The organism is Lichenihabitans sp. Uapishka_5, from assembly GCF_033947565.1.
Classification (GTDB): domain Bacteria; phylum Pseudomonadota; class Alphaproteobacteria; order Rhizobiales; family Beijerinckiaceae; genus Lichenihabitans.
In genome coordinates, this window is sequence record NZ_JARPVX010000004.1 from 1 (window position 1) to 55605 (window position 55605).

The 55605-nt window shown below is 66.7% G+C and carries 53 protein-coding genes and 2 pseudogenes (1 of these 55 only partly in view); 24 read left to right on the forward strand and 31 right to left on the reverse strand.

The window, feature by feature from the left end:
- The 5 genes and pseudogenes from P7D22_RS02690 to ruvB form a co-directional block, all read right to left on the reverse strand.
- Positions 1 to 320: pseudogene (locus P7D22_RS02690) on the reverse strand (cell envelope biogenesis protein TolA); the annotation flags it as partial.
- Positions 321 to 330: 10 nt separating this feature from the next.
- Positions 331 to 777 (reverse strand): ExbD/TolR family protein, encoded by a 447-nt coding sequence (locus P7D22_RS02695; RefSeq protein WP_319932667.1) that lies wholly within the window; start codon positions 775 to 777, stop codon positions 331 to 333.
- A gap of 26 nt (positions 778 to 803) precedes the next feature.
- Positions 804 to 1526, reverse strand: coding sequence for a protein TolQ (gene tolQ, locus P7D22_RS02700; RefSeq protein WP_319932668.1), 723 nt, complete (start codon positions 1524 to 1526; stop codon positions 804 to 806).
- A gap of 167 nt (positions 1527 to 1693) precedes the next feature.
- Positions 1694 to 2107, reverse strand: a complete 414-nt coding sequence (gene ybgC, locus P7D22_RS02705) for a tol-pal system-associated acyl-CoA thioesterase (protein ID WP_319932669.1) — start codon at positions 2105 to 2107, stop codon at positions 1694 to 1696.
- Complete coding sequence (ruvB, locus tag P7D22_RS02710; RefSeq protein WP_319932670.1) at positions 2091 to 3137, reverse strand: Holliday junction branch migration DNA helicase RuvB; 1047 nt, start codon at positions 3135 to 3137, stop codon at positions 2091 to 2093. The genes ybgC and ruvB overlap by 17 nt, the downstream gene beginning before the upstream one ends.
- 105 nt (positions 3138 to 3242) lie before the next feature.
- Between ruvB and P7D22_RS02715 the strand changes: the two genes are divergently transcribed.
- The 3 genes from P7D22_RS02715 to P7D22_RS02725 all read left to right on the forward strand — a co-directional run bounded on the left by P7D22_RS02715 (position 3243) and on the right by P7D22_RS02725 (position 5596).
- A complete protein-coding gene (locus P7D22_RS02715) occupies positions 3243 to 3827 on the forward strand; it encodes a Uma2 family endonuclease (RefSeq protein WP_319932671.1) in 585 nt (194 codons plus the stop codon).
- Positions 3824 to 4657 (forward strand): shikimate dehydrogenase, encoded by an 834-nt coding sequence (locus tag P7D22_RS02720; protein ID WP_319932672.1) that lies wholly within the window; start codon positions 3824 to 3826, stop codon positions 4655 to 4657. Before P7D22_RS02715 ends, P7D22_RS02720 begins: the two co-directional genes overlap by 4 nt.
- Positions 4658 to 4759: 102 nt before the next feature.
- Positions 4760 to 5596 carry an outer membrane protein gene (locus P7D22_RS02725; RefSeq protein ID WP_319932673.1) on the forward strand — a complete coding sequence of 279 codons (837 nt, stop codon included), beginning with the start codon at positions 4760 to 4762 and terminating at the stop codon, positions 5594 to 5596.
- A gap of 225 nt (positions 5597 to 5821) precedes the next feature.
- Here P7D22_RS02725 and hpnK read toward each other — a convergent pair whose 3' ends face one another.
- The 4 genes from hpnK to P7D22_RS02745 all read right to left on the reverse strand — a co-directional run bounded on the left by hpnK (position 5822) and on the right by P7D22_RS02745 (position 10459).
- Positions 5822 to 6670 carry a hopanoid biosynthesis-associated protein HpnK gene (gene hpnK / locus P7D22_RS02730; RefSeq protein WP_319932674.1) on the reverse strand — a complete coding sequence of 283 codons (849 nt, stop codon included), beginning with the start codon at positions 6668 to 6670 and terminating at the stop codon, positions 5822 to 5824.
- A 75-nt stretch (positions 6671 to 6745) separates the two neighbouring features.
- On the reverse strand, positions 6746 to 8179 hold the full coding sequence (hpnJ, locus tag P7D22_RS02735) for a hopanoid biosynthesis associated radical SAM protein HpnJ (RefSeq protein ID WP_319932675.1): 1434 nt from the start codon (positions 8177 to 8179) through the stop codon (positions 6746 to 6748).
- Entirely contained in the window at positions 8179 to 9327 is a 1149-nt protein-coding gene (hpnI, locus tag P7D22_RS02740; protein WP_319932676.1) for a bacteriohopanetetrol glucosamine biosynthesis glycosyltransferase HpnI, read from the reverse strand. Before hpnI ends, hpnJ begins: the two co-directional genes overlap by 1 nt.
- Positions 9328 to 9454: 127 nt before the next feature.
- Positions 9455 to 10459, reverse strand: coding sequence for a lysylphosphatidylglycerol synthase domain-containing protein (locus P7D22_RS02745; RefSeq protein WP_319932677.1), 1005 nt, complete (start codon positions 10457 to 10459; stop codon positions 9455 to 9457).
- Positions 10460 to 10613: 154 nt separating this feature from the next.
- On the opposite strand from P7D22_RS02745, the gene cobO reads away from it, so the two are divergent.
- Together cobO and P7D22_RS02755 are read left to right on the forward strand one after the other, a co-directional pair.
- A complete protein-coding gene (cobO, locus tag P7D22_RS02750; RefSeq protein WP_319932678.1) occupies positions 10614 to 11270 on the forward strand; it encodes a cob(I)yrinic acid a,c-diamide adenosyltransferase in 657 nt (218 codons plus the stop codon).
- A 35-nt stretch (positions 11271 to 11305) separates the two neighbouring features.
- A complete protein-coding gene (locus P7D22_RS02755; RefSeq protein ID WP_319932808.1) occupies positions 11306 to 12766 on the forward strand; it encodes a cobyric acid synthase in 1461 nt (486 codons plus the stop codon).
- Positions 12767 to 12785: 19 nt separating this feature from the next.
- Here P7D22_RS02755 and cbiB read toward each other — a convergent pair whose 3' ends face one another.
- From cbiB to P7D22_RS02785, 6 genes are all read right to left on the reverse strand, one after another.
- Positions 12786 to 13733 (reverse strand): adenosylcobinamide-phosphate synthase CbiB, encoded by a 948-nt coding sequence (gene cbiB, locus P7D22_RS02760; RefSeq protein WP_319932809.1) that lies wholly within the window; start codon positions 13731 to 13733, stop codon positions 12786 to 12788.
- A 25-nt stretch (positions 13734 to 13758) separates the two neighbouring features.
- Complete coding sequence (locus P7D22_RS02765) at positions 13759 to 14076, reverse strand: HPr family phosphocarrier protein (protein WP_442916017.1); 318 nt, start codon at positions 14074 to 14076, stop codon at positions 13759 to 13761.
- Positions 14076 to 14477 (reverse strand): PTS sugar transporter subunit IIA, encoded by a 402-nt coding sequence (locus P7D22_RS02770; RefSeq protein WP_319932680.1) that lies wholly within the window; start codon positions 14475 to 14477, stop codon positions 14076 to 14078. Before P7D22_RS02770 ends, P7D22_RS02765 begins: the two co-directional genes overlap by 1 nt.
- A 105-nt stretch (positions 14478 to 14582) precedes the next feature.
- Positions 14583 to 15053, reverse strand: a complete 471-nt coding sequence (locus P7D22_RS02775) for an HPr kinase/phosphorylase (RefSeq protein ID WP_319932681.1) — start codon at positions 15051 to 15053, stop codon at positions 14583 to 14585.
- Positions 15050 to 16894, reverse strand: a complete 1845-nt coding sequence (locus tag P7D22_RS02780) for a stimulus-sensing domain-containing protein (protein WP_319932682.1) — start codon at positions 16892 to 16894, stop codon at positions 15050 to 15052. Before P7D22_RS02780 ends, P7D22_RS02775 begins: the two co-directional genes overlap by 4 nt.
- A gap of 36 nt (positions 16895 to 16930) precedes the next feature.
- Positions 16931 to 17626: a response regulator transcription factor gene (locus P7D22_RS02785; RefSeq protein WP_319932683.1), complete on the reverse strand. Its 696-nt coding sequence runs from the start codon at positions 17624 to 17626 to the stop codon at positions 16931 to 16933.
- A gap of 228 nt (positions 17627 to 17854) precedes the next feature.
- Between P7D22_RS02785 and P7D22_RS02790 the strand changes: the two genes are divergently transcribed.
- Both P7D22_RS02790 and P7D22_RS02795 read left to right on the forward strand, forming a co-directional pair.
- Positions 17855 to 18655, forward strand: a complete 801-nt coding sequence (locus P7D22_RS02790) for an ABC transporter ATP-binding protein (protein ID WP_442916015.1) — start codon at positions 17855 to 17857, stop codon at positions 18653 to 18655.
- Positions 18652 to 19398, forward strand: coding sequence for a HugZ family pyridoxamine 5'-phosphate oxidase (locus P7D22_RS02795; RefSeq protein ID WP_319932685.1), 747 nt, complete (start codon positions 18652 to 18654; stop codon positions 19396 to 19398). Before P7D22_RS02790 ends, P7D22_RS02795 begins: the two co-directional genes overlap by 4 nt.
- 6 nt (positions 19399 to 19404) lie before the next feature.
- Here the strand turns inward: P7D22_RS02795 and P7D22_RS02800 are convergent, their stop codons facing one another.
- Positions 19405 to 20286, reverse strand: coding sequence for an aldo/keto reductase family oxidoreductase (locus P7D22_RS02800; RefSeq protein WP_319932686.1), 882 nt, complete (start codon positions 20284 to 20286; stop codon positions 19405 to 19407).
- A 90-nt stretch (positions 20287 to 20376) separates the two neighbouring features.
- Between P7D22_RS02800 and P7D22_RS02805 the strand changes: the two genes are divergently transcribed.
- Positions 20377 to 21279 (forward strand): LysR family transcriptional regulator, encoded by a 903-nt coding sequence (locus tag P7D22_RS02805; protein WP_319932687.1) that lies wholly within the window; start codon positions 20377 to 20379, stop codon positions 21277 to 21279.
- A gap of 32 nt (positions 21280 to 21311) precedes the next feature.
- Here the strand turns inward: P7D22_RS02805 and P7D22_RS02810 are convergent, their stop codons facing one another.
- Positions 21312 to 22049, reverse strand: a complete 738-nt coding sequence (locus tag P7D22_RS02810; protein ID WP_319932688.1) for a GntR family transcriptional regulator — start codon at positions 22047 to 22049, stop codon at positions 21312 to 21314.
- Positions 22050 to 22257: 208 nt separating this feature from the next.
- Here P7D22_RS02810 and P7D22_RS02815 point away from each other — a divergent pair, with 208 nt between their 5' ends.
- From P7D22_RS02815 to P7D22_RS02830, 4 genes are all read left to right on the forward strand, one after another.
- Positions 22258 to 23253 carry an ABC transporter ATP-binding protein gene (locus P7D22_RS02815; protein WP_319932689.1) on the forward strand — a complete coding sequence of 332 codons (996 nt, stop codon included), beginning with the start codon at positions 22258 to 22260 and terminating at the stop codon, positions 23251 to 23253.
- Between the two features lie 35 nt (positions 23254 to 23288).
- Positions 23289 to 24578 carry an ABC transporter substrate-binding protein gene (locus tag P7D22_RS02820; RefSeq protein ID WP_319932690.1) on the forward strand — a complete coding sequence of 430 codons (1290 nt, stop codon included), beginning with the start codon at positions 23289 to 23291 and terminating at the stop codon, positions 24576 to 24578.
- Between the two features lie 103 nt (positions 24579 to 24681).
- Positions 24682 to 25635 (forward strand): ABC transporter permease, encoded by a 954-nt coding sequence (locus P7D22_RS02825; RefSeq protein WP_319932691.1) that lies wholly within the window; start codon positions 24682 to 24684, stop codon positions 25633 to 25635.
- Between the two features lies 1 nt (position 25636).
- Positions 25637 to 26527: an ABC transporter permease gene (locus P7D22_RS02830; RefSeq protein ID WP_319932692.1), complete on the forward strand. Its 891-nt coding sequence runs from the start codon at positions 25637 to 25639 to the stop codon at positions 26525 to 26527.
- Between the two features lie 360 nt (positions 26528 to 26887).
- Here the strand turns inward: P7D22_RS02830 and P7D22_RS02835 are convergent, their stop codons facing one another.
- Positions 26888 to 29536: an MMPL family transporter gene (locus P7D22_RS02835; RefSeq protein ID WP_319932693.1), complete on the reverse strand. Its 2649-nt coding sequence runs from the start codon at positions 29534 to 29536 to the stop codon at positions 26888 to 26890.
- A 183-nt stretch (positions 29537 to 29719) separates the two neighbouring features.
- On the opposite strand from P7D22_RS02835, the gene rimM reads away from it, so the two are divergent.
- Together rimM and trmD are read left to right on the forward strand one after the other, a co-directional pair.
- On the forward strand, positions 29720 to 30265 hold the full coding sequence (gene rimM, locus P7D22_RS02840; RefSeq protein ID WP_319932694.1) for a ribosome maturation factor RimM: 546 nt from the start codon (positions 29720 to 29722) through the stop codon (positions 30263 to 30265).
- A 4-nt stretch (positions 30266 to 30269) separates the two neighbouring features.
- Positions 30270 to 30941: pseudogene (gene trmD, locus P7D22_RS02845) on the forward strand (tRNA (guanosine(37)-N1)-methyltransferase TrmD); the annotation flags it as partial.
- Between the two features lie 339 nt (positions 30942 to 31280).
- Here the strand turns inward: trmD and cysK are convergent.
- The 7 genes from cysK to ubiE form a co-directional block, all read right to left on the reverse strand.
- The gene (gene cysK, locus P7D22_RS02850; protein WP_319932695.1) at positions 31281 to 32282 is read right to left on the reverse strand and encodes a cysteine synthase A; all 1002 of its coding nucleotides are present in this window, start codon (positions 32280 to 32282) and stop codon (positions 31281 to 31283) included.
- 70 nt (positions 32283 to 32352) lie between these two features.
- Positions 32353 to 32790 carry an RrF2 family transcriptional regulator gene (locus P7D22_RS02855; protein WP_319932696.1) on the reverse strand — a complete coding sequence of 146 codons (438 nt, stop codon included), beginning with the start codon at positions 32788 to 32790 and terminating at the stop codon, positions 32353 to 32355.
- Between the two features lie 3 nt (positions 32791 to 32793).
- On the reverse strand, positions 32794 to 33273 hold the full coding sequence (gene dut, locus P7D22_RS02860) for a dUTP diphosphatase (RefSeq protein WP_319932697.1): 480 nt from the start codon (positions 33271 to 33273) through the stop codon (positions 32794 to 32796).
- On the reverse strand, positions 33270 to 34544 hold the full coding sequence (gene coaBC / locus P7D22_RS02865) for a bifunctional phosphopantothenoylcysteine decarboxylase/phosphopantothenate--cysteine ligase CoaBC (RefSeq protein ID WP_319932698.1): 1275 nt from the start codon (positions 34542 to 34544) through the stop codon (positions 33270 to 33272). The genes dut and coaBC overlap by 4 nt, the downstream gene beginning before the upstream one ends.
- A 205-nt stretch (positions 34545 to 34749) precedes the next feature.
- Positions 34750 to 36252: a diguanylate cyclase gene (locus P7D22_RS02870; RefSeq protein ID WP_319932699.1), complete on the reverse strand. Its 1503-nt coding sequence runs from the start codon at positions 36250 to 36252 to the stop codon at positions 34750 to 34752.
- A gap of 171 nt (positions 36253 to 36423) precedes the next feature.
- Positions 36424 to 37992, reverse strand: a complete 1569-nt coding sequence (gene ubiB / locus P7D22_RS02875; protein ID WP_319932700.1) for a 2-polyprenylphenol 6-hydroxylase — start codon at positions 37990 to 37992, stop codon at positions 36424 to 36426.
- Entirely contained in the window at positions 37992 to 38768 is a 777-nt protein-coding gene (gene ubiE / locus P7D22_RS02880) for a bifunctional demethylmenaquinone methyltransferase/2-methoxy-6-polyprenyl-1,4-benzoquinol methylase UbiE (RefSeq protein ID WP_319932701.1), read from the reverse strand. The genes ubiB and ubiE overlap by 1 nt, the downstream gene beginning before the upstream one ends.
- A gap of 91 nt (positions 38769 to 38859) precedes the next feature.
- Between ubiE and mutM the strand changes: the two genes are divergently transcribed.
- Entirely contained in the window at positions 38860 to 39741 is an 882-nt protein-coding gene (gene mutM, locus P7D22_RS02885) for a bifunctional DNA-formamidopyrimidine glycosylase/DNA-(apurinic or apyrimidinic site) lyase (RefSeq protein ID WP_319932702.1), read from the forward strand.
- A 60-nt stretch (positions 39742 to 39801) separates the two neighbouring features.
- Here the strand turns inward: mutM and P7D22_RS02890 are convergent, their stop codons facing one another.
- Together P7D22_RS02890 and alaS are read right to left on the reverse strand one after the other, a co-directional pair.
- Positions 39802 to 39984, reverse strand: a complete 183-nt coding sequence (locus tag P7D22_RS02890; protein WP_319932703.1) for a DUF1328 domain-containing protein — start codon at positions 39982 to 39984, stop codon at positions 39802 to 39804.
- 121 nt (positions 39985 to 40105) lie between these two features.
- Entirely contained in the window at positions 40106 to 42784 is a 2679-nt protein-coding gene (gene alaS, locus P7D22_RS02895; protein ID WP_319932704.1) for an alanine--tRNA ligase, read from the reverse strand.
- Positions 42785 to 43015: 231 nt separating this feature from the next.
- Between alaS and P7D22_RS02900 the strand changes: the two genes are divergently transcribed.
- A complete protein-coding gene (locus P7D22_RS02900) occupies positions 43016 to 43414 on the forward strand; it encodes an MAPEG family protein (protein ID WP_319932705.1) in 399 nt (132 codons plus the stop codon).
- Between the two features lie 71 nt (positions 43415 to 43485).
- Here P7D22_RS02900 and recA read toward each other — a convergent pair whose 3' ends face one another.
- Together recA and rpsD are read right to left on the reverse strand one after the other, a co-directional pair.
- Positions 43486 to 44559: a recombinase RecA gene (gene recA / locus P7D22_RS02905; protein ID WP_319932706.1), complete on the reverse strand. Its 1074-nt coding sequence runs from the start codon at positions 44557 to 44559 to the stop codon at positions 43486 to 43488.
- A 360-nt stretch (positions 44560 to 44919) separates the two neighbouring features.
- Complete coding sequence (gene rpsD, locus P7D22_RS02910) at positions 44920 to 45537, reverse strand: 30S ribosomal protein S4 (protein WP_319932707.1); 618 nt, start codon at positions 45535 to 45537, stop codon at positions 44920 to 44922.
- A gap of 322 nt (positions 45538 to 45859) precedes the next feature.
- Between rpsD and ppa the strand changes: the two genes are divergently transcribed.
- The 4 genes from ppa to puuE all read left to right on the forward strand — a co-directional run bounded on the left by ppa (position 45860) and on the right by puuE (position 48583).
- Positions 45860 to 46408: an inorganic diphosphatase gene (gene ppa / locus P7D22_RS02915; RefSeq protein ID WP_319932708.1), complete on the forward strand. Its 549-nt coding sequence runs from the start codon at positions 45860 to 45862 to the stop codon at positions 46406 to 46408.
- Positions 46409 to 46472: 64 nt separating this feature from the next.
- Entirely contained in the window at positions 46473 to 46622 is a 150-nt protein-coding gene (locus P7D22_RS02920) for an aa3-type cytochrome c oxidase subunit IV (protein ID WP_319932709.1), read from the forward strand.
- A 168-nt stretch (positions 46623 to 46790) separates the two neighbouring features.
- Positions 46791 to 47147, forward strand: a complete 357-nt coding sequence (gene uraH, locus P7D22_RS02925) for a hydroxyisourate hydrolase (protein ID WP_319932710.1) — start codon at positions 46791 to 46793, stop codon at positions 47145 to 47147.
- A gap of 8 nt (positions 47148 to 47155) precedes the next feature.
- Entirely contained in the window at positions 47156 to 48583 is a 1428-nt protein-coding gene (gene puuE / locus P7D22_RS02930) for an allantoinase PuuE (RefSeq protein WP_319932711.1), read from the forward strand.
- Positions 48584 to 48587: 4 nt separating this feature from the next.
- Here the strand turns inward: puuE and P7D22_RS02935 are convergent, their stop codons facing one another.
- Positions 48588 to 49535, reverse strand: coding sequence for a Gfo/Idh/MocA family protein (locus P7D22_RS02935; RefSeq protein ID WP_319932712.1), 948 nt, complete (start codon positions 49533 to 49535; stop codon positions 48588 to 48590).
- A gap of 57 nt (positions 49536 to 49592) precedes the next feature.
- Entirely contained in the window at positions 49593 to 50588 is a 996-nt protein-coding gene (locus P7D22_RS02940) for a LysR family transcriptional regulator (protein WP_319932713.1), read from the reverse strand.
- A gap of 249 nt (positions 50589 to 50837) precedes the next feature.
- Between P7D22_RS02940 and chvE the strand changes: the two genes are divergently transcribed.
- From chvE to P7D22_RS02960, 4 genes are all read left to right on the forward strand, one after another.
- The gene (gene chvE / locus P7D22_RS02945; protein WP_319932714.1) at positions 50838 to 51911 is read left to right on the forward strand and encodes a multiple monosaccharide ABC transporter substrate-binding protein; all 1074 of its coding nucleotides are present in this window, start codon (positions 50838 to 50840) and stop codon (positions 51909 to 51911) included.
- Positions 51912 to 51988: 77 nt separating this feature from the next.
- Positions 51989 to 53521: a multiple monosaccharide ABC transporter ATP-binding protein gene (gene mmsA, locus P7D22_RS02950; protein WP_319932715.1), complete on the forward strand. Its 1533-nt coding sequence runs from the start codon at positions 51989 to 51991 to the stop codon at positions 53519 to 53521.
- A gap of 26 nt (positions 53522 to 53547) precedes the next feature.
- On the forward strand, positions 53548 to 54750 hold the full coding sequence (mmsB, locus tag P7D22_RS02955) for a multiple monosaccharide ABC transporter permease (RefSeq protein WP_442916018.1): 1203 nt from the start codon (positions 53548 to 53550) through the stop codon (positions 54748 to 54750).
- Between the two features lie 132 nt (positions 54751 to 54882).
- Positions 54883 to 55605, forward strand: the 5' portion of a protein-coding gene (locus P7D22_RS02960) for a YifB family Mg chelatase-like AAA ATPase (RefSeq protein ID WP_319932716.1). Its footprint extends 816 nt past the window's final position; the window shows 723 of its 1539 coding nt (coding positions 1–723); the start codon lies at positions 54883 to 54885; the stop codon falls past the right edge of the window.

A 55605-nucleotide genomic window follows, 5' to 3' on the forward strand; every position in this document is an offset into this window, starting at 1 on the left:
GGCGGGGGCTCGACCGGTGGCGGGGGTGGCGTCGGCACAGCCTTGTCGGCCGGGTTCGTCACCGGCTTCGGGGTGGGGTCGGGGTTCGGATCAACCTTGTCGACCTTGGTGGTCGCATCCTTGACGACCTCCTTGGCGCTCTTGTCGCCCTGCATGACCTTGTTGAACTCGGAATCCGTCACCGTCTCGATCGGCACGGTTTCCTGCATGGGGTCGAAGCTCTCGGGCTTCGACGCGAAGGTCAGCAGCAGGAGCAGCAGCGCGACGAGGTGGATACCGCCCGACACCGCATAGCCAGGCTCTGAAAGCTTGAGCTTCAAAGCGGCCTCGTTACTGCTTGTCGTTCTCGGTCACGAGCGCGACCTTCTTGAAGCCGGCGGACGTGATGGTGGACATGACCTCAGCCACCCGGCCGTAGTTCACGGTTTTGGCGGCCCGCACGTAGATGCGTTCGTCAAAGCCTTCCTTCGCCATGGTGGAGAGCTGGTTGGCCAGGCCGTCGGCCGGCACCGGCACGTCGTTGACGAAGGTGTCGCCCTTCTCGTCGATGGCGACGCTAAGCGGCTTCTGGTCGACGTTGAGGGCCGCCGCCGAGGTCTTCGGCAAATCGATCTGAACACCCGACGCCAGCAGCGGCGCCGCCACCATGAAGATGATGAGCAGCACCAGCATGACGTCGATGAACGGCGTCATGTTGATGTCCGCCATGGCGCCATAGCGCGGCACCCCGCGCTTGCGCCGCCCGCCCTTGCCGCCTGCGCCGACCGACATACCCATGGTGCAGTTCTCCGGGACGGGCCGCGTTACGCCGCGCGGTCCCGCTCGCCGCCGACGTGCTGGTCGATCTGGCGCGACAGGATCGAGGAGAACTCGTCGGCAAAGGATTCCATGCGGGCCTGGAAGCGCGCCACCATGCCCTGCAGGTTGTTGAAGAAGATCAGCGCCGGAATGGCGGCGAAGAGGCCGATCGCGGTGGCGAACAGGGCTTCCGCGAGGCCCGGTGCGATGACGGCCAGCGAGGTGTTCTTGGAAGCCGCGATCGAGCGGAACGACGACATGATGCCCCAAACGGTGCCGAACAGCCCCACGAAGGGCGCGGTCGAAGCCACGGTGGCCAGCACCAGCAGGCCGGATTCGAGCTTCTCCACCTCGCGGGCGATCGATACGTCCAGCACCTTGTCGAGCCGGGCGTGCAGGCCCATGAACGACGCGCCGACGTTCTGGAACGAGCGCTTCCATTCGCGCATCGCGGCGACGAAACACGAGGCCATGCCGATCGTCGGTCGCTGCGAGGAGTTCTGGTAAAGCTCTTCCAACGACTGGCCCGACCAGAACACCTGCTCGAAGCGGTCCATCGCCTTGCGGGTCTTCGAGAACAACATCGTCTTGTTGATGATGATGGCCCAGCACCAGACCGAGGCGCTCAACAGGCCGATCATGACGATCTTCACCACGAGCGATGCGTTGAAGAACATCGTCAGAATGGAGACTTCGGTCGCCGCCGCGGCGGTATCAGCGGGGTTCATCGGGGCTCGAAATCCTTGCGGGCGGACCGGCAGGGGTGCCGTGGCGCGTCTCGTGCGGCCCGAATCCGTCGATTGTGGGGCTGCGGTCGGCCGCGATGGTTCGCCCATCTGTGGCCATTAAGCAAGTGTCAACGTTAATATCGCGTTAAGACCGAGGCGGCTAAGACTCAATCGAAGAGCTTTCGCCCAAGGTCCGCCGGGATGCGGCGGGGCCGGCCGCCGCCGACCAGCACCACGGTGACCGAGGCCGTCACCAGCACCTCGTCACCGCGCAGCACCCGCTGCGCCATCGCCACCGAGGCGCCCCCGCGCTTGGCGACCCGGGTTTCGACCCGCAGCAGATCGTCCATGCGGCCTGGGCGCAGGAAATCGATGTCCATGTGGCGCACCACGAAGGTGAGCGCCTCGCCGGCTTCGTCGCGCAGCTCCGATTGAACGATGCCGCGCGCCCGGATGAATTCCGTGCGACCCCGCTCCATGAAGCGCAGATAGTTGGCGTGATAAACGACGCCGCCGAAATCCGTGTCCTCATAATAAACCCGGACCGCCAGCGCGTGGGCCGCCTCAAGCATCCGGCGCATCCTGAAACATGCCGAACTGGCCGGTCTCGGGGCGCGACGGCGCCGTATAGCCGAGGTGCCTGAAGGCATGCGGCGTCAACAGGCGACCGCGCGGCGTGCGCTGCAGGAAGCCGATCTGGATCATATAGGGTTCGATGATGTCCTCGATGGCGTCGCGCGGCTCGCTCAGCGCCGCCGCCAGGGTCTCGATGCCGACCGGGCCGCCGCCGAACGACAGCGCGATAGCGTCGAGATAACGTCGGTCCATCTGGTCGAGCCCGATGGCATCGACCTCGAGCAGCTTGAGGGCGCCATCGGCGATCGCCCGGGTGATGACCGGCTCGCCGTCCACGATGGCGAAGTCCCGCACGCGGCGCAGCAGCCGGCCGGCGATGCGTGGCGTGCCGCGTGCCCGCTTGGCGATCTCGTTGGCACCGTCGTCCGCCATGCCGATGCCGAGCACCCGGGCACCGCGCGACACGATGTGCTGCAGTTCGGGCACCGTATAGAAGTTGAGCCGCAACGGGATGCCGAAGCGGTCGCGTAGCGGGGTGGTGAGCAGGCCCGCCCGCGTGGTGGCCCCAACCAGGGTGAATTTGGCGAGGTCGATCTTCACCGACCGGGCCGCCGGGCCCTGGCCGATGATGAGGTCGAGCTGAAAATCCTCCATGGCCGGGTAGAGGATCTCCTCGACGGCCGGGTTGAGGCGGTGGATCTCGTCGATGAACAACACGTCGCGCTCTTCCAGCGCGGTCAGCTGCGCCGCGAGGTCGCCCGCCTTGGCGATCACCGGACCGGAGGTGGAGCGGAAGTTGACCCCGAGCTCGCGCGCCACGATCTGGGCCAGCGTGGTCTTGCCGAGCCCCGGCGGGCCGACGAACAGCACGTGGTCGAGCGCCTCGCCGCGCTGCTTCGCGGCTTCCACAAAGGTCTTCAGGTTCTTTCGGATGGCGGCCTGGCCGACGAAGTCGCCGAGCACGAGCGGTCGCAACGACACATCATGGTCGTCGTCGCGCTTCTCAGGCGTGGTCAGGCGGCGGGGTGGTGGCAATCGGGGGTCCTTCGCGGGATGGTGCCGGCTGTGCTATTGTTCTCCTGCAATTGCAAGCCGAGCGGTTCCGACGTCACGCGGCGCCGATCAAACGAAGGTGTGAGGATGTCGCATTTCATCGCACCTTACGACACCCTGAGCTTCGAGGATTTCGAGGACCTTCTGCCCGACAGACCACACGATCAGCGCTGGGAGTTGATCGCTGGACGGGTCATCAAGATGATGGTCGGAGCACGCTGGGAGCACAACCGCATCAGTCAGAACGTCGCCTTCCGCTTGCGCCAGCAATTGAAAGCCGCCGGCGCGCCCTTTCACGTGTTCCTCGAGACCTTTTACATGAAGAACAAGGCGGTCGAGAGCGCGACGCTGCCCGACGTGATGGTGGCCTGCGGCCCCTTGCGGTCCGGGGCGACATCCGTCGACAACCCGGTGATCCTTGTCGAGGTGATGTCGCGCGGCAGCGCCCACAGGGATCGCCACGAGAAGTGGCAGGCGTACCGACGCCTTGCCTCATTGCAGCATTATGTCCTGATCGAGCGGGATCAGGCCTGCGTGCATGTTTTCGATCGCACGGGGGATGCTTGGGCGAGCTTGCGCAGCCTCGAGGGGCTCGATGCGATCCTCGATCTGCCGGCGCTTGGCCTCGCCGTGCCGCTCCGTGACATCTACGAGGATGTGCTTTCCGCGTGACCTTTCCCCGTGCCTTCGTGATCGGCCAGCCGATCGCACAATCCCGTTCGCCGATCCTGCACGGTCACTGGCTCCAAACCCTGGGCCTTGCCGGCTCCTATGAGCGCATCGAGGTCGCGCCCGCCGATCTGGCATCCTTCATCGCTAGCCTGCACTCCGCGGGTTTCGTCGGCGGCAATGTCACGGTGCCGCACAAGACCGCCGTGCTGGCGCTCGTCGATAACCTCGACGATGCGGCCCGCGCCATCGGGGCCGTGAACACCCTGTGGTTCGAAGGCGAGCGGCTGTGGGGCGGCAACACGGATTCGGTCGGCTTTCTGGCGGCGCTCGACCAGGAGGCGCCGGATTGGGATGCCGAGGCCCGCACCGCCACCGTGATCGGGGCCGGAGGAGCGGCACGGGCCATCGTGCATGGCCTTCTGCAGCGTGGGCTCGATGTGCGTCTTGCCAATCGGTCGCATGCGACGGCCGACGCCCTGTCGCAAAGCTTCGCCCGGCTGCCCGCCGTGCATGACCTCGCTGCAATGCCAGCCCTGCTGAACGACACGGATTTGTTGGTGAACACGACCGCGCTCGGCATGCAGGGCAAGCCCCCGCTGGTGCTAGACCTCACCGGCCTGAAACGCGGAGCCGTGGTCTGCGACATCGTTTATGCGCCGCTCGAAACCGATCTGCTGCGTGATGCGCGGGCGCGCGGCCATCGCGCGGTGGGGGGGCTGGGCATGCTGATGCATCAGGCGGTGCCCGGTTTCGCGCGCTGGTTCGGGCACAGGCCCAGCGTGACGCCGGCGCTTCGCGCGCTGCTGGAGGCCGACCTGCGGCCGCGTTGACCGCGCGCATTATGGAGAGACTGTGTTCACCGGGTGACGGACTTCGGGCGCGATCGGCGTATGATTGCTGCAACGACGGCAACGTCATTCGCGGGGGCCACCATGATGCGATCGATCCTAGCCGGCGCAGGCGCGCTTGCCGCATTGACGTCGGGCGCCTTCGCGGCTGACCTGCCGAGCCGCTTGGCACCCCCGGTCTACGCGCCCCCGCTGCTGCCGGCTTTCACCTGGACGGGTGGCTATTTCGGCGTCAACGCCGGCTATGCGTTCGATTCCGACACGCGCGTCACGACGGTCGATGGAGCGGGCGACGCCAATGGCGTAGCGACCGGCTTCCGGCCCGGGTCGATCAAGGCCTCGGCCGACGGTTTTACGGGCGGCGGCCAGATCGGCTATAACCTGCAGGTGCCGGGGTTTGGCGGCGGCTTCGGCGGGCCGGGCAGCGGCATCGTGATCGGTGTCGAGGCCGATGCGGCCTACACCGACCTCAGCCGCGGCACCGCGGTGTCGTTGAACGGCGCCACAAGCAGCTTCCGCACCGGCCTCGATTACCTCGGCACGGTGCGGGGCCGCTTCGGCTACGCCTTCAATCAGTTCATGGTCTATGGCACCGGCGGCTTCGCCTATGGCGGCGTCAACGACCGCGCCAACTTCTACAGCGGCGGCAATGGCGCCCTGGAATATGCAGGCCACACCGACGACATGGCGACCGGCTATGCCTATGGCGGTGGCGTGGAATATGCGCTTCCCACCTCGTCGTTGCTGAACTTCTTTAAGTCGAGCGCCGTGACCATCAAGGCCGAGTACCTGCATTACGATCTCGGCAAGACCGATGTGGCCACCACCGCGACAGGCGCCAATGCGGCGACCGGCACCTATACGGTGCGGTTCAAGAACGAGGGCGACCTCGCCCGCGCCGGCCTGAACTACAAGTTCTAGCGACGTCAGGGGCGGAGCTTGCTTCGCCCGGCAAGCTGGATCCAGGTCCATCATGCTGCAACAACAACAACCCGCGGCTCGTGCTGCGGGCGTTTTCGTTCGACACAGGTGAGATACCTGTCTCCCCGATGCGACGAGCCGTCGATGTCCGGCAGGCCCCGACCATGGGCCGCGCACCCTGAAGGATGCCGTCGCTCAGGTCTGTCTTCGCTGACGTGGTCGGCCCTAGATTTGAGGCGGGGCGTCCATGTAGCCGCCCTGGCTGGCACCACAATCGCGTGCCGCGGCGCGCACGTCGTCGGATACCAGGGCTGCCAACTCATCCGCATAGCGATAGCCGGCCGCCGATCCGGGATAGCCGCCGGTGGTCGCCGGGTGGGTATAGATTTCGGTGACACCCTGGGGCGGATGCACCAGCAGGGCGGCGAGCCGATCGGCCGTCATGGCGCCGGACCAGGCTAAGCCGAACACATGGTCCGGCACCTTGAAGCCCGCCACGCGCAATCGGTATTTCAACATGGTCGTGAAGGGTGTGGTGATGGCGGGCGTCAGGCGGGGCGCCGCCGGGTCGATGGCCCGCACCATGACGTTCGGCTCGTCCGGCACCCGCACCCATCGCATGCCGTAGCGGGGGCCGATCTGCATCAACAGGGTCGTGACGGTCGGGTGCAGGTGGTAGTGCTTGTGGGCATTGACGTGGTCGAGCCGCAACCCCGTCGCGGCAAAGACCGCGAATTGCGCCTCGATCTCGGCCGCGAGCTGGCGTTGCACGTCCTTGCGGAAGAACATGTCGGCGCCGACCTTTGCCATATCGGTGCGGAACAGCCCGTTTGGCCCGACGAGATCGGGGATCTGTGCCTTCGGCAGCACCGGTGGCGCTTCGAGTAGCGTGAGGTGCAGCCCCACACGCAGGCCGGGGCGGCGCTTGGCGATCGCGACCGCCGCGGCGGATGCCGGCGCGCCCACCATCAGGCTGGCGGTCGTGAGAATGCCCGCCGTGTGGGCGTGTTCCACCGCGTCATTGACCTCGGGGGCGAGGCCAAAGTCGTCGGCCGTGACGATCAGGTGCTTCATGATGCAGCTGGTTTGGTTGCGAAACGGCCCGGCATGCCGTGGTGACGCCTGCCGGGCCGTTCAGCTCGGGTGCCGTTAGGCCGCGATGTCCAGCGAGCGGCGCTCTTTGAGGAAGTGGAAGAACTCCACGCCCTCGCGCAGCCGGCGCACCAGCATCTGCCGGTCGCGCGCCATCTCGCCCACGATCGAGGCGATCTTGCCGGTGCGGAAGTAGAACGACCGGTAGAAGGTCTCGACCGACTGGAAGATCTCGGTGTGGGTCAGGTGCGGGTAGTGCAGCGGCGCGATCTGCACGCCGGACTCGTCGACGAGCTCGGCGTTCTTCTCGTCGAGCCAGCCGTTCTCGACCGCCTGGTTGAACAGGAAGGTGCCGGGGTAGGGCGCGGCCAGCGAAACCTGGATGGTGTGCGGGTTGATCCGCTTGGCGAAGGCCATGGTTTCCTGGATGGTTTCCTTCGACTCGCCCGGCAGGCCGAGGATGAAGGTGCCGTGGATCGCGATGCCGAGTTCGTGGCAGTCCTTGGTGAACTGTTCCGCCACCTCGATGCGCATGCCCTTCTTGATGTTGTGCAGGATCTGCTGGTTGCCGGACTCGTAGCCGACGAGCAGCAGCCGCAGGCCACCGTCCTTCAGCTTCTTCAGCGTGTCGCGCGGCACGTTGGCCTTGGCGTTGCAGGACCAGGTGATGCCGAGCTTGCCGAGCCGGGCCGCGATGGCTTCGGCGCGCGGCAGGTCGTCCGTGAACGTGTCATCGTCGAAGAAGAATTCCTTGGTCTGCGGGAAGTTCTTCTTGGCCCAGACGATCTCCTCGATCACGTGGTCGACCGAGCGGGTGCGGTAGCGGTGACCGCCCACCGTCTGCGGCCACAAACAGAAGGTGCAGCGGCTCTTGCAGCCACGGCCCGTGTAGATCGAGATGTAGGGGTGCTTCAGGTAGCCGATGAAGTAGTTCTCCATCACGAGGTCGCGCTTGTAGACCGGCGTGACGAAGGGAAGCGCATCCATGTTCTCGAGGATCGCGCGGTCCTTGTTGTGCACGATGACGCCGGACTCGTTGCGGAACGACAGGCCCGGGATCGAGGCCCAGTTCTGGCCGTCAGCGACGTCCTTCACGGTGAAGTCGAATTCGTTGCGGCAGACAAAATCGATGACGGGGGCCTGGGCGAGGCTCTTGTCCGACTCGACCGCCACCTTGGCGCCGATCATGCCGATCTTCATCGACGGGTTCGCGGCCTTCAGGGCCTGGGCCACCTTCACGTCCGAATTAAAGGACGGGATCGAGGTGTGCATGATGGTCAGGTCGAAATCCTTCGCCTGCGACGTGACCTCCGCCAGCTTGGTCTTGTGCGGCGGGGCGTCGATCAGCTTGGAGTTCTCAACCAGCGCGGCCGGCTGGGCTAGCCAGGTCGGGTACCAGAAGGACTTGATCTCGCGCTTCGCCTGGTAGCGCGAACCCGCGCCGCCGTCGAAGCCGTCGAAGGAGGGAGCCTGGAGGAAAAGCGTGCGCATTAGGGTCCTGTGTGGTCGGGCGCGGTCAGGATGCCATCGTGGCCGACACGGAACCGATGACCGCGCCAGTCGATCGATCCGGGCCAGAAACTGCCGAGGAACACGGCAAAAGAAAGAACATCGCGAAGTGGAAGGAGAATAAGATCCGCTGTGTCCTTGCGGACATAGCGTTTTACGCTCAGCGCCAGGGTGATGCGCAGCGCCAGAACGACGCCGAGCAGAACCCAGTCTCGGCGCTGCAGCCCGTCTGCCAGCGCCGCCAGGATCGCGAAGGGCAGCACGTGGGTGACGATGGAGCCTGCGAACCCTGCGGGGTCCACCGCCCTGATGGTGCGGCTCCAGCGGCCTTCCTGTCGCAGCAGGGCCGCCAGGCTGGTCGAGGCCGAGGTGTGGGCCAGCACCGGCCGCGCCGGCACCGCCACCGTGAGGCCGAGGCGGCGCACGGCGGCGCCGATCTCGTAATCGTCGGCGAGGTGATCCTTGAAGGCGTCGAACCCGCCGATGCGCCCGAGCGTGTCGCGCGTCATCGCGATCGTCGAACCCATGCAGGGCTTCGCCATGCCGAGCGCCAGCCCGAGCACGACGTTGGGCAGGAACTGACCGTCGACCCAGCCGGTGGCCAGCCGCGACCACAGGTTCGGCAGCGACAGGCCGCGATACAGGCAGGTGACGGCACCAATGCCGGGCCGCTGCAGGGCGCCGACCACATCCGACAGGTAGTTGGGTTCCACCCGCATGTCGCTGTCGGCCAGGACCACCACGTCGCCGGCGATCTCCCGGCTCATGTTGATGAGGTTCGACACCTTGCCGTTGCGCCCGTGCCGCCGTCCGTCGACCACCAGGCGCAGGTCGGCGTCTGGAAAGGCCGCCCGCAGCCGCTCGACGACGTCCACGGCGGGATCGGCCGCGTCCGCAACGCCGCAAATGACCGAGACCGCGCCCGCATAGGTTTGCCGGAGCACCGAGGCGAGATTGTCGAACAACAAAGGCTCGTCGCCGTGCAGCGGCTTCAATACCGTCACGGTGGGATGGATGATCGCCTCCGAGCCGGGCTGACACGCGAACCGGATCAGGCACGCGAGCGCCGCAAGCGTATAAAGGCAGCCGACAATCGCCATCAGCCAGAACGCAGAGGCGATCAGGCTCATGCGGCTTCGGGCCTTGGGGGCGAGAAAGCGAAAAAGGGCGTCATCCGTGGTGCCGGCTGCGGCGGCACGCGCCACCTTGGTTCAAACGCGATCTCACCCCTCGAGCACGCCTGCCCCCGAAGGCGGCTCAGACCGGTTGGGACGCGTCCTGCTTGGCATCGGCCGATCCGCGGCGCAAGAGTCGGCGCCCCTCGAGCCCCTGCCAAATAAACAGGCCGGGTATTCCCAGCAACACCTCGGGCAGCCGCTTGACCAGCGACAGCGCGATGGCGGTCGGGGCCGGGATGCCGAAGATGGCACACAGCGCGATGAAACCGCCTTCCTGAACCCCGATGGCGCCCGGCACCACGAAGGCCGCGCCGCGCACCGCCTGGGCGAGGCTCTCGATGATGAGTGCCGTGGTGTAGTCGACGCCGTGACCCATGAACCGCAGAGCGAAGTCGATCTCCCATACGCCCACAAACCAGATGACGAGATGCAGGAGGGTGGCGACCATCAGCGGCCCAGGACGACGGTAGATCGCCTGCAGACTGTCATGCAGAGACGTGATGCCGCCGAGCGCCGCCCATTTCGGGTTCCGGGCGAGCTTGGCCAACAGCCGCTCGACCAAGCGGAAGCCGCCGAACCGCTGGGCCAGGAAGAACCCGACGAGCGCCGGCGCCATCAGGGCGCAGCCGACCAGCACCCAGCGCGCGAGGGCGCTGTCGCCCACCGCCGCGATCAACAGCCCGACACCCAGCAGCGTGAAGACGAATTGCGTCACCGTCTGCACGAACAGGTCCGCGATGACGCTGGCGGCCGCGGGGCCGCCCGGCACCCGCCAGAAGGTGAGCAGCCGTGCCCCGATCAGGTCGCCGCCCACCTGGGCCACGGGTAACAGGCAGTTGATCGATTCGCGAAGCCAGCGCAGCAGCATGAAAACGCCGAGGCGCGGACGGTCGCCCGTCGGCAGCAGCCAGGCCCAGGCAACACCGGCACCGGACGTCTCGACGGCCCGCACTCCCATCACCAGCACGGCGCCCCAGCCGACCGCCTCGAAAGCCGACCAGACGGAGCCCGCCCCAAAGATGCCGATCAGCGCGATCGCGGCCGCGAGGCCGAGCAGGGTGAGGATGATGAGGGGCTTGGCCATGGCGGTCCGTTGCGGGCGTGACCGCATAGCGGCAGTGGGCAAGCATTAACCGGTCTGGCTTGGCTGGAGCATGGCGCCCAACGTGAGTTCCGCCCAATGCGGCATTCCGGCCACAGCGGGTGATTTGCCCGGCAAACCGGTTTATGCCGTGCCAATGAGCACAGGTCCCGACCCCTCGCACGATCCGGCGCACGGCCACGTCATTCCCGACCGGGAGGGCGAACGCCACAAAGCCAAGATGGTGCATCGCAAAGCCGTGCAGGATGCCGAGGTGGCGTCGAAGACCGTGGCCGAGAAGGGGCTGCTGATCGTCAACACCGGCCCGGGCAAGGGCAAGTCGACGGCGGCCTTTGGGCTGCTGCTGCGGGCGCTTGGCCATGGCTGGACCGTTGGGGTGGTCCAGTTCGTCAAGGGCGCCTGGGACACGGGCGAGCGAAGGGTGCTGGAGGGGTTCTCCGACCGGGTGCGCTGGCACACGATGGGCGAGGGCTTCACCTGGGAAACCCAGGACAAGGCGCGCGACATCGCGGCCGCGGAAGCCGCCTGGGCGCAGGCCCAGGCCTTGATGGCCGACCCTGCGGTCCGCCTGCTGGTGCTCGACGAGCTGAACATCGCGCTTCGTTACGACTACCTGCCGCTCGACGGTGTGGTGGCGGCGCTTGTCGCTCGACGGTCGGACCTGCACGTTGTCGTCACCGGCCGCAATGCCAAGCCGGCGCTGATCGCGGCCGCCGATCTCGTCACCGAGATGACGCTGGTGAAGCACCATTTTGCGGCCGGCGTGAAGGCGCAGGCTGGAATCGAGTTCTGATGCCGGTCGATGGCGGGCTCGTCACCCCGGCCCTGATGCTGCAGGGCACCGGTTCGGATGTCGGCAAGTCGCTGCTGGTGGCAGGCCTTTGCCGCGCCTATACGCGGCGCGGCCTGCGGGTGCGACCCTTCAAGCCGCAGAACATGTCCAACAACGCGGCCGTAACGCCCGACGGAGGCGAGATCGGGCGTGCCCAGGCGCTGCAGGCCCGCGCCTGCGGGGTGGCGCCGAGTGTGCTGATGAACCCCGTGCTGTTGAAGCCGCAGAGCGAGGTGGGGTCGCAGGTGGTGGTCGGCGGCCGGGTCATCGGCACCGCCAAGGCGCGTGAGTTCCAGGCCTGGAAGCCGCGCCTGAAGGCGGCCGTGCTGGACAGCTTCGCGACGCTCGAGCGGGAGGCCGATCTGGTGCTGGTGGAAGGCGCCGGCTCGGCCGCGGAGGTCAATCTGCGGGCCAACGACATCGCCAATATGGGGTTCGCGCGGGCCGCCGGGGTGCCGGTGGTGCTGGCTGGCGACATCGACCGGGGCGGCGTCATCGCCCAGCTGGTTGGCACCAAGGCGGTGATCGATCCGGCCGATGCCGCCATGGTGCGAGGCTTCCTGGTCAACAAGTTCCGTGGCGACCCGGCGCTGTTCGGCGACGGCATGCGGATCATCGAGCACCACACCGGCTGGCCGGCGCTGGGGCTGGTACCGTTCTTCCCCGGGGCGCATCGTTTGCCGGCCGAGGACGCGATGGCGCTCGCAGGCTGGTCGGGCCGGCAGGGCGGGGGCGGGCGGTTGCGCGTCGTCGTGCCGTTGCTGCCCCGCATCGCCAATTTCGACGACCTCGACCCGCTGCGGCTGGAACCCGGGGTGGACCTCACCCTTGCGCGCCCCGGCCGCCCGCTGCCCCCGGCCGACCTCATCCTGCTGCCCGGTTCGAAGGCGACGATCGCCGATCTTTTAGCGTTGCGCCATAACGGCTGGGACATCGACATCATGGCGCATGTCCGCCAGGGCGGCCGCGTGCTCGGGCTATGCGGCGGCTACCAGATGCTCGGCCAGCGCATCGACGACCCCGATGGTATCGAGGGGCCGCCGGGCGGTTGCGACGGGCTCGGCTTGCTGCAGGTCTCGACCGTGCTGACCGGCCGCAAGGTGCTGACGGCCGTGGCCGGCACTGCTGTCGCCGATGGCGTGCCATTCTCGGGTTATGAGATGCATGTTGGTACCACCAAAGGGTCCGACCTCGCGCGGCCGTTGTTACGCTTCGCGGACGGGCGGCTTGAGGGTGCTACGTCGGCCGATGGGCGCGTGTCGGCCTGCTACGTGCACGGCTTGTTCGGCCACGATGCCCAGCGGGCTGCCTGGCTGGGTCGCCTCGGCGCGCCGGCCTCGGACCTTGCCTATGAGGCACTGATCGAGGCGACCCTCGACGAGCTCGCGGCTCATCTCGAGAACCATGTCGACCTCGAGCGCATGTTGGCTTTGGCGCGCGCCCGGACAAGCCCGTAAGAGGCTCGGTAGTCGCTGCTCACCTCCGCAGCGCCAGGGCGACACCCAGCAGAACCGCGACCTGCAGGGCGGCGGCGACGCGGTAGAGCGTCAAGGCGCGGCGGATGTCGGCCAGCGTAACCTCCCGCCTCGGTCCGCCGATGAAACGGTCGTCGACCCGGGTGCCGCCGTAGATGCGAGGGCCCGCCAGCGCGATCCCGAGGGCGCCCGCCATCGCGGCCTCCGGCCATCCGGCATTGGGGGATCGATGATGCCGGGCATCGCGCTGCACGGCCTGTACGGCCGCGCCGGCGTCGGCGCAGGTCAACGCGGCCGCGAGGATCAGCCAGACGGCGGCCAACCGAGACGCCGGCAGGTTGACAAGGTCGTCCAGCCGGGCCGCAGCCCAGCCAAAGGCGCGGTAGCGGTCGGACCGGTGGCCGATCATGGAATCGGCCGTGTTGACGGCCTTGTAAAGCGCGCCGCCCGTCACGCCGCCGAGCGCCAGCCAGACCGCGGGCGCCACCACGCCGTCCGCAAAATTTTCGGCCAGGCTTTCGATGGCGGCCCGAACGACGCCGGCTTCGTCAAGCGCCGCCACGTCGCGGCCGACGATCATGGCGACGGCGCTCCGGCCGCCGGCGAGCCCGTCGTTCTCGAGCGCCACCGCCACCGCCCGCACATGATCGTGCAGGCTGCGCTGCGCCGGCAGGCTGCAGGCGGCCAGCACGCTCAAGATCCACCCCCAGGCGCTTCGCGCGGCAGCGTCGAACGGCCAAGCCACCACGGCGGTGGCACCCAGCAGACCCAGCAGGGCCGCGACGCCAGCAAGGCGATTGAGGGCGAAAGCTCGTTGCGGGTCGTTGAGGCGACGGTCGAGCCAAGCCAGCAGCGCGCCCATCCAGACCACGGGATGGCGCACGGCCCGGAACAGCCAGGCCGGGTAGCCAAATGCGGCCTCGACCAGCAGGGCCGCGGCCGCGAGCATCGGGGCCGTCACGGTCGACGAGCCGCTATTCGTCTTCCCCGAACCGATTGGCGATCAAGGTCGACAGGGCTTCGACCACCTCCATGGCTTGCGGCCCGGTAGCCGCGATGGTGACGGTGGAGCCCTGGCCGGCCCCGAGCGTCAGGATCCCCATGATCGACATGCCGCCCACGGTCTCGCCGCCGCGTTGCACCTGCACGTCGGCATCATAGGCTTCGACGCAATGCACGAACTTGGCGGTGGCGCGCGCGTGCAGGCCCTTACGGTTGACGATCAGGCAGGTGCGGCTTGTGCGTCCATCGAGCGTGACGGCGTCCGACACCGGTTGTTCGGGCTCGTCCATCATTTGCCCGTCAGCACCCGGCTTGCGATGTTGATGTATTTGCGTCCGGCATCCTGGGCCTGGGTCACGGCCTGACTCAGGGGTGACACCTCCCGGACCGATGCGAGCTTGATCAGCATCGGCAGATTGATGCCGGCCACGACCTCGACCATGGCGCCGTTCATCACCGAGATGGCGAGGTTCGACGGAGTGCCGCCGAACATATCGGTCAACAACACCACGCCCTGGCCGCTGTCGACAAACGCTACGGCTTCCAGGATGTCCTTGCGCCGTGCCTCCATGTCGTCTTCAGGCCCGATCGTGATGGTCGCGATCTGTTTCTGCGGGCCGACCACATGTTCCAGGGCCGCGCGGAACTCCGTCGCAAGATGGCCATGCGTGACGAGCACCATGCCTATCATTGCGCCGCGCCACCCTTGCCCAACGCGGTCCCGGCCGCTTCCTGACGATCAAGCATTGTGCGGCGCATCTTGCGGAAGGGCAGCCATTAGGCAAGTGAAATAGCTCTAAAGTCGGACGGCAGACTTAAGGGTTTCGATTCGATCCAGCACATGCTGGCATGAGAGCGCATCGATCGGGCCCTGCAGGCGCAGCAGCGGCACGCCCGCCTGACCGGCGAGCGTCGTGGTTTCTGCCGCGTCGTCGGTCCAGCGCGGCAGCGGGTTTGCGGGCGTGTGGAGCTCGACCACCAGCCGCACCACGCAGCAAGGCTCGGCCGGCAACCGCGCGATCGGCTGGGTCCGACGCTCCAGCAATCCGACGATGGCTTCGTGCGGGGATGCCAGCACCAACCCGGAGCAACACCGCAGCAGCACGCGATCGTCGCTTACCAGCCTGGCGAAGCGACCGCGCTCTGCCGCAAGGTCGAGCAGCCGCAGCGCCAGGCCGCTCTTGCCGCTGCCCGAAGGGCCGCGGATCAACACCCCGGCCTCGCCGACGAGCAGCGCGGTCGCATGAACCGCGATCGGCTCCGTCACGACCTCGCCAGGGGGAGCCACAGGGTGAAGCGCGCGCCAGCGAGGTCGATGATGCGCTCGTTGCCCTCCGGGTCGAGCTCGACCTCAGACTCATGGCCGGGCAGCACGCGGTTCTCGGCCCAGATGACGCCGCCATGCGCTTCCGCGATCTGCCGCGAGATCGACAGGCCGAGGCCGGAGTTCTGGCCGAAGCCGTGTTGCGGCCGATCGGTGTAGAAGCGCTCGAAGATGCGCTCGACCGCGTCCTGTGGAATGCCGGGGCCATCATCGTCGACCACGATCTCGACGCCCGCCTCTTCGTCGTCGTCGCGGGCGGGGTTGAGGGCGTGGCGCAGGCACACCCGCACGGTGCCGCCCTGCGGCGAGAACGAGCGTGCGTTGTCGATCAGGTTGTTGAGGACCTGGCCCAGGCGCGAATCGTGCCCCTCGACCTTGAACCCGTCGAGACCGGCATCGCCGCCCTCCGGCGGCAGGATCTCGAGCGTCACTCGCACGTCGTCACGTCGTGACACGCCATTGGCGACCTCGACCACGGCGGTCGCCAGCGCCGCCATATCGACCTTGATCTGCCCGCCGCGGGCCAGTTCGGCATCGAGGCGCGAGGCGTCCGAAATGTCGCTGATCAAGCGGTCGAGCCGGCGCACATCGTGCTGGATGACCGTCAACAACCGCTCGCGCGATTCGTCGGTCTTGATGCGGGGCAGGGTTTCGACGGCGCTGCGCAGCGAGGTGAGCGGATTCTTCAGCTCATGGGCGACATCGGCCGCGAAACTCTCGATCGCTTCCATGCGTGCGTAAAGCGCGTGCGTCATGTCCCGCAGGGCGCCGGACAGATGCCCGATCTCATCCGAGCGGCTGGTGAAGTCGGGGATCTCCTGGCGGGAGTTGCCGCCACGCCGCACCCGCTCCGCCGCCTCGGCAAGGCGCCGCATTGGCCCCGCGATGGTGCCGGCCAGGAACAACGACAACAAAAACGTCACGCTCGCGGCCACGAGGAATACCCGCACCATGGCCCAGCGCTCGGACGCGATGATGCCGTCGATGTCACCCCCCTGGGTCGACAGCAGCAGGGCGCCCCGCACGCTGCGGGCCCGCATGATCGGCACCGCGACCGACACGATGGTTTCGCCCCGCGGGTTGGTCCGCACCACGGAGCGGCTTTGGCTGTTGAGCGCGTCGCCGACCTCGGGAAACACCTTGGCGCCTGACAACGGCCCGTCATCGGCGACGCTGGTGTCAGGCGGATCGAGACGCCGGCGCAGCGCCCCCCAAAGATGCGCCACAAGGGTTTCGGCCCTGGGGGCTTGGCCGCCGTTGCGACGGAACACCGTCGAATGCAGCGACATGGCGCGCGTGTCGAGCAGAAGGTCGGCGTCGAGGTCGTACACCCGGGCCCGCGTCCGGGTCGGAGAAACAAGGCGCCGGAGCACCGGACCGACGCGGTCGGGATTGATGGAGAATTCGAGCGCCGAATTCTCGTCCTCGCCCGTGATGGCCGGCTGACCCGGGGCCAGTTGCAGCAGTTTTTCGGGGTCGATCGTCAGGGCGTCGGTCTGCACCGCGGCCGAGGCCGCGATAGCGGCCGCAATGATCTCCCCTTGGGCCTGCAGGCTTTGCACCCGGGCATCGATCAGCCCTTCCCGGAACTGGTTCACGTAGAGAAACAACAGCAGCAGGACCAGCAAGCCGCCGAGGTTCAGCACCACGATCCGCCGCGTCAGCGACGACGACATCCGCAATCCGATGATGTGGATGAAGCGGCGCAGCCGCACCGACCAGCTGCGCGGGCGCACCCGGTGGGGCGAGCGTGCGAAGCCGCGTCGGACCAGCCGGGGCGTCATGGGAAAGAGCGAACCGTCACGGGATCAGTGTCGCGGCTATTCCTTGAAGCGATAACCGACGCCATACAGCGTCTCGATCATCTCGAAGTCGTCGTCGACGACCTTGAACTTCTTGCGGAGACGCTTGATGTGGCTGTCGATGGTGCGGTCGTCGACATACACCTGGTCGTCGTAGGCGGCATCCATCAAGGCATTGCGGCTTTTCACGACGCCGGGGCGGGTGGCAAGCGCCTGCAGGATCAGGAACTCCGTCACCGTCAGGGTCACGGCTTCGCCCTTCCAGGTGCAGGTATGGCGCTCCGGGTCCATCTTCAGGTTGCCGCGCTCGAGCAGCTTGGCCTCGGATTCCTTCTGGGCCGCGGCTTCCTTCGGATTGGCGCGCCGCAGGATGGCCTTGACGCGCTCGACCAGCAGCCGCTGCGAGAAGGGTTTCCGGATGAAGTCGTCCGCGCCCATCTTGAGGCCGAACAGCTCGTCGATCTCGTCATCCTTCGAGGTCAGGAAGATGACCGGCAGGTCCGACTTCTGCCGCAGCCGCCGCAGCAGCTCCATGCCGTCCATGCGCGGCATCTTGATGTCGAAGATGGCAAGGTCGGGCGGCGTCGCCTTCAAGCCGTCGAGCGCGGCGGCGCCATCGGTATAGACCTGGACCCGGTAGCCTTCCGCCTCAAGCGAAAGGGACACGGATGTGAGGATATTGCGGTCGTCGTCGACGAGAGCGATGGAAGGCATGGACGCGCCCCTGTTGGGCCGAAAGATCGGCCGCCCCGCGGGTGCCGGACGGTGATGCCACCCGTCGCCCGCTGTTGAACATGCTCCCTGGGCAGACCGCCCCAGCCCGGGGAGCTTCGTTATATAGGGTCAAGTGTGGCGAAAACGAGCGGGGGTAGGGACCTCCGCCTAGGAGGGTCGCGCAAGAACAGGCTTGCGGTCCTGCCGGACGCGGGGGATGCTGCCTCGATGAATGCGTCAGGAGGGGTCGTGGCCGGGTTGGAGATCGCGTTGAGCGTCAGGGGCATCGAGAAGCGCTTCGGCGCCCTCGAGGTGTTGAAGGGCATCTCGCTCGATGCGCATCGGGGCGATGTGATCTCGATCCTCGGCGCCAGCGGCTCCGGCAAGAGCACATTCCTGCGTTGCATCAACCTGTTGGAAACGCCCGACGCCGGCGAGGTCAGTTTGGGCGGCGAAACGATCCAGATGCGCAAGCGCCGCGACGGCACCGCCACGCCGGCCGACATGCGCCAGGTCGACCGCATCCGAAGCCGGCTTGGCATGGTGTTTCAAAGTTTTAATCTGTGGTCTCACATGACGGTGCTGGAAAACGTCATCGAGGCGCCGGTGCATGTGCAGAAGCGCCCGCGCGCCGAGTGCATCGCCGAGGCCGAGGCCCTGCTGGCCAAGGTCGGCATCGCCGAAAAGCGGCACTTGTATCCGGCCCATCTGTCGGGTGGCCAGCAGCAGCGCGCCGCCATCGCCCGGGCGCTGGCGATGCGGCCCGAGGTGATGTTGTTTGATGAGCCGACCTCGGCGCTCGACCCCGAACTCGTCGGCGAGGTGCTGCGCGTCATGCGGGCCTTGGCCGAGGAAGGCCGCACCATGCTGGTGGTGACGCATGAGATGGGGTTCGCCCGCAACGTGTCGAACCGCGTGGTCTTCGTCGAGGCCGGACGCATCGAGGCCGATGGGCCGCCGGCGGCGCTGTTCGGCGGCGACGCGTCCGATCGCTTCCGGGCCTTCGTGGGCTCGACCCAGCACCATTGACCACCACCGTCCCGGCAGCGCCCGATCCCGGGCTACTCACGGTCGCCAAGCGACTGCTTCGCGTCGTCCGAGCCGCGACGCTGGCGACGCTGACCTCCGATGGTATGCCGTTCGCCAGCCTCGCAACGGTGGCGACCCTGCCGGATGGCAGCCCCATCCTGTTGTTGTCGCGCCTGGCCCATCATACCCGTCACCTCGAGGCCGATCGGCGTTGTTCGTTGCTGCTGGCCGATCGCGGGCGCGGCGATCCGCTCGCCCATGCGCGCCTCACTCTGCTGGGCCGCGCCGAGCCTCTGGTGGACGCGGCCGCCACAGCGGCGCGACGTCGCTTCCTGGCCCGTAACCCGAAAGCAGAGCTTTACGCCGACTTCCCCGATTTCGGCTTCTGGCGCTTCGCCATTACGGCGGCGCATCTCAACGGCGGGTTCGGTCAGGCCGCCAGTGTTTCGGCCGACGCCCTCCTCACCAATGTCGAGGGCTGCGACGCCCTGCTGGACGGGGAGGAGGGTGCGGTGGCCCACATGAACGCGGACCACAGCGACGCGATCGCGCTCTACGCCGCCCGGCTGCTCGGCCTGCCGGAGCGAGTGTGGCGGCTGTCCGGACTGGACCCGGACGGCCTGGATTTCGTGGCCGGCGACCTGACGGGCCGGCTCGCATTCGAGACGCGCGTCACCTCGGGCGCGAAGCTGCGCCCCCTGTTGATGCGGCTGGCCGCCGAGGCCCGCGCCCGGGCGCCATGACGACCCTCACGCGGTTGCCGGGGTGGTCCCGATGTCGTCCAGCGCCGCCATGGCGTCGTCCGGCAGGTCGATCGCGGCGGTGGCCAGGTTCTCCCGCAGATGGTCGAGCGACGAGGTGCCGGGGATCAACAGGATGTTCGGTGCCCGGCGCAGCAACCAAGCGAGCGCCACCTGCATCGGCGTGGCCTCGAGCCGCGCCGCAACCGCGTCGAGGTGGGTCGATTGCAGGAGGGTGAAGCCGCCGAGCGGGAAGAACGGCACATAGGCGATGCCGTCGCGCCGCAACGCTTCCAGCATGGCGTCGTCCTCGCGATGCGCGACGTTGTAGAGGTTCTGCACGCAGACGACCGGGCACAAGCGCCGGCCTTCGGCGACCTGGGTGGCCGTGACGTTGCTGAGGCCGATGTGGCGGATCAGGCCTTGCCGCTGCAGGTCGGCCAAGACGGTCAAGGGCGCCTCGATGGAGCCCTCGGCCGGCCCATGCGTGCCGAACATCGACCGCAGATTGACCACCGGCAGCACGTCGAGGCCGAGGTTGCGCAGGTTGTCGTGCACGGCCGCGGTCAGTTCTTCGCGTGAGAAGGCCGGGTTCCAGGACGCGTCGGTGCCGCGGCGGGCGCCGACCTTGGTGACGAGGACGAGATCGTCCGCGTAGGGGTGCAGCGCCTCGCGGATGATTTCGTTGGTGACGTGCGGCCCATAGAAGTCGCTGGTGTCGATGTGGTCGACGCCCTGTGCCACGGCTTCCCGCAGCACTGCCACCGCGGCGGCGCGGTCCTTCGGCGGCCCGAAGACGCCGGGGCCGGCCAGTTGCATGGCCCCGTAGCCGAGACGTTTGACAGAGCGATCGCCGAGCGTGAACGTCCCGGCCTTGCTGAGAATGGACATTGCGGATCTCCTTCGCGGCTTCTCGGTAGCAAACATCCGCTCCGCCGATAACGGCGTGCAATCCGCACGGGGCGTGCGACATTGCGCACAATGGCAACGATCTCCGATTTGTCCGCCTTCGTGACCGTGGCCCGGGCCGGTGGGTTCCGCGGCGCCGCTCGGGCCAGCCCCGACAGTGCTTCGAGCCTCAGCGCGGCAGTGCGCCGCCTCGAGGAGCAGCTCGGCGTCCGCCTGCTCAACCGCACCACCCGCAGCGTGGTGCCGACCGAGGCCGGCGCCTCGCTGCTGGAGCGGCTCGGTCCCGCCCTGGCCGAAGTCGAAGCGGCGCTCGACGTGGTCAACGGGTTTCGCGCACGGCCGGCCGGCACGCTGCGCCTCAACGTGCCGGTCAGCGCCGCTCGCCTTGTGCTGCCCGCCATCGTGCCGGCCTTCCTGGCCGCTTATCCGGACATCCGGCTGGAGGTCACGGCCGACGACGCCTTCGTGAACATGCTGGCGGGCGGTTTCGACGCCGGCATCCGCTACGACGAGCGGCTGGAACAGGACATGGTGGCGGTGCCGATCGGGCCGCGCGTCCAGCGCGCCGCGGCGGCCGCCGCTCCGGCCTATCTGGCCCGCCGTGGGCGCCCGTCCCATCCACGCGACCTGCTGCACCATGCCTGCCTGCAAGGGCGGTTCTCGGGCGGTTCTCCAATAACCTGGGAGTTCGAACGGGACGGCGAGGTGGTGCGGATCGAGCCGAATGGCCCGCTCGTGGTCAGTATCGGCACGGCCACCGACCTCGCGGTCGAGGCCGCCCTGGCCGGCACCGGCATCATCATCCTGTTCGAGGATTGGCTGCGCCCCCACCTCGACAGTGGCGCCCTGGTGCCCGTGCTGGAGGACTGGTGGCAGCCGTTCCCGGGCCCCTACCTTTATTTCCCGAGCCGCCGGCTGATGCCGGCGCCGTTGCGGGCTTTCGTGGACTTCATCAAGTCTCAGGCGGCCACGTAAGGCGGCCACGTAAGGCGGCCGGGAGCGCGGTGTCAGGCGGCGGTGACGGCCAGGCTTGACGGTGGCCCGAGCACATCCGCCAGGGCGAGCGGACGGTGGTTGGGGCGCTTGAAATCGAGGTCGCGCTCGATGTCGGCGAGATGGCGCATCATTTCCGCCACGGCCGCCGGGGCATCGCGTGCCCGCAGAGTCGCGATGAGGGCGCGATGGTCGCCGTCGCCGCATTCCGAATGCACCGTGTGACCATAAAGTGCGATCACCAGCGACGACCGGGACACGAGGTCGCGCAGGAACGCGTGCAGCACCGGCTGCCCGGCCAGGCGGGAGATGCCGAGGTGGAACTCGCCCGAAAGCCGGATGGCCCGGCCGCGGTCGTGGTGCGCCAGAGCCGTGCGCCCTTCATCGACCAGCGCCTCGAGCCCATCGAGCGTCGTCGGCGTCGCAGCCGCCGCGGCGCGGGCCACCGTGGCGGCTTCGATCAGGCGGCGTGCCTCGAACACCGCCTGGGCTTCGGCGACGCTTGGCGAGGCCACCGCGGCCCCCTTGTTGCGGGCCAGCACGACGATCTTGTCGCGTGCGAGGGCCTGCAGGGCCGCCCGCACCAGGGTGCGGCTCGCCCCATAGATGGCGCCCAACTGATCTTCGGGCAGCTTGGTGCCCGGCAGCAGGCGTTGTTCGCTGATGGCCCTGTGGATCGCTTCGCCGATCGCATCGGCTCGATCGCCCATCCGGCTGAGGCCGGCAGCCGCGCCTCGATCGCTTCCTGTCACACGCATCCTCGCCCGGCATGCTGGCGGCCGTGGATCACGCTAAGCGGGAGCCTGTTTCGCCCGCAAGATCAAACTGTATACAGTTCGGGCGGGAGATTGGGCACAACTGGCGCATTTGCGGGCGCTTCGGCATGATGCTCCGATGGCTCCGTCCGGCGCCAGGGTTGGCACGTTGGTTGCAGGATCGGCCTCACCACAGGAATGGCCCATGCGAGACGCGGACCTCGAACTCGTCCACCTGACCAAGCGCTACGGCGACACCACGGCGGTCGACGCTATCGACCTCAAGGTGCCGGCCAACTCGTATTGCTGCCTGCTCGGACCGTCGGGCTGCGGCAAGTCCTCGACCTTGCGGATGATCGCCGGCCATGAGGCTGCATCCGGCGGCGACATCGTGTTCGGCTCCACCAACGTCACCAACCTGCCGCCCGCCAAGCGCGGCACCGCCATGATGTTCCAGAGCTACGCGTTGTTCCCGCACCTCAGCTGCCTCGACAACGTGGCCTTCTCGCTGAAGATGCGGGGCGTCGACAAGGCGACCCGGCATAAGCGCGCCCACGAGCTGCTGGCGCTCGTCGCCATGGACACCTATGCGGACCGGCTGCCGGCGCAACTGTCGGGTGGCCAGCAGCAGCGTATCGCGCTCGCCCGCGCGCTGATCACCGAGCCGCAGATCGTGCTGCTCGACGAACCGCTGTCGGCCCTCGACCCGTTTCTGCGCTTGAAGATGCGGGTGGAGTTGCGCCGCCTGCAGCAGCAGCTCGGCATCATCTTCGTCCATGTGACGCACAGCCAGGACGAGGCCATGGCGTTGGCCGACCAGATCGTTATCATGAATCATGGTCGCATCGAGCAGGCCGGTACGCCGCGCGACGTGTTTAACAATCCGGCGACCGCCTTTGTGGCGCGCTTCATCGGCGGCCACAACGTCATCGCGACGCCGCAAGGCGACATCGCGGTCAGGGCCGACAGGCTTGTGTTGAAGCGCCCAGCGCCGGGCACGAACGGCCTCATCGACGGTACCGTGCGATCCGTCGAATACCAGGGCACCTATGTGCAGCTCGCCATCGAGGGGACGGACGGCCGCGAGATCACGGCTACCGCCGACGAGGCGACCTTCGACCAGACACCGTTCAGCCCCGGCGACCCGATCGCGGTGTCCTGGGGCGAACGCGACGTGCATCGCCTCAGCCAAGCCGCCTGAAACGGCCGCTGATCCATCGTGAAGGGGAGACAACCATGACCATGCTTGACGACACCCAGGGCCTTTCGCGCCGATCGCTGCTGAAGAGCGCGGGCGCCGCCGCCGGCGCGCTTGCCGGCGCTGGCGCCATCACGGGCTTTCCGGCCGTGCACAGCCAGGAGAACAAGACGCTCCGCTATCTCGGCACGGCCGTGAACCAGTCGGCCGAAATCGCCAAGAAACTGAAGGAAGACACCGGCATCACGCTCGAATATGTGGCCGTCACCACCGACGACGTGACCAAGCGGGTCATCACGCAGCCGAACTCCTATGACATCGTCGATACGGAATATTTCTCGCTGAAGAAGCTGGTGCCGTCGGGCAACCTGCTGGCGATGGACACCAAGAAGATCAAGTATTTCGATCAGATCACGCCGGTTCTGACCAAGGGCGAGCTGCCCAACGGTAAGAAGATCGGCGACCAGGGCACCGCGCCCAAGAAGGTGATGTTCCTGGAAGGGCAGCACTCGACCAAGTTCGCCAACGAACCCACCCAATGGGCCACCTTGATCCCGACCACCTACAATGCCGACACGCTCGGCATCCGGCCCGATCTCATCAAGCGCCCCATCACGTCCTGGGCCGAGCTGCTGAACCCCGAGTTCAAGGGCAAGGCGGCGCTGCTCAACATCCCGTCCATCGGCATCATGGATTGCGCCATGGTGGTGGAGGCGACCGGCCAGCACAAATATGCCGACAAGGGCAATATGACGAAGGCTGAGATCGACCTCACCATGAAGATCATGACGGAGGCCAAGAAGTCCGGCCAGTTCCGCGCCTTCTGGAAGGACTTCAACGAATCGGTGAACCTGATGTCGTCGGGCGAGACCGTGATCCAGTCGATGTGGTCGCCCGCCGTCACGGCCGTGCGCTCGAAGGGTATCGCCTGCACGTTCCAGCCGCTGAAGGAAGGCTATCGCTCCTGGGCCACGGGCTTCGCTCTGTCGAAGGGCGTCACCGGGGCCAAGCAGGACACGGCCTATGAATTCGTGAACTGGTTCCTGTCCGGCTGGGCCGGCGCCTACCTGTTCCGCCAGGGCTATTATTCGGGCGTGTTGTCCACCGCCAAGGCCAATATGGACGCCTACGAGTGGGCCTATTGGATGGAAGGCAAGCCTGCCGAGAAGGACATCCACGCCCCCGACGGCACTCTGCTCGAGAAGGCTGGCGCCACCCGGGACGGCGGCTCCTATGACGACCGCATGGGCGCGGTCGCGTGCTGGAACGCCATCATGGACGAGAACGACTACATGGTCCGCAAGTGGAACGAGTTCATCGCGGCCTGACGGCTTCGACACCTTCTCCCGCGTGAGCGGGGGAAGGTGACCCGCATCCGCCCTGCCAGGCACCTTGCTCCGATCGCGCGGGTGAAGGAGACCAGGACCTCCCATGACAACCACCGACACGCTTCCGAAAGCCGCGCGGGCACTGGCCAAGGAGCCCGCGCTCGGCCGTGCCGACGCCTCGCCGCTCGGCCGCGTGCTGCCGGGATGGGTGCAGGCGGCGCCCTTCGGGCTGGTGTTCCTGGCCTTCTTCGTGATCCCGCTGGTGCTGGTCGTCGTGGTCAGCTTCTTCGACTACAACGACTACGAGACGATCCCCACCTTCACGACCCGCTCCTATGTCGAGAATTTCGAGGGGTGCTTCGATCAATTGCCTGGCGTCTGCACCATCCTGAAGACCTATGGGTCGACGCTGAAGTTCTGCTTCCTGGTCTGGGCGCTGACGCTCGTGATCGGCTTTACCATCGCCTATTTCCTGGCCTTCCACGTGCGCTCGCTGACGGTGCAGATGACGCTGGCGCTGGTCTGCACGATCCCGTTCTGGACCTCGAACGTCATCCGCATGATCTCCTGGATCCCGCTGCTCGGGCGCAACGGCCTGATCAATCAGGCCCTCGTCGGCTCCCACGTGGTCGACCAGCCGGTCGAATGGCTGCTGTATTCGCAATTCTCAGTGGTGCTCGCCTTTGTGCACCTGTTCACCTTCTTCATGGTGATTCCGATCTTCAATTCGATGGCCCGCATCGACAAACGGCTGATCGAGGCCGCCTATGATGCCGGCGCCAGCGGATGGCAGACCTTGTGGAACGTGGTGGTGCCCTTGTCGAAACCCGGCATCGTCATCGGTTCGATCTTCGTCGTCACCATCGTGATGGGCGACTTCATCACGGTCGGCGTCATGGGCGGTCAGCAGGTGGCGTCCGCCGGCAAGGTGATCCAGACCCGCCTCGACGCTCTGCAGTTTCCGCCAGCGGCCGCCAATGCGGTGATCCTGCTGGCCGTGACGCTCGGCATTATCGCGCTGCTGACCCGGGTGGTCGACATACGCAAGGAGCTTTGAGATGCGCGAAGGCCGCTCGCTGGGCTTCTACCTGTTGGCAGCCTTCTTCGTCGCCTACGTGCTGTTCCTGTACGGCCCGATGATCGTCATCTTCGTGCTGTCGTTCCAAGGTCCGTCAGGCGGCCTCACCTTCCCGATGAACGGGGTGTCGCTGCACTGGTTCGCCAAGCTCTGGGAGGGCGGCGGTATCGTCGACATCGGGGCGGCATTCCGCCGCTCGATGGCGCTCGGCTTGACCGTGATGGTCATCACCGTTGTACTGTCGGTGCTGGCGGGTCTCGGCTTCCGCAAGCGGTTCCGCGGGCAGGGGCTGTTGTTCTACACCGCCATCGCCAGCCTGATCGTTCCCTCGATCATCACCTCGCTCGGCATCGCGCTGATGTTCCGCGAACTCGACGACGCCCTCAAGGCCTATGGGCCTGCTTGGCTGAGCGACGGCTACACCACCGCGATGGGCCTTTTCACCTCGGGCCTCGGGGCGCACCTTACCTGGACGCTGCCGTTCGGCCTCCTCATCATGTTCGCCATCTTCAACCGCTTCGATTCGCGGCTCGAGGAAGCGGCGCGCGATCTCGGCGCGACGCCGTGGCAGACCTTCCGGCATGTCGTGGCGCCCATCATCCTGCCCTCGCTGATCGGCGTCGCCTTGTTCGGCTTCACGCTGTCATGGGATGAGATCGCCCGCTCAAGCCAGGCGATCGGCTCCTACAACACCCTGCCGATGGAACTGCAGGCCCTCACCACCACGGTGACGACACCGCAGATCTATGCGCTCGGCACCGCCACCACGGCCGTGTCGTTCGGGGTGATCTCGGTGGCGCTGCTAGCCATCATGTTCTCCCGCGCCCGCCAGGCCCGCAGGGGCTCGGATGCCGGGAAGGGGATGGTTTGAGGGGAGCCTAGCGCTATTGGGATCAGCGGGTCGGCGGAGACCGTGGCTGCTCGCCCCCGAACGCCGCGCCACCCAGCCCTCATTCCAGACGAAGCGTAACGGAGATCCGGAACCGGGGAGCCTTCCTGGGTGCCGGCCGTGGCTCCCGGTTCCGGGTTCGCCTTCGGCGCCCCGGAATGAGGGGCGGAGGACTCGGTGAGAGTATAGGCAGCACCAGTCTGTCACCGACCGCCGCACCACCCAGCCCCATCCCTCATTCCGGACGAAGCGTAGCGAAGATCCGGAACCGGGGAGCCTCCCGAGCCACCCAGCCATAGCTCCCCAGCCACACGTCCGCGCGAGCGCGAACGCCAGCCCGCCTTAAGCCACGGCCTTCTGGATAGCGCGCTCGGCTTCGGCTTCCTCGAACTCTTCCTGCTTCTTGGCGCCGGCCCGCGGCGGCCCCATCAGGGCCGGCTGCAGGAACACTGCGGCGATCAGCGTGCAGGCGAGCGACAAGGCCAATAGCTTGCCCATGCTGGACGTGCCGGGATGGCTCGACGACCACAGGCTGCCGAACGCCACCGCGGTTGCCATTGCGGAAAAGAACACGGCGCGGGTGAGGCTCGATTGCAGCAGGTGGGTCTGCCCGTCGCGCCACGCCATGACGAAATAGATCTTGAACGCGACGCCCAGTCCGAGCAGCAGCGGCAGCGCGATGATGTTGGCGAAGTTGATCGGCAAGCCGATCAACACCGTGATCTCCATGGCGATGATGCCTGCGAAAAGCAGCGGCACCAGGGTAACCAGCACGTCGCTGATGCGTCGCAGCGCGATGTAGAGGATCACCGCGATGGCGCCGAGCGCCCACAGGCCGGCCTGGATGAAGGCGCCGATCACCGTCTTGCCGGACTGCTGGATCAGCACGGGTTCGCCGGTGGCGTCCGGCGCGATCTTCAGCACGGCGTCGCTGAACTGCTGCAGGGCCGCGTTGCTGCCGCTGAGGTCCTTCGGGGTCACCTCAATGCGTGCCTGGCCATCCGGGCTCAACCATTCGCGCTTCAACGTGGGCGGGATGGTGTCGAGCGACACGGGCTCGGCCGCAAGCGACCCCTGGATCTGCTGCAACAGCAGCCGCATGGGCGGGATCATCGTGTCGGCCACACGGGTGAGGACGTCAGCCTGGGCGCCGGAGAGCTTCGTCATCGTGTCGCCGAGGTGGGCGGCCGTGTCGGCGCCGGCTCCGGTGCCCTTGGCGGCGGCCTGCTTCAGCATGGCGGCGGCGCTCGTCAACGCATCGCGCAGGTCCTGTTCGTTGGGAGCGGTCTTCAGCTTGGCCGGCGCCAGCTCGGGGCCGAGGCTCTCGGACACGTCCTTCAGGGCCGCCAGCTTCGGCTCCTGGTCGGGCGGCACGAAGCTCGACAAGGTCTGCACCATGTCGACTTCCGGCAGCTTGGCGAGGTCCGCCGCCAATGTGTTGGCGGCATCGAGCGACGGCGTCAGCACCTCGATCTTGTTTGTGGTGGTCAGCGGGTCCTTGCGCAGCGCATCGAGCGTCGCATTAGCTTCCGAGTTCGGCGGATTGAGGTGGTTCGGGTTGAAGTCGAAGCTGAGCTGGCGCAGCAGCGGCAGGCCGGCGATCATGATGGCCAGCATGGTGCCGACCACCCACCAGCGGCGGGTTTCCAGGAAGTGATCGACCGGGGCCAGGAACGTGTAGCCGACCTCCTTGCCCTCGGCCGGCGGGTTGAGCAGCACCATCAAGGCCGGCAGCACGGTAATGCTGGTCAGGAACGCGATGATCATGCCGTTGCCGGCGATGATGCCGAGTTCCGACACGCCGCGATAATCGGTCGGCAGGAAGGAATAAAACCCTACCGCGGTGGCGGCAGCGGCGAGCGACAGGCCCCGACCGGCCCGCACGCCCGCGCCCACGATGGCCGGCACGAGCGTCGCCTTCTTGAAGCGTTCCTCGCGATAGCGCACCGACAGCTGGATGCCGAAATCGACACCGATGCCGATGAACAACACCGCGAAAGCGATCGAGATCAGGTTGAGCGCCCCGACGCACCAGAAGCCGATGCCGGCGGTCAGCAGCAGCCCCACCAAGGTGCTGGCGAAGACCGCGACGATCAGGCGGCCCGATTTCAAGGCAAACCACAGCAGCAGCACCACGGCCACGACCACGAAGATGCTGTTCAGCGCGAAGCCTTCGCGCACCGAGCTGAACGCTTCATCGTTGAGGGGGATCTCGCCCGTCAGCCGCACCGTTACGCCGGTCGACGGATCGAGCTTCAGCGCGCCGATGGTCTTGCGGATGATGTCGGTCGCCTCGCCACCCGGCTCGATGTCGTCGAAGTTCAGCTTGGGCTTCGCCAGCACGAAGCGACGCAGGCCCCGCGCATAATCCTTCGGGTCGAGGAACAGCGACTGCCAGGAGAAGGGCGACGACTTGCCGACGAGCGCTTCGTCCATCGGAGTGGCGAATTTGTTCAGCAGCGGCTGGGCCTGCTCGAGCGAAAGCTTGTCCCGCACCACGCCGGTGGCGATCAACTGCACCGCCGACGCGATGCCGCGCAGCGTCGGATCATAGGCCAGGGTGCTGAGCAACGGATTGGCTTGGTCGAGCCGGTCCGCCGCAGCCTTCACCTCATCGAGGTTCTTGAACAACAGGCCCTCGCGGCCGAAAAACGGCTCGGCGGAGGGCAGTTCGACGAAGTCGAAGTTGCTCTTCAACGGTGACAGCTTGTCCACCAGGCCCTGGGCGGCCTCTTGGGCCCGCTCCGGCGTCACGCCGTCCACCACGACGAGGATCAGCTCGTTGTTCTGGGGGAACGCCTTGTTGTAGGCGGCCTCGTGCTGGCGCCACGGCAGGTGCTTCGAGATGAGTTGGCTCGAATCGGTGTCGATGGCGAAATGCGTGACCGAGTAGTATGTCGCAATCGCGGATGCTATGACGGCGAGCAGCACCACGAGCTTAGCGTGGCGGCAGCTGGCAGCTACGATTCGGGCAACGATCGTGGTCAGCATGCGGTCGCAACGAGCTCCGTGTGGACGAGCCCCGGACGGAGCGCGCTTACCGCTACGCGGAACGCTGGCGGTTTTCAAGGCATGGCCGCAGTGCGGCATCCCTCACTGTGCCGCGCAATCGTTGATCGCGGATGAACGGCCGCTTAAGGAACCTCGGGGCAAGGGGCCCTGCGGCCGAGGGCGATGAACGATAGCGAGTGGATCCTGATCGGCGTGATCGGCGCCGCCCATGGCGTGCGCGGCGAACTGCGGCTGAAAAGCTACACGCGCGATCCGATGGGCGTGACCGCCTATGCGGCGCTTTGGGCCGGCGAGCCGCCGCGGCGGCGCCTGATCGTGAAAGCCTCCCGTTTGTTGAAGGACGACATGCTGGTGGTGCGGTTCGAGGCCATCGATGGCCGCGAGGCCGCCCAGGCGCTCACCAACCTGAAACTCTACGTGGCCCGGGCCGACCTGCCGCCGCCGGAAGACGACGAGTTCTACCATGCCGACCTGATCGGGCTCGCGGCCGTTGGCCCTGACGGCGCATCACTCGGCTTCGTGGCCGCAATGGACAATTTCGGCGCCGGCGACCTGCTCGAAATCGTGCCGCCACGCGGCGAAAGCTTCTACGTGCCGTTCACGCGCGCCTTCGTGCCCGAGGTGGACCTCGGCGGCCGACACCTGGTGCTGGCCGCCGAGGCGCTGCCGTCCACCGAGCCGGAGCCGGACGAAACGGACGGAGACTAGCCCCATGTGGCGCGCCACCGTCCTGACGCTGTTCCCGGCGATGTTTCCTGGGTCGCTCGGCCAATCGTTGGCCGGCGACGCGCTCGCACGCGGCCTGTGGTCGCTCGAAGCGCGCGACATCCGGGAGCATGGACTTGGCCGCCATCGTCAGGTCGATGACCGGCCGGCGGGCGGCGGCGCCGGCATGGTGCTGCGGGTCGACGTGCTGGCCGAGGCGCTCGATGCCGCGACGCCCGAGGGCGACGCGCGGCCCCGCCTCGTCATGAGCCCGCGCGGCATGCCGCTGTCGCAGGCTCTGGTGCGGCGATGGGCGGCGGGGCCCGGCGTCACCATCGTTTGCGGCCGTTTCGAGGGGTTCGACGAGCGCCTGTTCGCCGCCCGGGGTCTCACGGAAGTGTCGGTCGGCGATTACGTCTTGTCGGGTGGCGAGCCGGGCGCGCTGGTGTTGCTCGACGCCTGCGTGCGGCTGCTGCCGGGCGTGATGGGGGCGGCCGAGTCGGAACACGAGGAAAGCTTCGAGAACGGCCTCCTCGAATATCCGCACTACACCCGTCCGCGCGATTTCGAGGGACGCTCGATCCCCGAGGTGCTGTTAAGCGGCGATCACCGGAAGATCGCGGCATGGCGGCTGCGCCAGTCGCAGGAGCTGACGCGCCAGCGCCGGCCCGATCTGTTGGTTTCCCCGATTAAAGAGGTTTCCCCGATGGCTACCCGTGATGTCCCGCCCTTCGCGGCCCCGTTCACCTGCACCGAATGGGGCGACCGCACCTTGACGGTGCGCCGCCAGCCCGAAGACCATTGGTGGCGCTTCGGCGTGGCCGAAAAGAACGGCCGCCTGCAGCTCGTGCATGAGGCGCATGGCGCCGGGCCGGGCGGCGCGGCGGCCACCGAGCCCATGGCGCTCGATGCCTATGATTTTGCGACGCTCGAGGCGCGCGATCGCGGCTGGGTGGACTGACGGTCCCAAAATCGTCGGGGCGCGGGGTGATACCACCCGCCCCGAGACGCCAGAGCCTTACAGCCCGTCGAACAGCGCCGTCGACAGATAGCGTTCCGCGAAGGATGGGATGATGACCACGATGCGCTTGCCCTCCATCTCGGGCCGGCTGCCGATCTCGACCGCCGCCGCCAGGGCCGCGCCGGAGGAAATGCCGACCGGGATGCCCTCGATGCGGGCGCAAAGCCGCGCATAGTCGAAGGAGGTCTGGTTGCTGACCGTCACGGCCTCGTCGATGATGCTGCGGTCGAGCACGCCCGGCACGAAGCCGGCGCCGATGCCCTGGATCTTGTGCGGTCCGGGCTGGCCACCCGACAACACCGGCGAGTCTTCAGGCTCCACCGCCACGATGCGGATCGAGGGATTGCGCTGCTTCAGCACGTGTCCGACGCCCGTGATGGTGCCGCCGGTGCCGACGCCCGCCACAAAGGCGTCGATGCGCCCCTGCGTGTCGGTCCAGATCTCCTCGGCCGTAGTGGCGCGGTGAATGGCCGGGTTGTCGGGATTCTCGAACTGCTGCGGGATGATGGCATCCGGGTTCTCGGACAGGATCTCGTTGGCCTTTGCGATGGCGCCCTTCATGCCCTGGGCGGCCGGGGTCAGCACCAGTTCGGCACCAAGCAGCGCCAGCATCTTGCGCCGTTCCACCGACATCGATTCGGGCATCACCAGTTTCAGCTTGTAGCCGCGCGCCGCCGCCACGAAGGCGAGCGCGATGCCGGTGTTGCCGGAAGTGGGCTCGACCAGGATGGTGCGGCCCGGCTCGATGCGGCCGGCACGCTCGAGCCCGTCGATCATGGCGACGCCGATCCGGTCCTTGACGCTGCTGATCGGGTTGAAGAACTCGAGCTTGGCCAGGATCTCGGCTTTGACGTTCTTCTCGGTGGCGAGCCGGTGCAGCCGCACCAGGGGCGTGTCGCCGACCGTGGCGGTGATCGACTCGTAGATGCGACCGCGGCCCGGGGGACGCGTGGCGGCGTCGGCGGCATCCCGCACGGGCCGGTCTGGCGCGAATGACATGGGGTGGATCTCCGTGAAGCGCAGGAAGCGGCCTAGCGTCGCCGTCGCCTCGAACTATAGGGTGCCACCGTCAGATTTGGAACTCGGCCGCCGTGGCGCCGGCGCGGGTCGCACGCAGGGTTTCGGCCGCTTTCGTCAGCTCTTCGATCGAAATCGTGTCGAGGCGGGCCAGATAGTCGGCATCGGCCCGTGCCAGGGCCGGTGCCACCACGGCGGCGATCAGGCTTGAGGGGATCGATCCTGTCTCCGAGGCTTCCAGGCCCACCAGCCGCACGATCTCGCCGAGGTGAATGCGGCGTCGCTCGCGGGCGAGCTCATAGCCGCCGCGTGGACCGCGCGTTCCCTTCAGGATGCCGTGCCGCACGAGACCCTGCAGCAACGATTCGAGGTGGCGGGGCGTGCGGCCTTGACGTTGCGCCAGCGTCTTGGCGGCGACCGGCGTGCCGCGCGCCAGAAGCGCGACATCCACCACCACGGCGATGGCCAGCAGGGCGCGATGCGGCAGCATGGCTCAGGGCGTGCCGGCGATCTCGTGGTCGATCGCGTGCCCGGTGGAGCCGAAGCCGCCGCCTCCCCGCTCCGTCGCCTCGAGGCTCGGCACCTCCACCCAGCCGCCCTGCTCGTAGTGAGCCAGCACCAGCTGGGCGATGCGGGTGCCGCGGGTAATGACGAAGGGGGCTCGCCCATGATTGACGAGCAGCACCTTGATCTCGCCGCGATAATCGCTGTCGATCGTGCCCGGGGCGTTCAACACCGTCACACCATGATGCAAGGCCAGCCCCGAGCGCGGCCGCACCTGGGCTTCCCAGCCGGGCGGCAGGGCGAGGCACAGGCCGGTCGGCACGCTGTCGAAGGCGCCGGGCTCGATCACCAGGGTGCTGGAGGCCGGCAGGGCGGCCACGAGATCGAGGCCTGCCGCGCCGGGGCTCTGGTAGGCCGGCAGCGGCAGCCCTTCGGCATGCGGAAGGCGCAGCACGGGGATCGGGGTCACGGCGCTTCCTTATCGAGGCGGTCGGCGCAAAGGCGGATCAGCCGCTCCGCCACTGCGGTCTTGCTCATGCGAGGCCATGCGTCCTGGCCGTCACGGGTCAGGATCGTCACGGCATTGTGGTCGCCGCCCATCACCCCGGCATCGCCGCCGACATTATTGGCCACGATCACGTCGCAGCCCTTGCGGGCGAGCTTCTCCGTCGCGTGGTCGAGCAGCCGATCGGTTTCGGCCGCAAAGCCGACCACCAGCGTCGGCCGGTCGCCTGCTCGTCGCCCGACGGTCGCCAGGATGTCGGGATTCTCGACGAGCGCCAGAGCCGGGGCATCGTCCCCCGTGCGCTTCTTGATCTTGCCCGTAGCCACTGTGGCGGGGCGCCAGTCGGCGACGGCCGCGGTCGCGACGAAAAGGTCGCAGGGCAGCGCCTGATCGACCGCGGCCAGCATCTCCCGCGCGGTCTCGACCTTGACGACCCGTACGCCGGCCGGGTCCGGGATCGCCACCGGGCCGGACACAAGGGTCACGGCGGCGCCCGCGCGAGCGGCCGCGGCCGCGATGGAATGGCCTTGGCGACCGGACGACCGGTTGGCGATAAAACGGATGGGATCAATGGGCTCGTACGTCGGACCCGAGGTGACCACCACGCGGCGGCCACGCAAGGGCGCATCGCCGCCGGGCTGGAGGGCCGCGACCCACGGGGGTAGCGGCAGCGTCGTGCCTTCCGCCAGCGCCGCCTCGACCGCCGCCACGATGGCGAGCGGCTCGGCCATGCGGCCCGGACCGAATTCGCCGCAGGCCATCGAACCGTCGTCTGGGCCGACCGTGCGGACGCCGTCCTGGTGCAGGGTCGCGAGGTTGCGCTGCGTGGCCGGATGCAGCCACATGCGCAGGTTCATGGCAGGCGCCAGCAGGATGCGCTTGTCGGTAGCCAGCAGCAGGGTGGACGGGAGGTCGTCGGCGAGCCCCTGGGCCAGCTTCGCCATCAGGTTGGCGGTCGCGGGCGCCACCACGACAAGGTCCGCGGCGCGCGACAGTTCGATGTGACCCATGGCGGCTTCCGCCGTCAGGGAAAACAAGTCCTGGTGTACCTCGGCGCCGGCGAGGCTCGCCACCGAGAGCGGCGTCACGAAGGCCTTGGCGCCCTCGGTCATTACCGGCCGGATGCGGGCGCCGCGCTCGCGCAGGCGGCGGATCAGGTCGAGCGCCTTATAGGCCGCGATACCGCCGCCGATTACCAGGAGGATCGATCTGCCCGCGAGGCTTTGTCCGACCATGCTGCACCCTGGCGAGGCTGTCGGCGCCGGATGCGGCAGCCACGGAATGGCCGACCGTCATAGCGCCTCGGCCCGCCGCGTCAATCATGCCGCCCATTCATGGATCGCGTCGGTGCGCGTTCCGCTCGGCGAAGGCGCCGCAGCCTGCAATGCGAGCCGCCGCGACAATTCCCTTCGATGCCTTTGGGCCAGGGAGCGTCCGGCGTCAGGCCGCCTGGGCGACCGAGGCCCGATGGCGTCCCTCGATATCTTCCATGGCCAGGGCTGCGAGACGGGACAGCAGCATGCGCTTCGGCTCGTCGAAGGCATCGCGCGACTGGCGGTCGACGACCCACAAGCCCCCGAGATGCTGAAGATCGTCGTCGCTCAGCAAGGGGGCAACCGCCAGGAAGCCAAGCCCTTGCTCGGCCGCAAAGGACCCAAATTGGGCGTCGGTGGCCGGCGCGCGCACCACCACCGGACGGCGGGCGCCCACCAGGGTTTCGCAAAGCGCCTGCGGTGGCGCGTTCGGCCCATCCCCCATGCCGTGATGGCCCACCACCACGACGCCATCGTGGTCGAGAACCGTGATGAAGGCGCCCGGAAGGCCCAACAGCATCGTGGCCATGCGGGCGATCCGGTTGAGGCTCGGGGTTTCCCGCAGCGCCCCAAGGCTCCGCAGGGCGTCGAGACGCCCGAGCCGGGCATCCGCGGCGGCGCTCCATTCGGCTTCCCGCTCGGCTTCTTCTTGCAGGGCCGGCGCCACGACGCGATTGCGACCGAGGCGCTTGGCATCGTAAAGCGCCCGATCGGCCGCAGCGATCAGCGTACCGCCGATGTCTTTGAAGGTGTCGGGCGTCGGCTGAACGGTGGCACAGCCCACGCTCACCGTCACGATGCCGCCGGCGTCCGGGTTGCGGACATGCGGCCTGCTCAGCGCCAGCACGGCGGCATGCGCCTCGGCCGCCATCGTGGCGGCGGCGCGCTCGTCGAGGCCGGGCAGCAGCAGGGCGAATTCCTCACCGCCGAAGCGGGCCACCACATCGCTCGTCCGCGCCGCCGTGGCCTGCAAGGTGCCGGCAATCAACTTCAGGCACGTGTCGCCGGCCTGATGGCCGTAATGGTCGTTGAAAGCCTTGAACCGGTCGACGTCGATCAACAGCAGCGACACGGGCGTGTTGTTGCGCGAGGCGCGACGACATTCCCCTTCGAGCGCCTGGTCGAACCGTCTGCGATTGGCGAGGTCTGTCAGGCCGTCGCTGCCGGCCAGTCGATTCAGCTCGAGGTTCGCGACCCGCAGCGCGAGTTCGGCGGTTTTCCGGGTGGAGATGTCGCGCAGCGACGCGATGATGGTGCCGTCGGTCGGCGCGGCGCGAATCCGCATCTCGACCCACAGGGGTTCGCCGGTCGGCCGCGTGGTGCGGAACAGCGTTTCGGCACCGGGCCGTCCTGCCCGCACACGCGCCACGGCTTCTCCGGCCGCAACCTGTTCCTCGCCGACGAGGTCGTCCAGCGTCTGCCCGATGTAGGTTTCGGCCTCTTCGCCAAGCAGCCGCACCATCGACGCCGACGCGAAGGTGCACGACAGCGCCGCATCGAACACCAGGATGCCGTCAGGGCCGTGTTCGAGCCAGCCCGGGCGGGCATCGTTGCGGTGCGAGGCGGCGGCGGCGGCCCGCCGCCGGTAGCGAGCCCCGAACATGGCTGCGGTCGCCAGGGCGCCGGACATGAAGGCCGCGACATCCGACAAAAAGAGACTTTGTAGGGAAATCCCAAAATCCATCGTTAAGTCTCTCAAAACATTGAGACCCTAACGTGCGGCGTCTTGTCCAAAGGTTAAGTCGGTCGTCGAAACTCTGGGTCATCCCCGCTTTTTACGAACCCTCCACCATGCCTGACGCTACAGCACCACCTTGAACATCAGCACGAAGGCGATGATCCAGAGCGCCAGCGTCAGCCAGCGGATGCGCCGCATCTGGGCCTGGGCCAAGCCCTCGACGGTCTCGCCCGACAGCCCGATGCCGTGTTCGGCCGCATCCTCGAGCCGGCCGAGGATGCGTTCGCCCCGCAGCATCAGGTCCGGCAAGGCCAGGCTGGCGCTCCACAACGACGCCAGGCCAGAGCCGAGATCCTGCAGCTTGCCGGCGGGGCCGAGGTTCTCCTCGATCCAGGTGCGCACCACGGGTTCCGAGGTGGCCCACAGGTTCAGCTTGGGGTCGAGCGAGCGGGCGACGCCCTCGACCACCACCATGGTCTTTTGCAGCATCACCAGTTCGGTGCGGGTCCGCATGTCGAACAGGGCGGTGATCTCGAACAGCAGCGTCAGCAGGTTGGCCATCGAGATCTGGTCGGCCGTGCGCGAATGGATCGGCTCGCCGATGGCGCGGATCGCCTGGGCGAAGTCGGCCACCCGGTGCTTGCGCGGCACATAGCCGGCCTCGATGTGCACCTCGGCCACCCGGGCATAGTCGCGCGTGATGAAGCCGTAGAGGATCTCGGCCAGGAAGCGGCGCTCCTTGGCGCCGAGCCGCCCCATGATGCCGAAATCGACCGCGACGAGCCGCCCGTCGTGGTCGACGAACAGATTGCCCTGGTGCATGTCGGCATGAAAGAAGCCGTCCCGCACCGCATGGCGCAGGAAGCTCTGGATGACGATGCGGCCGATGTCGGCCAGATCGACGCCGCGCGCCTCGAGGGCGGGAATGTTCGACAACGACGTGCCCTGCACCCAGTCGAGGGTCAGCACGTCCTTGGCCGTCAGCGTCCAGTCGATGGACGGCACCCGGAAATCCGGATCCTCGGCTGCGTTGTCGGCGAATTCGGACGCAGCGGCGGCCTCGATGCGAAAGTCCATCTCCATGGTGACGGACCGCGCCAGCGTGTCGACCACCTCGGTCGGCTTCAACCGACGCGCGTCGGCGAGCCAGCGCTCGGCCACGCGGGCCGCGAAGGCCATGTCGGACAGGTCGCGCCGGAACCGCCGGGCGACGCCGGGACGGGCCACCTTGACCGCGACCTCGCGGCCATCGCCCGCCACCCGGGCGCGATGCACCTGGGCGATGGAGGCGGCCGCGACGGGTTGCGAGAATTCCGAGAACAAAGCTGTGATCGGCTTGCCGAAGGCGGCCTCGACGGTTGCGACCGCAACCTCCTGCGGGAAGGGTGCGACCCGGTCGCGCAGCGACTCGAGTTCCTTCACGGCGGCGGCGCCGACCACGTCGGGCCGGGTGGCCAGGAACTGGCCGAGCTTGATGTAGGACGGTCCGAGCCGGGTGATGGCGGCCGGCAGGCGCGCCACGCCGCCCCGCACGTTGGGCCTTGCGATCATGCGGGCCACGGCCAGCGGCAGCCGGGCCTCCACCGGCACGGCGCGGGGATCGACGCCCGAGAAGACACCTTCCCGCGCCAGCACCCAGCCGGCACGGATCAGCCGACCCACATGGCCGAGGTTGACCGGGCTGAGAAGCATCAAAGCTTCCAGGCCGAATGGATCGCCACGATGCCGCCCGACAGGCGCGTGAAGGACACGTTGCGGAACCCGGCATCGCCGATGAGGTCGGCGAAGTAATCGGCGGTCGGGAACTTGCGGATCGATTCGACCAGGTAGCGATAGGGCTCGCCGTCACCCGTGACCATGCGGCCGATATGCGGGATCACCTTAAACGAGAAGGCGTCATACACCTTGTCGAGGCCCGGCACGTCGACGTCGGAGAATTCGAGACAAAGAAAATGGCCGCCGCGCTTCAGCACCCGATGGGCTTCCGCCAGCGCGCGGTCGATGCGCGGCACGTTTCGGATGCCGAAGGCGATGGTGTAGCAATCGTAGCTGTTATCCTCGAGCGGCAGCGCCTCGGCATTGCCTTCGACGAAGTCGAGAGGCCCCTGGATGCCGCGCTGTTTGCCGACCCGGTCCTGGCCTACCGCCAGCATGTCGGGGTTGATGTCCAGCACGGTGACGGCAGTCTGAGGCCCGCCGGCCCGCGCCACACGGAACGCCACGTCGCCGGTGCCGCCCGCCACGTCGAGGTGACGGAATGCCCGCGTGCGCGACGGTTTGACTTTCGAAACCAGCACGTCCTTCCAGGCCCGGTGCAGGCCGCCCGACATCAGGTCGTTCATCACGTCGTAGCGACTTGCCACCTTGTGAAAAACGTCGTCGACCAAGCCCTGCTTTTCGCCGAGCGCCACGTCGGTGTAGCCGAAATGCGTGGTATTCTGGCCGTTTCTCATGCGTTCGGGGGGCATCGATCCATCCTGCTGTCGCGGCCGGACCATAGAGGATCGACACCGCTAATCAAACGGTGCGGGGAGGCCCCGCAATGGTTATCTCGGTCGCATGCCTGAACTCCCCGAAGTTGAAACCGTCGTCCGCGGCCTTGCTCCGACCCTCACGGGCGCGACCCTTCAGGCCGTGGAGCAGAACCGTGCCGGCCTGCGCTTCCCGTTCCCGGAGGATTTCGCCGCACGGTTGACCGGCCGCATCATCGGGGGCGTTCGGCGCCGGGCCAAATACATCCTGGCCGATCTCGACGACGGAGTCGTGCTGGCCATGCACCTCGGCATGACGGGCTCGTTCCGGATCGAGCGGGCCGAACTCGAGGCCACGCCGGGCGGCTACTACCACGAGCGCAGCCGCGACACGCGGCACGACCATGTGGTGCTGCACCTGGGTGACGGAGCGCGCGTTACCTACAACGATCCGCGGCGGTTCGGCTTCATGACGCTCGTGGCATCTGAGGCGCTGGCCGATCACCCCTTGTTCCGGCATATCGGGGTCGAGCCGCTCGGCCCCGATTTCGACGCCGTCGTGCTGGCGACACTGCTGCATCGCAAGGCTGCGCCTTTAAAGGCGGCGTTGCTCGACCAGACGCTGATCGCAGGCTTGGGCAACATCTACGTCTGCGAGGCGCTGCACCGCTCCGGCCTGTCGCCCCGCCGTGCCGCTGGAACCCTGGTGCGGGCTGACGGCCGACCGACGCCGCGCGCCGTGACGCTCGCAGCCGCCATCCGGGCGGTGCTGGAAGACGCCATTCTGGCGGGCGGATCGACATTGAGGGATTACCGGCGCCCCGATCAAACGCTGGGCACCTTCCAGCACGGCTTTCGCGCCTATGATCGGGAAGGTGCGGCCTGCTGCACCCCGGGGTGCGCCGGCACCATCGCCCGTATCGTACAAAGCGGCCGGTCGACATTCTTCTGCGCGGCCTGTCAGCGCTGAACACCAACGAAAAAGCCGCCCGAAGGCGGCTTCATTTCGTGTGGGTCGACGATGGCAGGATCAAGCGCCGCGGCGCATAAGCCCAAAGATGAGGGAGATCACGAGCAGCACGATCGCCACGTAGAACACGAGATGGGCCGCGCTCATCGCCGTGCCGGCCAACCCGCCGAAGCCAAGCACGCCGGCCACAAGGGCGATCACCAGAAAGATCAGGGCCCAGTGAAGAAGATTGCCGAAGTTCATCGCCGTGTTCCCGATGCGTCCGCGACGAAGCCGCGGCCCCTGAGCCTTTCGGGATGCGACGCCTCGTCTCACCCCTGACTTGGAAGCAACGGCCAAACCCGACCTGAGTTCCAGATGATCGTCACGCCGCGGTTGCGGTCGCGGCCTGTTCGAGGGCTTTGCCGATCGCCTCGAGGGCCGCCTCGGCCGCCGCTCCGTTCGGGCCGCCCGCCTGAGCCATGTCCGGACGGCCACCCCCGCCTTTGCCGCCGAGCGCCTCCGAGCCGACGCGCACGAAATCGACCGCGTTGAAGCGCCCCACCAGATCCTTGGTGACCGATACCACTACGCCGGCCTTGCCGTCCGCGCCAACGCCCACGATGGCCACGATGCCGGAGCCGAGACTGCCCTTGGCCTCGTCTGCCAGGCCCTTCAGGTCTTTCATCTCGACGCCTGTGACGGCACGGGCGAAGAACCCGACCCCCGCGACGTCGCGGGCCGCCGGGGTGTCCGTGCCGCCGCCACCCATCGCGAGGCGCTTGCGGGCCTCGCCCAGGTCGCGCTCGAGCCGGCGGCGTTCTTCGACCAGCGTCGCGAGCCGCTCCGGAACCGTGTCGGCCGGGGCCTTCAGCAATGCCGCAGCCTGTTGCAGGCGCCGCGATTCCGCATTGAGGTGCTGGCGGGCCGCGTCGCCGGTCTTCGCCTCGAGACGTCGCACGCCCGCCGAAACGGCGCTCTCGCCCACAAGCGTCACCAGTCCGATATTGCCGGTGCGGCTCGCATGGGTGCCGCCGCAGAGCTCGATCGAATAGGGCTTGGCGCCGCCGCCTTCGTTCTCGACGGTGCCCATCGAGACGACCCGCACCTCGTCGCCGTATTTTTCGCCGAACAGCGCACGGGCGCCGCTGGCCCGGGCTTCGTCGATCCCCATCAGTCGCGTCACCACCGGCTCGTTGCGCAGCACGACCGCATTGGCCAGGTTCTCGACGGCCTCGAGCTCGGCGTCGGTCATCGGCTTCTGGTGTGAGAAGTCGAAGCGCAACCGCTCGGGGCCCACGAGCGAACCTTTTTGGGCCACATGGGGCCCGAGCACCTGCCGCAGCGCTTCGTGCAGCAGGTGGGTGGCCGAATGATTGGCCCGGATGGCACCGCGGCGGGCATGATCGACTGCGAGCTCGACGGCGGCTCTCTTGGCAAGCCTGCCATCCTCAACCGTTACGGCATGGACGAAAAGGTCGCCAAGCTTCTTCCGCGTGTCGGTGACGCGCACTCGTAGACCGGGGCCCGTGATGGTGCCTGTATCGCCGAGCTGGCCACCCGATTCGGCGTAGAAGGGGGTCTGGTTGAGGAGCGCGAAGCCGTTCTCGCCGGCCGACAACGCCTCGACCGGTTGGCCGTCACGCACCAATGCCGTGATCACACCCTCCGCCGTCTCAGTGCCGTAACCGAGGAACTCCGTGGCGCCGACGTCTTCCTTCAAACCAAACCACACCGTTTCCGTGGCGGCCTCGCCGGACCCCGACCAGGCCTTGCGGGCGTCTGCCTTCTGGCGTGCCATGGCGCTGGCGAAGCCTGCATCGTCCACCTTGATTTCGCGGGCCCGCAGGGCCTCCTGGGTCAGATCGAGCGGAAAGCCGAACGTGTCGTAAAGCCGGAACGCCACGTCGCCCGACAAGGTGGCGCCAGGGGTCAGCGTGCGGGTTTCGTCCTCCAGCATGGAAAGGCCGCGGGCGAGCGTCACCCGGAAGCGGGTTTCCTCCAGGCGCAGGATCTCGGCGATGCGCTCTTCGGCTGCGACAAGCTCGGGAAAGGCCTGCCCCATCTCGCGCACCAGCCCGGGCACGAGCCGCCACATCAGCGGCTCGCGCGCGCCAAGCAACTGCGCGTGGCGCATCGCGCGCCGCATGATGCGGCGAAGCACATAGCCGCGACCCTCGTTGGAGGGATCGACGCCGTCGGCCACCAGGAACGAGGATGCGCGCAGGTGGTCCGCGATGATGCGGTGACTTGCAGCCTGCGGCCCGTCCGGGTCGACGCCGGTCAACTGGGCCACGGTCTCGATCAGCCGACGCATCATGTCGGTGCCGTAGTTCGACGGCACGCCCTGCAGGATCGCGGCCATCCGCTCGAGGCCCATGCCGGTGTCGATCGAGGGGCGGGGCAGGGGCGAGCGGTCGCCGGGCGTCACCTGCTCGTATTGCATGAAGACGAGGTTCCAGAACTCCAGGAACCGGTCGCCATCCTCATCGGCGCTGCCGGGCGGCCCACCCCACAGCTTGTCGCCCTGGTCGAAGAAGATTTCCGAACAAGGCCCGCAGGGGCCCGTGTCGCCCATCGCCCAGAAATTATCGGAGGTCGGGATGCGGATGATCTTCGATTCCGGGAAGCCGGCGATCTTCCGCCACAAGTCGAAGGCCTCGTCATCGTCATGGTAGACCGTGACGAGCAGGCGGTCCTTCGGCAGGTCGAACTGCTTCGTGATCAGCGTCCAGGCGAGCTCGATGGCGTCGGCCTTGAAATAATCGCCGAACGAGAAGTTGCCCAGCATTTCGAAAAAGGTGTGGTGGCGCGCCGTATAGCCGACGTTGTCGAGGTCGTTGTGCTTGCCACCGGCCCGCACGCATTTCTGAGACGTGGTCGCGCGGTTGTAGGGGCGCTTTTCGACGCCGGTGAAGACATTCTTGAACTGCACCATCCCGGCATTGGTGAACATCAACGTCGGGTCGTTGCGAGGGACGAGGGAGCTCGACGGCACGATCTCGTGGCCGGCATCGCGGAAAAAGTTCAGGAAGGTCGACCGGATCGCGTTGACGCTGCTCATGGGGAACTCGGAAACTTCGATGTCGTGGCGCGTCCAGGCGCAGCGCGCGATGTCGAAGAACCTGGACGATCCGGGGAAAGCGCTGGAGCCTGTCTAACGAGGGTGCCCGGCGCTGTCGAGCAAAGGCGGCAGCGGGACCTCGGAGGCCTATACCTTTGGCGCACCGCGCCTACATGCATTGTGCTGCCTTGACGCCTTCGCGTCAGCCGCGCTCCCTCCCGAGAGGCCCGCATGCTGTTTCCAACCACCACCGCCACCTTCGCAGGCCTGTTCGGCCTGATCTATGTAGGCCTGACCGCCTGGGTGATGATCTCCCGCACCACCTTCAACACGCTCGAAGGGGACAGCGGCAACCCAGTTCTCCAGAAGCGCGTGCGCTCGCAGGGTAATTTCGGCGAATACGTGCCGATCGGCCTGGTGCTGATCGCTCTTCTCGAGGGCGGCGGTGGCGGTCACGGCCTGGTGATGACGGTGCTGCTGATGCTGCTGATCGGGCGCGTGCTGCATCCGTTTGGCCTGTTCGCGGCACCCGGCTCCGCTCCGATGTTCGCCTGCCGGGGCGGCGGCATGCTGTTGACCCTGTTGTCCCTGTTGATCACCTCGCTGGCGCTGTTGATCGACTTCGCGTGATCGACGTCTGAAACGACGATGCCCGGCGCGAAGCCGGGCATCGATCGGAATGGCATCAGGCGTCGCAGCCCTTACGGCTCGCCATCGTCCTCAGCCTCGGGCGTCCCCAAGATGCGGTCGGCGATGAGGCCGGCATTTTGGCGCACCGCGGCCTCGATCTTGGCCGCGATCTCCGGATTGGCCTTGAGGAAGCCCTTCGAGTTCTCGCGACCCTGGCCCAGGCGCTGGCTGTCATAAGAGAACCAGGCGCCCGACTTTTCCACCACGCCGGCCTTGACGCCGAGATCGATTAACTCGCCGATCTTCGACACGCCTTCGCCATACATGATGTCGAATTCGACCTCCTTGAAGGGCGGTGCCACCTTGTTCTTCACAACCTTGACCCGGGTCGAGTTTCCCAGCACTTCGTCGCGATCCTTGATGGCGCCGATGCGGCGGATGTCGAGGCGGACCGAGGCGTAGAACTTCAGGGCGTTGCCGCCCGTCGTTGTTTCGGGCGAACCGTACATCACACCGATCTTCATGCGGATCTGGTTGATGAAGATCACCATGGTGTTGGAACGGGAGATCGAGGCCGTCAGCTTGCGCAGGGCCTGGCTCATCAGGCGCGCCTGCAGGCCGGGCTGCACATCGCCCATCTCGCCTTCGATTTCGGCACGCGGCGTCAGGGCCGCCACCGAATCCACCACCAGCACGTCCACGGCGCCGGACCGCACCAGCGTGTCGGTGATCTCGAGTGCCTGCTCGCCCGTGTCGGGCTGCGAGATCAGCAGGTCCTCGAGGTTGACGCCGAGCTTGCGGGCATAAACCGGATCGAGCGCATGCTCGGCATCCACAAAGGCGCAAACACCGCCGCGCTTCTGCGCTTCCGCGATGACGTGCAGCGTCAGGGTGGTCTTGCCGGACGACTCGGGACCATAGATTTCGATCACCCGGCCACGCGGCAAGCCGCCGACGCCGAGCGCGATGTCGAGCCCGAGCGAGCCGGTGGGGATCGTCTCGATCTCGACCGCCTTCTGGTTCTTGCCAAGGCGCATGATCGAGCCCTTGCCGAAGGCGCGCTCGATCTGCGAGAGCGCCGCGTCGAGCGCCTTTGTCTTGTCCACGGAGGTTCCTTCCACGAGGCGAAGATCAGCCTGGGCCATCGGTCAGCACCTTTTGTGACATGGGCAGCGGGACGCCGCAACGGGGCTCAATGTACCGGTTTTGTTCTCATCCGCAAGAGGCTTCGGCAAATGTTTCGCTACGCACCCCCGATGCTCACCGCTGGGTCAAGCAGAAAAGCGTGAACCTTTCCCTAACTCCAGCATTGATGGTGCAAAGACGCAGACATTCTGGAGCTAAGTCCCATGGATCGCATGACCTTTTACGCCGCCGGCGCCCTGATGGCCTGGGTTCTGGTCGGAGCCGCCGCGATTTTCTGATTGGTCCACAGGTTTGAAAAACAAAAAAGGCCCGGAGCGATCCTTCGCTCCGGGCCTTTTTGTGTTGATGGATGCCGATCGTCAGCGCGAATAAAACTCGATGACCAGGTTCGGCTCCATGTGCACCGGATAGGGCACTTCTGTGAGGCCGGGAATGCGGGTCATCTTGGCCGTGAACTTGGCGGCATCGATATCGAAATAATCGGGCACGTCGCGCTCACCGAGCTGGCCGGCCTCGATCACGACGGCGAGTTGCTTCGAGGTATCCTTCACCTCGATCACGTCGCCGACCTTCACTTGATAGGACGCGATGTTGACGCGGCGGCCGTTGACCCGGATGTGGCCGTGGTTGACGAACTGGCGAGCCGCAAAGACCGTGGCGACGAACTTGCAGCGATACACCACGGCGTCGAGGCGCCGCTCCAGCAGGCCGACGAGGTTCTGGCTCGAGTCGCCTTTCTGACGGATGGCTTCCGCATAATACTTGCGGAACTGCTTTTCCGAAATGTTGCCGTAGTAGCCCTTCAGCTTCTGCTTGGCCTTCAGCTGCGTGCCGAAGTCGGTGGGCTTGCCCTTGCGGCGTTGGCCGTGCTGGCCGGGGCCGTATTCGCGGCGGTTCACCGGGCTCTTCGGACGGCCCCAGATGTTCTGGCCGAGACGGCGGTCGATCTTGTACTTGGCTTCTGCGCGCTTTGTCATCGCGTCCTCGCGGTTGGCGTTGTGAGGAACGCGCCCTCCTGTGCCGCGTCACCTGGAAGGTGCCGCGGCCGACAGATCACGTCTCTTGAGTGAGAGGAGATCGCGGGTGCGTTGCCAGGAACCTTAGGGCCCATGGGCTTCGGCTCCGGCGCGCTGAGCCCGCGGAGTTGCGGTTCTGCTACGGCCTCGGGGGTCCGCTGTCAATGTTTGACGCTAACCACGACGCCGGGTCGCTCGCGTTTGCCGGCTCGCCTTTCGAGGTCAATTGTCTATTGTGCCGTGCAGAGGCCCCAGCGGCCCGATGTCACAACGGGAGGTCCCCATGAACCTTGACGCCGTCTCTTCCGGCAAGAACCCGCCCGAAGAAGTCAACGTCGTCATCGAGGTGCCGATCGGCGGTGAGCCGATCAAGTACGAGATGGACAAAGAATCGGGCGCCCTGATGGTGGACCGCTTCCTTTATACGGCGATGCGCTATCCGGGGAATTACGGGTTCATCCCGCATACGCTGTCGGACGACGGCGACCCGTGCGACGTGATCGTGGCCAACACCCGCGCCATCATCCCGGGCGCCGTCATGGCCTGCCGGATCGTCGGAGCGTTGATGATGGAGGATGAGGCCGGCGGTGACGAAAAGATCATCGCGGTGCCCACCACCAAGCTGACGCGGCGCTACGAGAATGTGAAGAACTACAAGGATTTGCCGGACATCACCTTGGAGCAGATCGAGCATTTTTTCACCCATTACAAGGATCTCGAGCCCGGCAAGTGGGTGAAGATCGTGCGTTGGTGCGATGCCGAAGAGGCCAAGCAACTGGTGATCGCCGGCCTCGAGCGCGCCAAGTCGGCCAAGGCCGGCAAGCAGGGCTGAAGCCGTCGGGCCGTGGCGCCGCCACGGCCTGACCCTTGGGCAAGCGTTTCTCGGGAGGAAGCGGATGACCGACGTCGAACAGATGCCCATGACGGGCGGGTACATGGATTACCCCGAGCATGAGCGTACCTACCGTGGCTTCACGGCCGCGGCCCGATGGGGAACGATTGTTGTGGCGGGGGTGATCGTCCTGATGGCGTTGTTCCTGATCTAGGACACGCGCCGGAAGACTCGTCGCCCTCACCGAGCGCTGGTGGTCGACCTTGCGCGCCGCCAGCGCTGGAGACCACTTGGTTGTGGCTTGTGCGGTGCGACGGCAGTCTCGATGATGGTCCAATCTGCCCCGATCCGAGCTGCGGCTCTTCCTCAACCGATCGTTGCCATGCCTCGTTTGTCCACGCATGTTCTCGACACGGCGAGCGGGCGGCCCGCCGCCGGTGTTGCCCTGGTGCTGTCGCGGTTCAGTGACGGTCGGCACCGGACCGTCCTGCTGCAAACGGTGACCAATGCGGACGGGCGCACGGATGCGCCCCTGCTCGGGGGCGAAGCGTTGCAGCCCGGCCTTTATGAGCTCGCGTTCCATGTGGGCGATTATTTCCGTCAGCAGGGCGTCGTTTTGCCGGAGCCGGCCTTCCTGGATGTGGTGCCGATCCGCTTCGGCATCGCCGATCCGCAGGGCCACTATCACGTGCCGCTCCTGGTTTCCCCCTGGAGCTTCTCCACCTATCGCGGGAGCTGATCCGCCCGATGTTCGATCTCGACCAGCCCTATCCGCGCGACATGGTCGGCTACGGCCGGACGCCGCCCCGGCCGGACTGGCCCGACGGCAAGCGGTTGGCGGTGCAGTTCGTCGTCAATTACGAGGAAGGCGGCGAGAACAACATCCTGCACGGCGACGCTGCTTCGGAAGCGTTCTTGTCCGAGATCGTCGGTGCGCAGCCCTGGTCGGGGCAGCGGCACGTCAACATGGAATCGATCTACGAATACGGGTCGCGGGTCGGCTTCTGGCGCTTGTGGCGGATGTTCACCGAGCGCGGCATGCCGGTAACGGTGTTCGGCGTCGCGAGCGCCATGGCGCGCCATCCGGAAGCGGTCGCGGCCATGAACGAGGCAGGATGGGAGATCGCCACCCACGGGCTGAAATGGATCGACTACCGCGACCACACGCCCGAGGCCGAGCGCGCCGATCTCGATGCGGCAATCGGCATCCACGAGGCCGTGACGGGCGCGCGGCCGCTCGGTCTTTATCAAGGGCGCACCTCGGCCAACACGCTGCGGCTCGGCGCGCAGGAAGGCGGCTTCCTATACCTCGCCGACACCTATGCGGACGAATTGCCTTACTGGCAGCGGATCGCCGGCCGGCAACAACTGATCGTGCCCTATACGCTCGACGCCAATGACATGCGCTTCGCGACCCCGCAGGGGTTCAACACGGGCGACCATTTCTTCAGCTACCTGAAGGACAGCTTCGACGTGCTCTACCGCGAGGGGGCGGGGGGGCATGGCGGCATGATGTCGGTCGGGCTGCATTGCCGCCTTGTGGGGCGTCCCGGTCGGGCGGCCGCCCTGGCGCGCTTCCTCGATTATGTGCAGTCCCACGAGGGAGCCTGGGTCACGACCCGCCTTGCGATCGCTCGGCACTGGGTGCGCCGGCATCCGCCGACCGGCGGCTATCAGCCGAGCCAGATGGGCCCGGCGCTCTTCAACGAACTCTTTGGCGGCGTCTTCGAACACACGCCCATCATCGCCGAGCGGGCCTACGGGGCCGGCATCGGGCCCGGGGAGGACAGCCTCGACGGTTTGCATGCCGCCCTGGTGGCGCAGATGCGGGCGCTGTCGCCGGCCGCCCAGGACGCCTTGATCGCCGCCCACCCGGACCTCGCCGGCAAGCTCGCGCTGGCGGGCGATGTCACGGCCGATTCGGCAGGCGAGCAAGCGTCCGCCGGGCTCGACCGGCTCAGCCCCGATGAACGCCGCCGCTTCACGGCGCTGAATGCCGCCTATCGGGCGCGCTTCGGCTTCCCGTTCATCATCGCCGTGAAGGGCCTCGGCAAAGCCGACATCCTGCAGGCGTTCGAAGCGCGGATCGCCCATGCGCCGACGGACGAGCGCGATGCGGCGCTGGCGCAGATCGAGCGGATTGCCCGCCTGCGCCTCGCTGCGATCCTCGGTTGAAGGCTTAGTCCACGAAGGCGTCGGTGTCCTCGCGTCGCCCCACCATGAAGGCGTCGGCTACGAGTTGGAACGGCGCCGCATCGAGAACGCTTTCGCGGCGGCCCAGGAGGCCGGCGAAGCGCTCGTAGATGCCTTCGTACTCGGCCGAGGGGGCCTCGACCACCACGGTGCCATCGACTGCGAGCTTCGAGCCGCCAAGCGTCAGGTCGAGCACCGTGCCGTCGGCGGTCTCGATCCGGTAATCCCAGCTTTGCGGCCCTTCCTGCCGCCAATCGAAGGCGGCCGTCAGTTGTCCCGTGCCGGGCTCCGCTTCGGCATCGCTCCAGAACACCACATCGGCCGCGATCGGCATCGCCTTGTTGCTCGGCGTCACCAGCCGGGCGCTCTTCACGAAGATTGGCTGGGGCATGATGGCTGTCAGGATCGACAAGGCATTGATGCCGGGATCGAAGACGCCGAAGCCGCCGACCTCCCAGATCCACTCCTGGCCGGGATGCCAGCGACGCACATCCTCCTTCCAGGTGATGGCAAGGCTCTTGAGCTTTTGGCCCGCGAGGCGCTTGCGGGTTTCCTCGACGGCGGCGTTATATTGCGAATGCCAGGTCGTGAAGACGACCCGATCCTTGCGGGCCGCGTAGTCGCCGATGTCGACCAGTTCGCGCGTGGTCGGGAAGGGTGGCTTTTCGAGCAACACGTGCACCCCGGCGTCGAGCGCTTCGCGGGCGAGGGCGTGCCGGACGTTCGGCGGCGTGCAGATCGCCACCGCGTCGAGGTCTGGCAGGGCGGCGTAGAGTTCGGCCGCGGTGCGGAAGGTCGGCACGCCCCCGACAGACAGGCCGCGTCCGCTGACCACGCCCACGAGCTGGAAATCGGGGTTCTTGCCGATCACCGGCAGATGCTGGTCCTGGGCGATCTTGCCGACGCCGATCACCGCAATTGTGTAGGGGGCCATGCTGGAACTCCGTTGCAGGGGGCTCCATCCCATGCGCCGACCGGCTCGGGCAAGTCCTCACGCCTCGGTCTGTTCCAGGATGAAGTCGTGCAGCATCTGGGCGGCGGGCGACAGGGCGCGGTTGCGGGCCGTGATGAGGCTGTAGGGCTGCAGATCGATGTTGAAGTCGGTCGGCAGCACGTCGATGGCGCCCGCCAGGCCGTCGGCGCTGTTGACGAAGCTCGCCACATCGGTCGCGATCGGCGCAATCGCATCCGTCTGGGCCACCATGACGAGCGTCAGGAACGAGGACGACGTGTTGAGGATGCGGTCCGGCAAGGGGATGCCGCGCGACACGAAGATGCCCTCGAGGGTGCGCCGCAGCAGCGAGCCCGTCGGCTGGAACACCCAGTCGAAGGTCGTGAGATCTTCGATCGGCACCCGGGCGTGCCGCATCAACGGGTGTCCGCGCCGCACCACGAGGCAGGCCCGCTCGACACCGATCTGGCGGCTGTCGAACAGGCGGGGGTTCAGGTCGTCCGGGATCCGGCCGATATAGAAATCGTAGCGTGACGCCAGCAGCGCCCCAGCGAGGTCGGCGCTCGTGGCCACCTCGATGTTGATCTCGATCTTCGGGAACAGCTCGCGGATGCGTTTGATGGCCGGCACCGCCAGATTGATCGAGGGCGCCGTCACGGTGCCGAGTGACACACGGCCGCCGCGCCCGGTGCGCAGCTCGCCGATCTCGCGTTCCGCTTCCCGCAATTCCAGCAACACCGTCCGGGCCCGCCGCGCCAGGGCCTTGCCGTAGGCCGTCAGCGCGATGCCGCGCGACAGCCGCTCGCAGATCGGGACTTGCAGCAGGTCCTCGATTTCCGAGATCATCCGCGAGGCGGCCGGCTGCGAAATGTTGAGCAGGTGCGCCGCCGTGCTGACCTGCCCGTTGGCCTCGAGAGCGATCAGCATGCGCATGTGATTGATCTTCAGCCCGGCGCGAAGGAACCCCTCGAGCAAGGGTTCACCGGCGGCCGTTTCAGTGCGCTTCGCGGCCGATGGAACCCGGGGTTTCGCCATGGTGGGGTGGCATCTGTGAACTATACCGGAAACGATATGGCGCAGTACGCCGATGGCATTTGACAGTTATACCGGAAGACTTCAACAGTCGGCGACTTGGCGGGGCCAGAATGGCCAGCCAATGTCACTTGACGTGCAAGACGCTGGCGCGCAGGGAAGGGCCGGATCCAAGAAACAACCAACAACAACGAGAACATGCGACGCGCGCCGGACCTCGCGACACGTATGCGGATGGATGGGGAGATTCGAATGATCACCAAGCGTAAGTTTACCGGCATCGCGCTCGGCGCCACGGCCCTGGCCGGCCTCGCGCTGTCGCCGGCCATGGCGGCCAGCGGCGACATGATCGGCGTTGCGATGCCGACGAAGTCCTCGGCGCGTTGGATCGACGACGGCAACAACATCGTGGCTCAGCTGAAGGCCAAGGGTTACAACCCGGACCTGCAATACGCCGACGACGACATCCCGAACCAGCTCGCCCAGATCGAGAACATGGTCACCAAGGGCGCCAAGGTGCTCGTGGTTGCTTCGATCGACGGCACGACGCTGACGGACGTGCTGCAGAAGGCTGCCGACAAGGGCGTCAAGGTCATCGCCTATGATCGCCTCATCAAGGGCTCGGCGAACGTCGACTATTACGCCACCTTCGATAACTTCAAGGTCGGCGTCCTGCAGGCGACCTCGCTGGTCGACGCGCTCGGCTTGAAGGACGGCAAGGGTCCGTTCAACATCGAGCTGTTCGGCGGTTCGCCCGACGACAACAACGCCTTCTTCTTCTACGACGGCGCCATGTCGGTGCTGAAGCCTTACCTCGACTCGAAGAAGCTCGTCGTCCAGTCGGGCCAGATGGGCATGGACAAGGTGTCGACCCTGCGTTGGGATCCGGCCGTGGCCCAGGCCCGCATGGATAACCTGCTGTCCGCTTACTACGGCAACAAGAAGCTCGACGCCGTGCTGTCGCCCTATGACGGCTTGTCGATCGGCATCATCTCGTCGCTGAAGGGCGTGGGCTACGGCTCGGGCGACATGAAGATCCCCTACGTGTCGGGCCAGGATTGCGAAGTCCAGTCGGTGAAGTCGATCATCGCGGGCGAGCAATATTCCTCGATCTTCAAGGACACGCGCGACCTCGCCAAGGTGACGATCGCCATGGTGGACGCGCTTGAAGGGGGCAAGACCCCCGAGGTCAACGACACCAAGACCTACAACAACGGCAAAAAGGTCGTTCCGTCCTACCTGCTGACCCCGGTCGTGGTCACCAAGGCCAACTGGAAGCCGGCGCTGATCGACACGGGCTATTACAAGGCCGATCAGTTCAAGTAAGACTTCTTGCGGGAACCGGCCTCAGGGTCGGTTCCCGCTTCCCCGCAAGCGGGACCAATAATTTAGGGCGGGACAGCATGGCGGCCATCCTCGAGATGCGGGGGATCACCAAGACGTTTCCGGGCGTCAAGGCGCTGGATAACGTCAACTTGAAGGTTCAGCCAGGCGAGATCCACGCACTGGTGGGCGAGAACGGCGCCGGGAAGTCGACGCTCATGAAGGTGCTCAGCGGCGTCTACCCGCATGGGACCTACGACGGTGACATCTTCTACGAAGGCAACCTGTCGAAATTCCGCGACATCTCCGAAAGCGAGCATGTCGGCATCATCATCATCCATCAGGAGCTGGCGCTGGTGCCGCTCCTGTCGATCGCCGAGAACATCTTCCTCGGCAACGAAACATCGCGTTTCGGCGTTATCGACTGGGACCGCGCCTTTGCCCGCACCCGCGAGCTGCTGGCCACCGTCGGCCTCGCCGAAAACCCGGAAACGCTGATCACCAACATCGGCGTCGGCAAGCAGCAGCTCGTCGAAATCGCCAAGGCCTTATCCAAGAAGGTCAAGCTGCTGATCCTCGACGAGCCCACCGCGAGCTTGTCCGAGAAGGACAGCGAAGCGCTGTTGCAGCTTTTGCTGCGCTTCAAGCAGCAGGGCATCTCGTCGATCCTGATCTCGCACAAGCTGAACGAGATCTCGAAGGTGGCCGATCAGATCACCATCCTGCGTGACGGCACCACGGTCGAGACGCTCGACTGCCATGGCACGACCATCAACGAGGATCGCATCATCCAGGGCATGGTCGGGCGCGACATGGCGCACCGCTATCCGCCGCGCGAGCCGAAGATCGGCGACGTGCTGATGGAGGTAAAGAACTGGAACGCGCATCACCACCTGCATGCCGACCGGTCGGTGGTAAAGAACGTCAACCTGACGGTCCGCAAGGGCGAGATCGTCGGCATCGCGGGCCTGATGGGCTCGGGCCGCACGGAGCTCGCCATGAGCGTGTTCGGGCGCTCCTACGGGCAGAACATCAGCGGCACCGTGCGGCTGGACGGGGTGGACGTCGATGTGTCCACCATCAACAAGGCGATCGATGCCGGGATCGCCTATGTGACCGAGGATCGCAAGCAACTCGGCCTCGTGCTCGACGAGAACATCACCAAGAACACCACGCTGGCGAACCTTCCCCGCGTGTCGACGGCCATGGTGATCGACGAGGACAAGGAGTTCACGGTCGCGAGCGACTACCGTTCCAAGATGCGCATCCGATCGTTTGGCGTGACCCAGCAGACCGTGAACCTCAGCGGCGGCAACCAGCAGAAGGTCGTGCTGTCGAAATGGCTCTTCACCGAGCCCAAGGTGCTGATCCTCGACGAGCCGACCCGCGGTATCGATGTCGGCGCCAAATATGAGATTTATTCGATCATCAATGAGCTGGCCGACCAGGGCCGGGGCGTGCTGATGATCTCGTCGGAAATGCCCGAGCTCCTCGGCATGTGCGACCGCATCTACGTGATGAACGAGGGGCGGTTCGTTGGCGAATTCAAGGGCTCGGAAGCGAGCCAGGAATCCATCATGCGGTCGATCATGCGGTCGAAGGAGCTGAACTGATGACCGAGATCCCGGTGAACAAGACCATGACCTCAGCGCCCGGCTCCGTTCCGACGGCCAAGACCGACCCCGACGCGCCCGGCTGGCGCGGCATGCTGAAATCCGCGAGCTTCCGCGATTACGGCCTGATGATCGCCCTCGTGGTCATCATGTTGTTCTTCGAATACACGACCAACGGCGTGCTGTTCCAGCCGCTGAACCTCACCAACATCATCCTGCAGAACAGCTACGTCGTCGTCATGGCGCTCGGCATGTTGCTGATCATCGTGGCCGGGCACATCGACCTGTCGATCGGTTCGATCGTCGGCTTCGTGGGTGCGCTCGCGGCCGTGTTGATGGTGAATTATCATCTCGACTGGGTGTCGGCGACGCTGATCTGCCTGGTGGTCGGTGCCATCATTGGGGCGGCGCAGGGCTATTTCGTCGCCTACTTCGGTATCCCGAGCTTCATCGTCACCTTGGCCGGCATGCTGGTCTTCCGCGGCCTCACCTTGGCGGTGTTGCAGGGCGCGTCGGTCGGTCCGTTCCCCGACATCTTTCAGCTGATCTCCAAGGGCTTTATCGCCAATGTGGCCGGGCCCTGGACCTCGGTGCTGATCGGGCTCGTGTTGTGGCTGATCCTGCTCGGCATGAGCTGGCGTCGTCGGACCGTGCAGCTCCATCACAGCGTCAAGGCCGAGGCGATGGGCTCCTTCCTGATCCGCAACGGCGTCATCGGCCTCGTGATCCTGGCCTTCGCCTATCAGATGAGTTCCTATCGAGGCCTGCCGAACGTGCTGATCATCATGTTCGTGCTGGTGATGCTGTACCGGTTCGTCACCAACAAGACGACGATCGGCCGTCGCATCTACGCGCTCGGTGGCAACGCCAAGGCGGCGAAGCTGTCGGGCATCAAGACCGAGCGCCTGACCTTTCTGACCTTCGCCAATATGGGCGTGCTGGCGGGATTGGCCGGCATGATCTTCGCAGCGCGTCTCAACACCGCGACCCCGAAGGGGGGCCTTGGCTTCGAGCTCGACGTCATCGCGGCCTGCTTCATCGGCGGCGCTTCGGCGGCCGGCGGCGTCGGCAAGGTGTCGGGCGTGGTGATCGGAGCCTTCATCATCGGTGTGATGAACAACGGCATGTCGATCATGGGCATCGGCATCGACTACCAGCAGGTCATCAAGGGTTTGGTGTTGCTCGCCGCCGTCTGCCTCGACGTCTACAACAAGAACAAGTCAGTCTGAGCAAATCGATCCAGCCCCATGCCATTTGGCGTGGGGAATTCGTGACGGAGTGAACTCTCCGTCAGTATCGCGCCGCTTGCCCACGTCGGGTCGCCTGCTAGTCTCAGTTTAGGCTGGCAGGCGAGGCTCTTCATGGTCGTACGTGTGGCGACGGTGGCGTTCGAAGGCATCGAAGCCCGTCCGGTCGACGTTCAGGTCCACATCGCCAACGGCACGGTGATGTTCACCGTCGTAGGGCTTGGCGACAAAGCCGTAGCGGAATCGCGCGAGCGGGTGCGGGCCGCTCTCATCGCCTCCGGCTTGGCGCTTCCGGCCAAGCGCATCACCGTCAATCTGGCACCGGCCGACCTGCCCAAGGAAGGCAGCCACTACGACCTGCCCATCGCGCTCGGCGTCATGGCGGCCATCGGCGCCATCCCGCCGGACGCGCTTGCGGGCTATACGGTCATCGGGGAACTGGCACTCGATGGAACGCTCAGCCCCGTGGCCGGCGTGCTGCCCGCCGCCGTCGCGGCCAACGGGCGGGATCATGGCCTGATCTGCCCGCAGGCGTGTGGCCCCGAGGCCGCCTGGGCGTCGCGAGACCTCGACGTGCTGGCGCCGTCCTCGCTGATCCAGCTCGCCAATCATTTCAAGGGAACCCAGGTGCTGTCGCGCCCCGAGCCCGCGATGCGCCCGGCGGCGCTTGGCCTGCCGGACCTGCGGGACGTCAAGGGTCAGGACGGCGCCAAGCGCGCCCTGGAGATCGCCGCGGCCGGCGGCCACAACATCTTGATGAATGGACCCCCCGGGGCCGGCAAGTCCATGTTGGCGGCGCGCCTGCCGTCGATCCTGCCGCCACTCGACCCGCGCGAA

What these genes read in the sequence shown, in the direction of transcription:
- P7D22_RS02695 (WP_319932667.1), bottom strand. Translation starts at nt 777, where the DNA reads ATGGGTATGTCGGTCGGCGCAGGCGGCAAGGGCGGGCGGCGCAAGCGC.
- tolQ (WP_319932668.1), bottom strand. Translation starts at nt 1,526, where the DNA reads ATGAACCCCGCTGATACCGCCGCGGCGGCGACCGAAGTCTCCATTCTG.
- ybgC (WP_319932669.1), bottom strand. Translation starts at nt 2,107, where the DNA reads ATGCGCCGGATGCTTGAGGCGGCCCACGCGCTGGCGGTCCGGGTTTAT.
- P7D22_RS02715 (WP_319932671.1), top strand. Translation starts at nt 3,243, where the DNA reads ATGTCGCATTTCATCGCACCTTACGACACCCTGAGCTTCGAGGATTTC.
- P7D22_RS02725 (WP_319932673.1), top strand. Translation starts at nt 4,760, where the DNA reads ATGATGCGATCGATCCTAGCCGGCGCAGGCGCGCTTGCCGCATTGACG.
- hpnK (WP_319932674.1), bottom strand. Translation starts at nt 6,670, where the DNA reads ATGAAGCACCTGATCGTCACGGCCGACGACTTTGGCCTCGCCCCCGAG.
- hpnJ (WP_319932675.1), bottom strand. Translation starts at nt 8,179, where the DNA reads ATGCGCACGCTTTTCCTCCAGGCTCCCTCCTTCGACGGCTTCGACGGC.
- hpnI (WP_319932676.1), bottom strand. Translation starts at nt 9,327, where the DNA reads ATGAGCCTGATCGCCTCTGCGTTCTGGCTGATGGCGATTGTCGGCTGC.
- P7D22_RS02745 (WP_319932677.1), bottom strand. Translation starts at nt 10,459, where the DNA reads ATGGCCAAGCCCCTCATCATCCTCACCCTGCTCGGCCTCGCGGCCGCG.
- cobO (WP_319932678.1), top strand. Translation starts at nt 10,614, where the DNA reads ATGAGCACAGGTCCCGACCCCTCGCACGATCCGGCGCACGGCCACGTC.
- P7D22_RS02755 (WP_319932808.1), top strand. Translation starts at nt 11,306, where the DNA reads ATGCTGCAGGGCACCGGTTCGGATGTCGGCAAGTCGCTGCTGGTGGCA.
- cbiB (WP_319932809.1), bottom strand. Translation starts at nt 13,733, where the DNA reads ATGCTCGCGGCCGCGGCCCTGCTGGTCGAGGCCGCATTTGGCTACCCG.
- P7D22_RS02765 (WP_442916017.1), bottom strand. Translation starts at nt 14,076, where the DNA reads ATGGACGAGCCCGAACAACCGGTGTCGGACGCCGTCACGCTCGATGGA.
- P7D22_RS02770 (WP_319932680.1), bottom strand. Translation starts at nt 14,477, where the DNA reads ATGATAGGCATGGTGCTCGTCACGCATGGCCATCTTGCGACGGAGTTC.
- P7D22_RS02780 (WP_319932682.1), bottom strand. Translation starts at nt 16,894, where the DNA reads ATGACGCCCCGGCTGGTCCGACGCGGCTTCGCACGCTCGCCCCACCGG.
- P7D22_RS02785 (WP_319932683.1), bottom strand. Translation starts at nt 17,626, where the DNA reads ATGCCTTCCATCGCTCTCGTCGACGACGACCGCAATATCCTCACATCC.
- P7D22_RS02790 (WP_442916015.1), top strand. Translation starts at nt 17,855, where the DNA reads ATGAATGCGTCAGGAGGGGTCGTGGCCGGGTTGGAGATCGCGTTGAGC.
- P7D22_RS02800 (WP_319932686.1), bottom strand. Translation starts at nt 20,286, where the DNA reads ATGTCCATTCTCAGCAAGGCCGGGACGTTCACGCTCGGCGATCGCTCT.
- P7D22_RS02805 (WP_319932687.1), top strand. Translation starts at nt 20,377, where the DNA reads ATGGCAACGATCTCCGATTTGTCCGCCTTCGTGACCGTGGCCCGGGCC.
- P7D22_RS02815 (WP_319932689.1), top strand. Translation starts at nt 22,258, where the DNA reads ATGCGAGACGCGGACCTCGAACTCGTCCACCTGACCAAGCGCTACGGC.
- P7D22_RS02820 (WP_319932690.1), top strand. Translation starts at nt 23,289, where the DNA reads ATGACCATGCTTGACGACACCCAGGGCCTTTCGCGCCGATCGCTGCTG.
- P7D22_RS02825 (WP_319932691.1), top strand. Translation starts at nt 24,682, where the DNA reads ATGACAACCACCGACACGCTTCCGAAAGCCGCGCGGGCACTGGCCAAG.
- P7D22_RS02830 (WP_319932692.1), top strand. Translation starts at nt 25,637, where the DNA reads ATGCGCGAAGGCCGCTCGCTGGGCTTCTACCTGTTGGCAGCCTTCTTC.
- P7D22_RS02835 (WP_319932693.1), bottom strand. Translation starts at nt 29,536, where the DNA reads ATGCTGACCACGATCGTTGCCCGAATCGTAGCTGCCAGCTGCCGCCAC.
- rimM (WP_319932694.1), top strand. Translation starts at nt 29,720, where the DNA reads ATGAACGATAGCGAGTGGATCCTGATCGGCGTGATCGGCGCCGCCCAT.
- cysK (WP_319932695.1), bottom strand. Translation starts at nt 32,282, where the DNA reads ATGTCATTCGCGCCAGACCGGCCCGTGCGGGATGCCGCCGACGCCGCC.
- P7D22_RS02855 (WP_319932696.1), bottom strand. Translation starts at nt 32,790, where the DNA reads ATGCTGCCGCATCGCGCCCTGCTGGCCATCGCCGTGGTGGTGGATGTC.
- coaBC (WP_319932698.1), bottom strand. Translation starts at nt 34,544, where the DNA reads ATGGTCGGACAAAGCCTCGCGGGCAGATCGATCCTCCTGGTAATCGGC.
- P7D22_RS02870 (WP_319932699.1), bottom strand. Translation starts at nt 36,252, where the DNA reads ATGTCCGGCGCCCTGGCGACCGCAGCCATGTTCGGGGCTCGCTACCGG.
- ubiB (WP_319932700.1), bottom strand. Translation starts at nt 37,992, where the DNA reads ATGCTTCTCAGCCCGGTCAACCTCGGCCATGTGGGTCGGCTGATCCGT.
- ubiE (WP_319932701.1), bottom strand. Translation starts at nt 38,768, where the DNA reads ATGCCCCCCGAACGCATGAGAAACGGCCAGAATACCACGCATTTCGGC.
- mutM (WP_319932702.1), top strand. Translation starts at nt 38,860, where the DNA reads ATGCCTGAACTCCCCGAAGTTGAAACCGTCGTCCGCGGCCTTGCTCCG.
- P7D22_RS02890 (WP_319932703.1), bottom strand. Translation starts at nt 39,984, where the DNA reads ATGAACTTCGGCAATCTTCTTCACTGGGCCCTGATCTTTCTGGTGATC.
- alaS (WP_319932704.1), bottom strand. Translation starts at nt 42,784, where the DNA reads ATGAGCAGCGTCAACGCGATCCGGTCGACCTTCCTGAACTTTTTCCGC.
- P7D22_RS02900 (WP_319932705.1), top strand. Translation starts at nt 43,016, where the DNA reads ATGCTGTTTCCAACCACCACCGCCACCTTCGCAGGCCTGTTCGGCCTG.
- recA (WP_319932706.1), bottom strand. Translation starts at nt 44,559, where the DNA reads ATGGCCCAGGCTGATCTTCGCCTCGTGGAAGGAACCTCCGTGGACAAG.
- rpsD (WP_319932707.1), bottom strand. Translation starts at nt 45,537, where the DNA reads ATGACAAAGCGCGCAGAAGCCAAGTACAAGATCGACCGCCGTCTCGGC.
- ppa (WP_319932708.1), top strand. Translation starts at nt 45,860, where the DNA reads ATGAACCTTGACGCCGTCTCTTCCGGCAAGAACCCGCCCGAAGAAGTC.
- P7D22_RS02920 (WP_319932709.1), top strand. Translation starts at nt 46,473, where the DNA reads ATGACCGACGTCGAACAGATGCCCATGACGGGCGGGTACATGGATTAC.
- uraH (WP_319932710.1), top strand. Translation starts at nt 46,791, where the DNA reads ATGCCTCGTTTGTCCACGCATGTTCTCGACACGGCGAGCGGGCGGCCC.
- puuE (WP_319932711.1), top strand. Translation starts at nt 47,156, where the DNA reads ATGTTCGATCTCGACCAGCCCTATCCGCGCGACATGGTCGGCTACGGC.
- P7D22_RS02935 (WP_319932712.1), bottom strand. Translation starts at nt 49,535, where the DNA reads ATGGCCCCCTACACAATTGCGGTGATCGGCGTCGGCAAGATCGCCCAG.
- P7D22_RS02940 (WP_319932713.1), bottom strand. Translation starts at nt 50,588, where the DNA reads ATGGCGAAACCCCGGGTTCCATCGGCCGCGAAGCGCACTGAAACGGCC.
- chvE (WP_319932714.1), top strand. Translation starts at nt 50,838, where the DNA reads ATGATCACCAAGCGTAAGTTTACCGGCATCGCGCTCGGCGCCACGGCC.
- mmsA (WP_319932715.1), top strand. Translation starts at nt 51,989, where the DNA reads ATGGCGGCCATCCTCGAGATGCGGGGGATCACCAAGACGTTTCCGGGC.
- mmsB (WP_442916018.1), top strand. Translation starts at nt 53,548, where the DNA reads ATGACCTCAGCGCCCGGCTCCGTTCCGACGGCCAAGACCGACCCCGAC.